Source organism: Alloalcanivorax venustensis ISO4, assembly GCF_015356855.1.
Taxonomy (GTDB): domain Bacteria; phylum Pseudomonadota; class Gammaproteobacteria; order Pseudomonadales; family Alcanivoracaceae; genus Alloalcanivorax; species Alloalcanivorax venustensis.
In genome coordinates, this window is sequence record NZ_ARXR01000021.1 from 1 (window position 1) to 52,745 (window position 52,745).

At 65.4% G+C, this 52,745-nt stretch carries 53 protein-coding genes and 3 tRNA genes; 39 read left to right on the forward strand and 17 right to left on the reverse strand.

Going from position 1 to position 52,745, the window contains the following annotated elements:
• From ISO4_RS11790 to ISO4_RS11810, 5 genes are all read left to right on the forward strand, one after another.
• Positions 1-230 (forward strand): biotin/lipoyl-containing protein (locus ISO4_RS11790; RefSeq protein WP_194856346.1); only part of this gene is annotated, 230 nt, incomplete at its 5' end.
• A gap of 2 nt (positions 231-232) precedes the next feature.
• The gene (locus ISO4_RS11795) at positions 233-1,360 is read left to right on the forward strand and encodes a sodium ion-translocating decarboxylase subunit beta (protein WP_194856347.1); all 1,128 of its coding nucleotides are present in this window, start codon (positions 233-235) and stop codon (positions 1,358-1,360) included.
• 8 nt (positions 1,361-1,368) lie between these two features.
• Complete coding sequence (locus ISO4_RS11800) at positions 1,369-2,373, forward strand: DUF5924 family protein (protein WP_194856348.1); 1,005 nt, start codon at positions 1,369-1,371, stop codon at positions 2,371-2,373.
• A gap of 8 nt (positions 2,374-2,381) precedes the next feature.
• Entirely contained in the window at positions 2,382-3,194 is an 813-nt protein-coding gene (locus ISO4_RS11805; RefSeq protein ID WP_194856349.1) for a cytochrome c oxidase assembly protein, read from the forward strand.
• 1 nt (position 3,195) lies between these two features.
• Complete coding sequence (locus ISO4_RS11810) at positions 3,196-3,780, forward strand: SCO family protein (protein ID WP_194856350.1); 585 nt, start codon at positions 3,196-3,198, stop codon at positions 3,778-3,780.
• 623 nt (positions 3,781-4,403) lie between these two features.
• On the opposite strand, the gene metE is transcribed toward ISO4_RS11810, so the two are convergent.
• Positions 4,404-6,695: a 5-methyltetrahydropteroyltriglutamate--homocysteine S-methyltransferase gene (gene metE, locus ISO4_RS11815; protein ID WP_194856351.1), complete on the reverse strand. Its 2,292-nt coding sequence runs from the start codon at positions 6,693-6,695 to the stop codon at positions 4,404-4,406.
• Positions 6,696-6,813: 118 nt separating this feature from the next.
• Here metE and ISO4_RS11820 point away from each other — a divergent pair, with 118 nt between their 5' ends.
• Positions 6,814-7,737, forward strand: coding sequence for a LysR family transcriptional regulator (locus ISO4_RS11820; protein ID WP_142950170.1), 924 nt, complete (start codon positions 6,814-6,816; stop codon positions 7,735-7,737).
• Here the strand turns inward: ISO4_RS11820 and ISO4_RS11825 are convergent.
• From ISO4_RS11825 to ISO4_RS11835, 3 genes are read right to left on the reverse strand one after another with little or no spacing between them, the layout of a single operon-like run.
• Positions 7,734-7,913 carry a hypothetical protein gene (locus tag ISO4_RS11825; protein WP_142950168.1) on the reverse strand — a complete coding sequence of 60 codons (180 nt, stop codon included), beginning with the start codon at positions 7,911-7,913 and terminating at the stop codon, positions 7,734-7,736. The two genes, ISO4_RS11820 and ISO4_RS11825, sit on opposite strands and share 4 nt — an antisense overlap.
• Entirely contained in the window at positions 7,900-8,364 is a 465-nt protein-coding gene (locus ISO4_RS11830) for a CYTH domain-containing protein (RefSeq protein ID WP_194856352.1), read from the reverse strand. The genes ISO4_RS11825 and ISO4_RS11830 overlap by 14 nt, the downstream gene beginning before the upstream one ends.
• A 29-nt stretch (positions 8,365-8,393) precedes the next feature.
• Complete coding sequence (locus ISO4_RS11835) at positions 8,394-8,972, reverse strand: lipocalin family protein (protein WP_194856353.1); 579 nt, start codon at positions 8,970-8,972, stop codon at positions 8,394-8,396.
• A 144-nt stretch (positions 8,973-9,116) separates the two neighbouring features.
• Here ISO4_RS11835 and ccmA point away from each other — a divergent pair, with 144 nt between their 5' ends.
• Genes ccmA through ISO4_RS11875 form a run of 8 tightly spaced genes read left to right on the forward strand, consistent with a single transcriptional unit; the run spans position 9,117 to position 15,165 of the window.
• A complete protein-coding gene (gene ccmA / locus ISO4_RS11840; RefSeq protein WP_194856354.1) occupies positions 9,117-9,722 on the forward strand; it encodes a cytochrome c biogenesis heme-transporting ATPase CcmA in 606 nt (201 codons plus the stop codon).
• On the forward strand, positions 9,719-10,405 hold the full coding sequence (gene ccmB / locus ISO4_RS11845) for a heme exporter protein CcmB (RefSeq protein WP_228548091.1): 687 nt from the start codon (positions 9,719-9,721) through the stop codon (positions 10,403-10,405). The genes ccmA and ccmB overlap by 4 nt, the downstream gene beginning before the upstream one ends.
• 26 nt (positions 10,406-10,431) lie before the next feature.
• Complete coding sequence (gene ccmC / locus ISO4_RS11850) at positions 10,432-11,187, forward strand: heme ABC transporter permease CcmC (protein ID WP_194856355.1); 756 nt, start codon at positions 10,432-10,434, stop codon at positions 11,185-11,187.
• Positions 11,188-11,189: 2 nt separating this feature from the next.
• On the forward strand, positions 11,190-11,423 hold the full coding sequence (gene ccmD, locus ISO4_RS11855; RefSeq protein WP_194856356.1) for a heme exporter protein CcmD: 234 nt from the start codon (positions 11,190-11,192) through the stop codon (positions 11,421-11,423).
• A complete protein-coding gene (gene ccmE, locus ISO4_RS11860) occupies positions 11,420-11,908 on the forward strand; it encodes a cytochrome c maturation protein CcmE (RefSeq protein ID WP_142950161.1) in 489 nt (162 codons plus the stop codon). The genes ccmD and ccmE overlap by 4 nt, the downstream gene beginning before the upstream one ends.
• Before the next feature lie 27 nt (positions 11,909-11,935).
• Complete coding sequence (locus ISO4_RS11865) at positions 11,936-13,423, forward strand: RimK family protein (protein WP_194856357.1); 1,488 nt, start codon at positions 11,936-11,938, stop codon at positions 13,421-13,423.
• The gene (locus ISO4_RS11870) at positions 13,424-14,653 is read left to right on the forward strand and encodes a DUF2157 domain-containing protein (RefSeq protein WP_194856358.1); all 1,230 of its coding nucleotides are present in this window, start codon (positions 13,424-13,426) and stop codon (positions 14,651-14,653) included.
• Positions 14,650-15,165: a GDYXXLXY domain-containing protein gene (locus ISO4_RS11875; protein ID WP_194856359.1), complete on the forward strand. Its 516-nt coding sequence runs from the start codon at positions 14,650-14,652 to the stop codon at positions 15,163-15,165. The genes ISO4_RS11870 and ISO4_RS11875 overlap by 4 nt, the downstream gene beginning before the upstream one ends.
• Before the next feature lie 24 nt (positions 15,166-15,189).
• Here ISO4_RS11875 and ISO4_RS11880 read toward each other — a convergent pair whose 3' ends face one another.
• Positions 15,190-15,843: a glutathione S-transferase family protein gene (locus ISO4_RS11880; protein WP_142950157.1), complete on the reverse strand. Its 654-nt coding sequence runs from the start codon at positions 15,841-15,843 to the stop codon at positions 15,190-15,192.
• A 155-nt stretch (positions 15,844-15,998) separates the two neighbouring features.
• Between ISO4_RS11880 and ISO4_RS11885 the strand changes: the two genes are divergently transcribed.
• The 6 genes from ISO4_RS11885 (at position 15,999) to queF (ending at position 19,900) form a co-directional block, all read left to right on the forward strand.
• Positions 15,999-16,074: transfer RNA gene (locus ISO4_RS11885), tRNA-Glu, on the forward strand.
• 10 nt (positions 16,075-16,084) lie between these two features.
• Positions 16,085-16,160: transfer RNA gene (locus tag ISO4_RS11890), tRNA-Gly, on the forward strand.
• Between the two features lie 440 nt (positions 16,161-16,600).
• Positions 16,601-17,275 (forward strand): histidine phosphatase family protein, encoded by a 675-nt coding sequence (locus tag ISO4_RS11895; RefSeq protein WP_142950156.1) that lies wholly within the window; start codon positions 16,601-16,603, stop codon positions 17,273-17,275.
• A gap of 62 nt (positions 17,276-17,337) precedes the next feature.
• Positions 17,338-18,285: an ABC transporter ATP-binding protein gene (locus ISO4_RS11900; RefSeq protein WP_194856360.1), complete on the forward strand. Its 948-nt coding sequence runs from the start codon at positions 17,338-17,340 to the stop codon at positions 18,283-18,285.
• A complete protein-coding gene (locus ISO4_RS11905; protein WP_194856361.1) occupies positions 18,282-19,055 on the forward strand; it encodes an ABC transporter permease in 774 nt (257 codons plus the stop codon). Before ISO4_RS11900 ends, ISO4_RS11905 begins: the two co-directional genes overlap by 4 nt.
• A 5-nt stretch (positions 19,056-19,060) precedes the next feature.
• Entirely contained in the window at positions 19,061-19,900 is an 840-nt protein-coding gene (gene queF, locus ISO4_RS11910; protein ID WP_194856362.1) for an NADPH-dependent 7-cyano-7-deazaguanine reductase QueF, read from the forward strand.
• A 100-nt stretch (positions 19,901-20,000) separates the two neighbouring features.
• Here the strand turns inward: queF and ISO4_RS11915 are convergent, their stop codons facing one another.
• The gene (locus ISO4_RS11915; RefSeq protein ID WP_194856363.1) at positions 20,001-21,482 is read right to left on the reverse strand and encodes an AbgT family transporter; all 1,482 of its coding nucleotides are present in this window, start codon (positions 21,480-21,482) and stop codon (positions 20,001-20,003) included.
• Between the two features lie 11 nt (positions 21,483-21,493).
• Entirely contained in the window at positions 21,494-23,032 is a 1,539-nt protein-coding gene (locus ISO4_RS11920; RefSeq protein ID WP_194856364.1) for an adenylate/guanylate cyclase domain-containing protein, read from the reverse strand.
• 139 nt (positions 23,033-23,171) lie between these two features.
• Here ISO4_RS11920 and ISO4_RS11925 point away from each other — a divergent pair, with 139 nt between their 5' ends.
• From ISO4_RS11925 to ISO4_RS11935, 3 genes are all read left to right on the forward strand, one after another.
• Positions 23,172-23,744: a nitroreductase family protein gene (locus tag ISO4_RS11925; RefSeq protein ID WP_142950150.1), complete on the forward strand. Its 573-nt coding sequence runs from the start codon at positions 23,172-23,174 to the stop codon at positions 23,742-23,744.
• Positions 23,737-24,222, forward strand: coding sequence for a YiiD C-terminal domain-containing protein (locus ISO4_RS11930; protein WP_142950149.1), 486 nt, complete (start codon positions 23,737-23,739; stop codon positions 24,220-24,222). The genes ISO4_RS11925 and ISO4_RS11930 overlap by 8 nt, the downstream gene beginning before the upstream one ends.
• A gap of 82 nt (positions 24,223-24,304) precedes the next feature.
• Positions 24,305-24,394: transfer RNA gene (locus ISO4_RS11935), tRNA-Ser, on the forward strand.
• 228 nt (positions 24,395-24,622) lie between these two features.
• On the opposite strand, the gene ISO4_RS11940 is transcribed toward ISO4_RS11935, so the two are convergent.
• Both ISO4_RS11940 and ISO4_RS11945 read right to left on the reverse strand, forming a co-directional pair.
• Entirely contained in the window at positions 24,623-25,585 is a 963-nt protein-coding gene (locus tag ISO4_RS11940; protein WP_142950060.1) for a formate/nitrite transporter family protein, read from the reverse strand.
• 50 nt (positions 25,586-25,635) lie between these two features.
• Positions 25,636-26,664, reverse strand: a complete 1,029-nt coding sequence (locus ISO4_RS11945) for a sodium:calcium antiporter (protein WP_142950061.1) — start codon at positions 26,662-26,664, stop codon at positions 25,636-25,638.
• Between the two features lie 154 nt (positions 26,665-26,818).
• On the opposite strand from ISO4_RS11945, the gene ISO4_RS11950 reads away from it, so the two are divergent.
• Together ISO4_RS11950 and ISO4_RS17045 are read left to right on the forward strand one after the other, a co-directional pair.
• Positions 26,819-28,099 (forward strand): hypothetical protein, encoded by a 1,281-nt coding sequence (locus ISO4_RS11950; protein ID WP_194856365.1) that lies wholly within the window; start codon positions 26,819-26,821, stop codon positions 28,097-28,099.
• A gap of 10 nt (positions 28,100-28,109) precedes the next feature.
• Entirely contained in the window at positions 28,110-29,072 is a 963-nt protein-coding gene (locus tag ISO4_RS17045) for an OmpA family protein (protein WP_228548092.1), read from the forward strand.
• Between the two features lie 6 nt (positions 29,073-29,078).
• Here ISO4_RS17045 and ISO4_RS11960 read toward each other — a convergent pair whose 3' ends face one another.
• Positions 29,079-30,041, reverse strand: a complete 963-nt coding sequence (locus tag ISO4_RS11960) for an alpha/beta fold hydrolase (RefSeq protein ID WP_194856366.1) — start codon at positions 30,039-30,041, stop codon at positions 29,079-29,081.
• Positions 30,038-31,669, reverse strand: a complete 1,632-nt coding sequence (locus ISO4_RS11965) for a long-chain fatty acid--CoA ligase (protein WP_228548093.1) — start codon at positions 31,667-31,669, stop codon at positions 30,038-30,040. The genes ISO4_RS11960 and ISO4_RS11965 overlap by 4 nt, the downstream gene beginning before the upstream one ends.
• 673 nt (positions 31,670-32,342) lie before the next feature.
• Between ISO4_RS11965 and ISO4_RS11970 the strand changes: the two genes are divergently transcribed.
• From ISO4_RS11970 to ISO4_RS11995, 6 genes are all read left to right on the forward strand, one after another.
• The gene (locus ISO4_RS11970; RefSeq protein WP_194856367.1) at positions 32,343-33,560 is read left to right on the forward strand and encodes a branched-chain amino acid ABC transporter substrate-binding protein; all 1,218 of its coding nucleotides are present in this window, start codon (positions 32,343-32,345) and stop codon (positions 33,558-33,560) included.
• Positions 33,561-33,634: 74 nt separating this feature from the next.
• On the forward strand, positions 33,635-34,576 hold the full coding sequence (locus tag ISO4_RS11975) for a branched-chain amino acid ABC transporter permease (RefSeq protein ID WP_194856368.1): 942 nt from the start codon (positions 33,635-33,637) through the stop codon (positions 34,574-34,576).
• Positions 34,573-35,838 (forward strand): branched-chain amino acid ABC transporter permease, encoded by a 1,266-nt coding sequence (locus ISO4_RS11980; RefSeq protein WP_194856369.1) that lies wholly within the window; start codon positions 34,573-34,575, stop codon positions 35,836-35,838. Before ISO4_RS11975 ends, ISO4_RS11980 begins: the two co-directional genes overlap by 4 nt.
• Positions 35,835-36,581, forward strand: coding sequence for an ABC transporter ATP-binding protein (locus tag ISO4_RS11985; RefSeq protein ID WP_194856370.1), 747 nt, complete (start codon positions 35,835-35,837; stop codon positions 36,579-36,581). The genes ISO4_RS11980 and ISO4_RS11985 overlap by 4 nt, the downstream gene beginning before the upstream one ends.
• Positions 36,578-37,276 carry an ABC transporter ATP-binding protein gene (locus ISO4_RS11990; RefSeq protein ID WP_228548094.1) on the forward strand — a complete coding sequence of 233 codons (699 nt, stop codon included), beginning with the start codon at positions 36,578-36,580 and terminating at the stop codon, positions 37,274-37,276. The genes ISO4_RS11985 and ISO4_RS11990 overlap by 4 nt, the downstream gene beginning before the upstream one ends.
• A gap of 341 nt (positions 37,277-37,617) precedes the next feature.
• Positions 37,618-38,841: a branched-chain amino acid ABC transporter substrate-binding protein gene (locus ISO4_RS11995; protein ID WP_194856371.1), complete on the forward strand. Its 1,224-nt coding sequence runs from the start codon at positions 37,618-37,620 to the stop codon at positions 38,839-38,841.
• Between the two features lie 81 nt (positions 38,842-38,922).
• On the opposite strand, the gene ISO4_RS12000 is transcribed toward ISO4_RS11995, so the two are convergent.
• From ISO4_RS12000 to ISO4_RS12020, 5 genes are all read right to left on the reverse strand, one after another.
• Positions 38,923-40,125 (reverse strand): acetyl-CoA C-acyltransferase, encoded by a 1,203-nt coding sequence (locus ISO4_RS12000; RefSeq protein ID WP_194856372.1) that lies wholly within the window; start codon positions 40,123-40,125, stop codon positions 38,923-38,925.
• An 11-nt stretch (positions 40,126-40,136) separates the two neighbouring features.
• Entirely contained in the window at positions 40,137-41,057 is a 921-nt protein-coding gene (locus ISO4_RS12005) for an SDR family oxidoreductase (protein WP_194856373.1), read from the reverse strand.
• 95 nt (positions 41,058-41,152) lie between these two features.
• On the reverse strand, positions 41,153-41,620 hold the full coding sequence (locus tag ISO4_RS12010) for a MaoC family dehydratase (protein ID WP_194856374.1): 468 nt from the start codon (positions 41,618-41,620) through the stop codon (positions 41,153-41,155).
• Between the two features lie 14 nt (positions 41,621-41,634).
• Complete coding sequence (locus tag ISO4_RS12015; RefSeq protein WP_194856375.1) at positions 41,635-42,732, reverse strand: acyl-CoA dehydrogenase family protein; 1,098 nt, start codon at positions 42,730-42,732, stop codon at positions 41,635-41,637.
• A 13-nt stretch (positions 42,733-42,745) separates the two neighbouring features.
• Positions 42,746-43,930 carry an acyl-CoA dehydrogenase family protein gene (locus ISO4_RS12020; protein WP_142950073.1) on the reverse strand — a complete coding sequence of 395 codons (1,185 nt, stop codon included), beginning with the start codon at positions 43,928-43,930 and terminating at the stop codon, positions 42,746-42,748.
• A gap of 262 nt (positions 43,931-44,192) precedes the next feature.
• On the opposite strand from ISO4_RS12020, the gene ISO4_RS12025 reads away from it, so the two are divergent.
• Complete coding sequence (locus tag ISO4_RS12025) at positions 44,193-44,840, forward strand: TetR/AcrR family transcriptional regulator (protein WP_228548095.1); 648 nt, start codon at positions 44,193-44,195, stop codon at positions 44,838-44,840.
• A gap of 6 nt (positions 44,841-44,846) precedes the next feature.
• Here the strand turns inward: ISO4_RS12025 and ISO4_RS12030 are convergent, their stop codons facing one another.
• Positions 44,847-45,620, reverse strand: coding sequence for an enoyl-CoA hydratase/isomerase family protein (locus ISO4_RS12030; protein WP_194856376.1), 774 nt, complete (start codon positions 45,618-45,620; stop codon positions 44,847-44,849).
• Between the two features lie 182 nt (positions 45,621-45,802).
• On the opposite strand from ISO4_RS12030, the gene ISO4_RS12035 reads away from it, so the two are divergent.
• The 7 genes from ISO4_RS12035 (at position 45,803) to ISO4_RS12065 (ending at position 52,649) form a co-directional block, all read left to right on the forward strand.
• Positions 45,803-46,480, forward strand: a complete 678-nt coding sequence (locus ISO4_RS12035; protein ID WP_194856377.1) for a histidine phosphatase family protein — start codon at positions 45,803-45,805, stop codon at positions 46,478-46,480.
• 54 nt (positions 46,481-46,534) lie between these two features.
• The gene (locus ISO4_RS12040; RefSeq protein ID WP_142950075.1) at positions 46,535-47,743 is read left to right on the forward strand and encodes an acyl-CoA dehydrogenase family protein; all 1,209 of its coding nucleotides are present in this window, start codon (positions 46,535-46,537) and stop codon (positions 47,741-47,743) included.
• A gap of 122 nt (positions 47,744-47,865) precedes the next feature.
• Positions 47,866-48,897, forward strand: coding sequence for a phosphotransferase (locus ISO4_RS12045; protein WP_194856378.1), 1,032 nt, complete (start codon positions 47,866-47,868; stop codon positions 48,895-48,897).
• A 25-nt stretch (positions 48,898-48,922) separates the two neighbouring features.
• Positions 48,923-49,687 (forward strand): SDR family oxidoreductase, encoded by a 765-nt coding sequence (locus ISO4_RS12050; RefSeq protein ID WP_194856379.1) that lies wholly within the window; start codon positions 48,923-48,925, stop codon positions 49,685-49,687.
• Positions 49,688-49,704: 17 nt separating this feature from the next.
• The gene (locus ISO4_RS12055; RefSeq protein ID WP_194856380.1) at positions 49,705-50,487 is read left to right on the forward strand and encodes an SDR family NAD(P)-dependent oxidoreductase; all 783 of its coding nucleotides are present in this window, start codon (positions 49,705-49,707) and stop codon (positions 50,485-50,487) included.
• 295 nt (positions 50,488-50,782) lie between these two features.
• Positions 50,783-51,583: an SDR family NAD(P)-dependent oxidoreductase gene (locus ISO4_RS12060; RefSeq protein WP_194856381.1), complete on the forward strand. Its 801-nt coding sequence runs from the start codon at positions 50,783-50,785 to the stop codon at positions 51,581-51,583.
• Positions 51,584-51,800: 217 nt separating this feature from the next.
• Positions 51,801-52,649: a crotonase/enoyl-CoA hydratase family protein gene (locus tag ISO4_RS12065; protein ID WP_194856382.1), complete on the forward strand. Its 849-nt coding sequence runs from the start codon at positions 51,801-51,803 to the stop codon at positions 52,647-52,649.
• The last annotated feature ends 96 nt before the right edge of the window (positions 52,650-52,745 follow it).

Below are 52,745 nucleotides of genomic sequence, written 5' to 3' on the forward strand. Positions count from 1 at the left end.
CCCCCGCCGGCGACGGCGAGCCGGTGCCGGCGCCGCTGGCCGGCAACATCTTCGAAGTGCTGGTCAAACCCGGGCAGCGGGTGGAAGAGGGCGAACGGGTGCTGGTGCTGGAAGCGATGAAAATGGAAACCGACGTGGCCGCGCCCCGCGCCGGCACCGTGGCCGGGGTGCGGGTGAAACCCGGTGACGCCGTGGCCGTGGGCGACGTGCTACTGACGATCGGGGGTTAAGCATGGAACAGCTCAATACCCTCTGGCTCAGCACCGGGCTCTATCAGCTCAGCGTCGGCCAGTTCGTGATGATCCTGGTGGGCCTGGTGCTGCTGTTCCTGGCCATCCGCAAGAACTTCGAGCCGCTGCTGCTGATCCCCATCGGCTTCGGCGGCATTCTCGCCAACATTCCGGTGGCCGGCTTGGCGGAACCCGGTGGCCTGCTCTATCTGATCTACGAGGCCGGCCTCACCACCGGCGTGTTCCCGCTGCTGATTTTCATGGGCGTGGGCGCAATGACCGACTTCGGCCCGCTGCTGGCCAACCCGCGCACTCTGCTGTTGGGCGCCGCCGCCCAGTTCGGCATTTTCGCCGCGCTGCTGGGGGCCCTGGCGCTCAATTATCTGGGGTTGGATTTCTCCCTGGCCGACGCCGCCAGTATCGGCATCATCGGCGGCGCCGACGGGCCCACCAGTATTTACGTCACCAGCCGGTTGTCGCCGGAGCTGCTCGGCGCGGTGGCGGTGGCGGCGTACTCCTACATGGCCCTGGTGCCGTTGATCCAGCCGCCGGTGATCCGGCTGCTGACCACCGAAAAGCAACGCCAGATTAAAATGGAGCAGCTGCGTCCGGTGGGCCGGCTGGAAAAAATCCTGTTCCCGATTCTGTTGCTGGTGCTGGTGGCGCTGCTGTTGCCGGACGCGGCACCGCTGCTGGGCATGTTCTGCTTCGGCAACCTGATGAAGGAATCCGGCGTGGTGAACCGCCTGGTGGACACCACCACCAATGCGCTGATCAACACCGTCACCATCCTGCTGGGCCTGGCGGTGGGCGCCAAGCTCGGCGCCGAACAGTTCCTGGTGCCGGAAACCCTGGGTATTCTGGTGCTGGGCCTGGCGGCGTTCGTGATCGGCACCGGCACCGGCGTGCTGATGGCGCATGTCATGAACCGCTTCAGCAAGATCCCCATCAATCCGATCATCGGCGCCGCCGGTGTGTCGGCGGTGCCCATGGCCGCCCGGGTGGCCAACCGGGTGGGCCTGGAAGCCAACCCGCAAAACCATTTGCTGATGCACGCCATGGGGCCTAATGTGGCCGGCGTTATCGGCTCCGCCGTCGCCGCCGGGGTCTTGCTTAATCTGGCTGGATAAATTCGGATATGAACGCCCACTGGCTCGAACGTCTCAATGCGCTGTTGTTCCGTTTGCGCCACGTCTGGGCGGTGGGCAGCTTCAGCCTGGGGCTGGCCAGTTATTTTCTGGTCGAGCGCCAGCCGTGGCTGGCGGCGGTGCTCACCGCCGTGCTGGTGGCCACCTGGCTGGTGCTGATCACCGAGAACATCTGGCTGCGCCGCTTCCGCGGCACGCCCATGGAGCAGGTCGCCCAGGGCGCCCTCAAGCTGATGCTGCAGGGCGTTCACCAGGAAGCCTTCTTCTTCAGCCTGCCGTTCGTGGTACTGCAGTGGTCCGGCGGCGCCGAGTATTTCCTTTTCACCGGAATGGTGGTCGCCGGCGCGCTGGTGAGCATCATCGACCCGCTGTACTTCCGGCTCGCCGGCCACCGCGCCTGGTATTTCGGCTTCCACGCCTGGGCGCTGTTCGTGGCGCTGCTGGTGCTGCTGCCGCTGATCTTTAAATGGCCCACCAACCAGGCCCTGGACGGCGCTGCTCTGTTGACCGCGCTGTTCGCGCTGCCCAGCTTCTGGCGGGTGGGCGGCCCGCGCCGCGCCTGGCGCTGGGCCGCACTGGTGCTGGTCTCCGTGTCGATTATCTCGGTGCCCTGGTGGGGCGCGCGGCTGGTGCCGCCGCTGAGCCTCTCCCTGGAGCACCGGGCGGTGTCGGTGAACTTCAACCGCGAACGCCGCCAGCCGCTGGTCACCGGTGAAACCTTCAGCCGGGAAGAGCTCGACGAAGGCCTGTACGCCTACACCGCCATCCGCGCGCCGCTGGGCCTGGGTCAGCCGGTCTACCATTACTGGTTCCATGGCCGCGAGCTGGTGGACAAGGTCCCGCTGAGCGTCACCGGCGGCCGCGAACAGGGCTACCGCACTTGGTCGCACAAACTGCATTTTCCTGACAACGCCAGCGGCCGCTGGCGGGTGGAAGTCCGCACCGCCAAGGAACAGATCATCGGCGTGCTGCGTTTCCATGTGACCGAACGCTGAGCCCGACCATGTGGCAGACCCTGCAAACCGCGCTCACGCCGTACATCCTGTCGCCGCTCACCGTGCTGTTGTGCCTGCTGGCCGCCGGCGGCTGGGTGCTGGGCGCCCGCCGCCTGGCCCGGCAAGGGCGCGCGCCCTCGGTGTGGCGCACGCTGTCGTTCTTCACCGGGTTGCTGCTCTGCTACGCGGTGATCCACACCCAGTTCGATTACTACGCCCGCTACATGTTCTTCATGCACCGCATTCAGCATCTGGTGCTGCACCACCTGGGCGCCTTCCTGATCGCCCTGGCCAACCCGCTGCCGGTGCTGGCGGCGGTGGCCGGCGGCCGCCGCTTCCCGTTGCTGGCGCGGGCCTTCGCGCCGCTGCGGCGGGTGCTGTTCGACCCGGTGGTGGCCACGCTGCTGTTCGTCGGCCTGATCTTCTTCTGGCTGTGGCCCTCGGTGCATTTCGACGCCATGCTCAGCCTGCGGCTCTACGAACTGATGAACTGGTCGATGCTGATCGACGGGGTGATTTTCTGGCTGGTGATCCTCGACCCCCGGGACCCGCGCCAGGCGCGCACCTCCGGCTTCGGCGTACGCTTTCTGATGCTGGTGGCGGCGCTGTTCCCGCAGATCCTGCTGGGCGCCTACATCACCTTCTCGGAGCCGGGCCTCTATGACGTCTACGCCATCTGCGGCCGCGCCTGGCCGCTCAGCCCCGCCACCGACCAGGTGCTGGGCGGCGTGCTCACCTGGATCCCGCCGGCCATGATGACCATCCTCGGCGCCCTGGTGGTGTTGAGGTACTACTTGAATTACGAACAGCGAGGAGACTGATATGCGCATCCCCGGTTTGCTGATCGCCCTGTTCGCGGTGCTGCTGGCGGGCTGCGGCGAGTCCCCCGTGGCATTCCACGGCAAGGACATCACCGGCGTCATGAACGATCTCAGCTTCACCCTCACCGACGAAAACGGCGACACCGTCACCGAAACCATCGTCGACGGCAAAGCGGTGGTGCTGTTCTTCGGCTACACCCACTGCCCCGACTACTGCCCGATGACGCTGACGCTGCTCGCCCAGGCCATGAACACCCTGTCCGAGCAGGAGCGCGAACAACTGCGCGTGCTGTTCATCAGTGTCGATCCGGAGCGTGACACGCCGGCCTTGCTCAAGGAGTACACCGAATACTTCGGCCCCGAGGTGATCGGCCTCACCGGCAGCAAGGACCAGCTCGACGACGTCACCAAGCGCTACCGCACCGCCTACGGGTACGGCGACAAGGACGAGGAGGGCAACTACGAGGTGTCCCACGGGCTGGCCATGTACGGCTTCGACAAGAGCGGCCGGGTGCGCCTGCTGATGCGCAACGACCAGCCCGTCGAACAGGTCGCCGACGACCTGAAAGCTCTCACCGACCTGTAACCGCGGCCATTGGATGGTGTGGTCCCTCCATCAGGGGCGAGATGCCGGGCAGGGCTGCCCGGCACCTCGCTGATGCGAAGCGGCCACCGCCACGGGTCAGAGAAACCGCCCGGACCTTTCTACGAAGCTCGGTTTGTGGGAACAGGCCTTGTGGTAGCCAGGCTTGGAGGAAATTGCCTTGTGCGAGCGGGCCATGCCCGCGAAAGGGAGCGAAGCTCCCGGCAAAGGTTGCCCCGCAGGATGCCAGAGACTTTTCTAACTTCAGCGCCAACAGCCTCTCTGGGATCCTGCCGGCCGGCAACGCCGGCCTTTCGCTTGCAAGGCAAGCTCCCACAACCCGAGCTTCGTAGAATGGTCCTGGCGGTGATTTGGACCCGTGGCGGTACCGCTGCAAAGTGAGCGGGGCAATGGTGGTGCCTGGAGGGAGCTGTTTGGCCAGGGAGGGCCAAACTAACAGCGGCCATGGATGGCTTACGCGGTCCCGGAAGGCACCACCATTGCACCGCGTCTCGGATACGGAGCACCGGAGACCTGAAGAACCCAGGTCTCTGGCATCCCGCCGGGAGCTTCGCTCCCTTTCGCGGGCGGGGCCCGCTCGCACAAGAGCTCCCACAGGCCTGGAATCAGGCGCTCTTTCGGAGCGCCTTGGCGGCTTCCACCATGTTGGCCAGGGCGCCTTCGGTTTCTTCCCATTTGCGGGTCTTGAGGCCGCAGTCCGGGTTCACCCAGAGGCGTTCCTTGGGCAGCCGCTGGGCGGCCTTTTCCATCAGCGCCACCATCCAGTCCACCTTCGGCTCGTTGGGCGAGTGGATGTCGTACACGCCCGGGCCGATGTCGTTGGGGTACTGGAAGTTTTCGAACGCTTCCAGCAGCTCCATGTTCGAGCGCGACGTTTCGATGGTGATCACGTCCGCGTCCATGGCGGCGATCGCTTCGATGATGTCGTTGAACTCCGAGTAGCACATGTGGGTGTGGATCTGGGTTTCGTCGGCCACGCCCACGGTGGCCAGGCGGAAGCAGTCCACCGCCCAGTCCAGGTACGCCTGCCAGTCGTCGCGGCGCAGCGGCAGGCCTTCGCGGAAGGCCGGCTCGTCGATCTGGATCACGCCGATGCCGGCGTTTTCCAGGTCCTGGACCTCGTCGCGCAGGGCCAGGGCGATCTGCCGGCAGGTGGTGTCGCGGGGCTGGTCGTCGCGCACGAAGGACCACTGCAGAATGGTCACCGGGCCGGTGAGCATGCCTTTCACCGGCTTGTCGGTGAGCGACTGGGCGAAGCGGGTCCAGTCCACGGTCATCGCCTTGGGGCGGCTCACGTCGCCGAAGATCACCGGCGGTTTCACGCAGCGCGAGCCGTAGCTCTGCACCCAGCCGAAGCGGGTGAAGGCGAAGCCCTCCAGCAGTTCGCCGAAGTATTCCACCATGTCGTTGCGTTCCGCTTCGCCGTGCACCAGCACGTCCAGGTCCACCTGTTCCTGGTAGCGCACTGCGCGGGTGATTTCCTGCTTCATCAGCTCGGTGTAGCCGCTGTCGTCCAGCTTGCCCGCTTTCCAGTCGCGCCGCGCGGCGCGGATTTCCTTGGTCTGCGGAAACGAGCCGATGGTGGTGGTGGGGTAGGCGGGCAGTTTCAACGCCGCCTGCTGTTTGCCGATGCGCTCGGCGAACGGGCTCAGCCGGTCGCGGGACACCTGGCCGGAGGCCGCCATGCGCTCGCCCACCGCCGGGTCGTGGATGCGCCGCGACTGGCCGCGCGCCGCCACCGCCTGGCGTTGCGCCTGCAGCGCCGGCTGCACGCCGTCGCCGCCGTCCAGGGCGCCGCCCAGCACCGCCAGTTCGTCGAGCTTCTGCTTGGCGAAGCTGAGCCAGCTTTTCAGTTCGTCGTCCAGGCGGTCTTCCTGGTCCAGGTCCACCGGGCTGTGCAGCAGCGAGCAGGAAGGCGCCAGCCACAGGCGCTCGCCCAGCTGCGCTTTCAGCGGGGTCAGGGTGTCGAGCAGGGCATCCAGGTCGGCGCGCCAGATATTGCGGCCGTTGATCACGCCCAGCGACAGCACCTTGTCGCCCAGGCGCGGCAGCACCTGATCCAGCGGATCGTTGCCGCGCACCCGGTCCAGGTGCAGGCCGGCCACCGGCAGTTGCAGGGCGGTGAACAGGTTGTCGCGCAGGCCTTCGAAGTAGGTGGCCAGCAGCAGTTTCACCGAGGCGGCGCCGGCGAGCTGGTCGTAGACACGCAGGTAGGCGCGCTGCCAGGCGTCGGGCAGGTCCAGGCAGAGAATCGGCTCGTCGATCTGCACCCAGGTCACGCCCTGGTCGGCGAAGCGCTGCAGAATGGTCCGGTACACCGGAATCAGATTTTCCAGCAGCGTCAGTTTGGCGCTGTCGGCGGCGCCGTCGAACGACTCGCCCTTGGACAGGTACAGGTAGGTCAGCGGCCCGGGGATCACCGGCTTGGCGTCCAGGTTCAGGGCGCGGGCTTCGTCCACCTGATCGAACAGAGTCTCGCGGGCGATGCGGAACTGCTGGTCCCCTTCCAGCTCCGGCACGATGTAGTGGTAGTTGGTATCGAACCACTTGGTCATCTCGCAGGCCGCCGCCGGCTCGCCGCTGGGGGCGCGGCCCCGGGCCATGCGGAACAGGGTGTCCAGGGACACCGGCTGATCGTCGGCCTGCTGGAAGCGCGGCGGCACCACGCCCAGCAGGCAGGAGAACTCGAGAATCTGGTCGTACCAGGCGAAGTCGCCCACCGGCACCGCGTCCAGGCCCGCTTCCGCCTGCAGCGTCCAGTGGCGCTCGCGCAGGCTGCGGCCCACGTGCTCCAGTTCGCTTTGCTGCAGGGTGCCGGCCCAATAGGCCTCGACCGCCTGTTTCAGTTCACGGCGGGCGCCGATACGGGGAAAGCCCAGGTTATGCAGGGTGGTCATGATGAATCCTTTGTCACGCGAAGAGGGGGAAGATCGATTGGCGGCTATTGTGGTCCACCCCTTAGTTGAGACAAAATCAAATATCTAATCGTTACTATGAGTGGTGCTCATGTCGTCAGTGCTTGAACTCCGCCACCTGGCCACCCTGCAGGCCATCGACGAGGCCGGCAGCCTGGTGGAGGCCGCCGAGCGCCTGCATGTCACCCAATCGGCGCTGTCCCACCAGCTCAAGGACCTGGAGCACCGGCTCGGGGTGGCGCTGATCGTGCGGCGCACCCGGCCGATCCGTTTCACCACCGCCGGTGGCCGGGTGCTGGCGCTGGCGCGCCAGGTGCTGCCCCAGGTGAGGCGCACCGAGACCGAGCTGCGGCGCCTGGCCGCCGGGCAGAGCGGGCGGCTGCACATCGCCATTGAGTGCCATTCCTGCTTTCAGTGGCTGATGCCGGCGCTGGACCGGTTCCGCGAGGCCTGGCCGGAAGTGGAGCTGGATTTGTCCGCGGCGTTCAGTTTCACGCCCCAGGCGGCGCTGGTGCGCGGCGACCTGGATATGGTGATCACGTCCGATCCGGTGGATAACGACGCGGTGCGCTATTTGCCGCTGTTCCGCTACGAGCTGGTGCTGGCGGTGGCGCGGCAGTCAGCGCTGGCCGGCGCCCGCGCGGTGGCGCCCCGGGCGCTGGCGGAGGAAACCCTGATCACCTACCCGGTGGAGCACGAGCGGCTGGATGTGTTCACCGCCTTTCTCGACCCGGCCGGGGTGGCGCCGGCGGCGCTGCGCACCGCCGAGCTGACGCCGATGATGGTGCAGCTGGTGGCCGCCGGCCGGGGCGTGGCGGCGTTGCCCAACTGGGCGCTCACCGAATACCTGGATCTGGATCTGGTGCGCGCGGTGCGGCTGGGTGAAGGGGAGGGCGTGTGGCGCACCCTGTACGCGGCGGTGCGCGACGGTGACGAGCAGGTGCCGTTTATTCAGGAATTCATGGATACCGCCCGCGCCCTGTGTTTCAGCAACCTCAGTGGTATCCGCCGCGCCGCCGGTTAGTGCGGCCCGTGCGGCGCCAGGGTGGTCACCCAGTAGTGATAGCGGGGCTTTTTCTGTCGTTGATAGCGCGCGCACACACGCTGCGCCTGGCTGTTGGAGTGGAAACGGCACATCAACAGGATTTGCCCGTTCTCGTCCCGCCGCCACAGGACGTACTGGGTGTTACCACTGGCCATAGGGGGTGCGGCTCAACGCGCTGTTGTAGTATCTGGGGTCGTCGGTGACTTCCTCGCCGAGCCAGGGCGGCCGCTCGAACGGCTGGTCCTCGCTGTCCAGCTCCACCTCGGCGACCACCAGGCCCTGGTTGTCGCCATGGAATTCGTCCACTTCCCAGACATGCTCGCCCACCTGGATGCGGTAGCGGGTTTTGTCGATCACGCCCTGCGGGCACATTTCCTTCAGCATGGCGTGGGCGTCGGCGGTGGGGATCGGGTATTCGAACTCACTGCGGCTGGCGCCGTGGGTCTTGCCCTTGATGGTCAGCCAGGCGCGGTCGCCTTGCACGCGCAACCGCACGGTAGCGCGGGGGTCGTGGCTCAGATACCCCTGGGTCAGACGTTCGCCTTCCTGGTTCGCCAGAAAGTCGACGCCCTTGGTGCGGAATTTTCTCTCGATTTCCACGGCCATGGTCGGACTCCTCGCTGTGGGTCTGTCGGTCAGAGGGTGTCGCGTTCGCCGTCCGGCACCAGGTCCCGGTTGCGCTGCAACTCGTCCACCGGGAAGCCTTTCTCCTCGGCGAGCCCGACCAGGGCCCGGTACTGGTCGTCCGGCAGCCGGGGCTGCCGCGCCAGAATCCACAGATACTCGCGGCCCGGTTCGCCGATCACCACGGTTTGGTAGTCCTTGTCCAGCGCGATCACCCAGTAATTCCCTTCGGCGACCTTGGGCAGCAGCCGGGAAAACCAGTTATCGAAACGGACCTTCAGCTTGGCGTTGTTGGAGCCGGGCACCACGCGGGCCTCGCCTTCCGCCACGCTGGGTTCGTCGTCCTCGCGCTGACAGCGGTTGACCACTTTCACCGAACCGTCGTCGTTGAGGCTGTAGGTGGCGGTGGAGTTGTAGCAGCCGCGCTGGAACCATTGCGGCAGGCGGGCGATTTCATGCCAGGTGCCCGCGTAACGCTGCAGATCCACCCGGTCCACCGTGGCCAGGGGCCGTTCGTCGCCGCCGCAGGCGGCCAGGAGCAGAGGCAGGCCCAGTAACAGGGCCTTATGGAGAGCCTTATGGAGAGTCATAGTCGGAATCCTTTCGACACTAATCCCATAGTTTAGCCGAAAACGCCCCGGGTTTGCGCAACCGTTCGGCCGTGGCTGGCCCGCGCTCGTCGGGGTGCCCAGGCATGCTATACTCCGCGGCCGATTCAGGGGGCGGAAGCGACCATGGACGCACCACGTTTAACAGTGCGGCAGCTCGGCTGCGAGCGGGACCACCGGATGCTGTTTGAGAATCTGGATTTTTCCGCGCGCAACGGCGAGATCTGGCAGGTGACCGGCGCCAACGGCGCCGGCAAGACCACGCTGTTGCGCATCCTGGTGGGCCTGCACGGCTTTTACCAGGGGCGGGTCGAGTGGTCGTCGCCGTTGCCGCCGTCGCTGCTTTACCTGGGGCACCAGCCCGGCGTGCGTGAGGAACTCACCGCCCGCGAAAACCTCGAATACAACCGTGCCCTCAGCGGCCAGACCGGCGACCCGGACGCGGCGCTGGCGGCGCTGGATCTGTACGGTTTCGAGGACGTGCCGGCGGGGCGTTTGTCCGCCGGGCAGCAGCGCCGCATCGCGCTGGCCCGGCTGTGGCTGGACGGCAAGGACGTGTGGATTCTCGACGAGCCGTTCACCGCCATCGACCAGCAGGGGGTGGCCGCGCTGGATCAGCGGCTGCGCCAGGCGGCGGCGCAGGGGGTGCTGGTGATCTACACCTCGCACCACCGGGTCGGCGACGGCGTGCACCGCCTGCATCTGGGTGAGGATAGGGAGGTGGCCCGATGAGCGCGCCGACCCTGGGCGCCGTCTGGCGCGCCTCGCTGCGCCGGGAGCTGACGCTGATCTGGCGCTCGCCGGCGGACATCGTGCAGCCGCTGTTTTTTTTCGTGGTGGTGGTGAGCCTGTTTCCGCTGGCCCTGTCGCCGAAGCCGGCGCTGCTGGCCCTGGTGGCCCCCGGCGCGGTCTGGGTGGCGGCGCTGCTGGCGGTGATGCTGTCCCTGGACGGCCTGTTCCGCCGCGACCAGGAGAGCGGCGCGCTGGATCTGCTGCTCACCGCGCCGGTGGTGAGCGTGGTGCCGGTGGCCGCCAAGCTGCTCGCCCACTGGTTGCTGACAGGGTTGCCGCTGGCGCTGATCGCGCCGCTGCTGGGCTACATGCTGCAGCTGCCGGTGGCGGTGCTGGATACGCTGATGGTGAGCGTGTTGCTGGGCACGCCCACGCTCACCGTGGTGGGCGCCATCGGCGCGGCGCTCACGGTGGGCCTTAACCGCGGTGGTATCCTTCTGGCGGTTCTGGTGCTGCCCCTTTATGTGCCGGTGCTGGTGTTCGGCGCGGGCGTGGTGCGCACCGCCCTGGACGGCCTGCCCACCGGCGGTCTGCTGGCGGTGCTGGGGGCGATTCTGGCGCTGGCGGTGAGCCTCGGCCCGGTGGCCGTGGCGCTGGGCCTGCGCATCAGCGCCGGCGACTGATCGCCGCAGCTCTATTCAGGTGTTGTATGTGGAAAACGATTAAACGCTGGTACCACCAACTGGGCTCGCCCCGGTACTTCTACCGTTTCTGCGAGGCGGTGCTGCCGTGGCTGGTGCCGGTGTCGCTGGCGCTGCTGGCGGTGGGGCTGATCTGGGGGCTGGTGTACGCCCCGGTGGAGCGCTACCAGGGCGACAGCTATCGCATCATCTATATTCACGTGCCGGCCTCCAGCGGCGCCCTGATGGGCTACATCGCCATGGGCGTGGCCGGGCTGGTGGCGCTGGTCTGGCGCATGAAGATGGCCGAGGTGATGCTCAAGGCGCTGGCGCCGTTCGGCGCCGCCCTGGCGGCGGTGTCGCTGCTCACCGGCGCGCTCTGGGGCAAGCCCACCTGGGGCACCTACTGGCAGTGGGACGCGCGCATGACGTCGATGCTGATCCTGCTGTTCCTGTACCTGGGCATCATGGCGCTGCAGAACGCCATCCGCGATCCGCGCCAGGCGGCCCGCGCCGCCGCCCTGCTGGCGGTGGTGGGCGTGATCAACGTGGTGATCGTCAAGTATTCGGTGGAGTGGCTCAACACCCTGCACCAGGGCGCCACCCTCAAGGTGGTGGGGGAGTCGTCCATCGACGCCTCGATGAAATGGCCGCTGCTGATCAGCATGGCCGGGCTCTGGTTGCTGTACGCCGCCAACGTGCTGATCCGCGCCCGCACCGAGGTGCTCAGCCGCGAGCGCCGCAGCGGCTGGGTGCGCCGGCTGGTCCGTGACGAGGAGGCGTGATCATGTTCGACCCCTATTTCGACAGTGTCGCCGCCTTTATCGCCATGGGCGAGCACGGCTTTTTCGTATGGAGCGCCTACGGACTCAGCGCGCTTCTGATCGTCACCAATATGCTGGTGGCGGTGCGACGGCAGGGACGGGTGCGGGCCGAGATCGCCCGCCAGGCGCGCCGCGACGGCGCCAGGACATCGCCCAAGGCCGGCACATCGTCCAACAGTGTGGAGAGTAATCAATGAATCCGGTTCGCAAACAACGTCTATTCGTGGTGCTGGCGGTGCTCGCGGGCCTGGCCGTGGCGGTGGGGCTGGCGGTCTACGCCCTGCGTCAGAACATCAATTTGTTCTATACGCCGCAGCAAATCGTTAACGGTGAGGCGCCGGTGGGTGCCAAAATGCGCGTCGGCGGTCTGGTCGAGGACGGCTCGGTGCAGCGGGACCCGGACACACTGGACGTGGTCTTCACGGTCACCGATGGAAAGGGTAGCTTTGCTATTCACTACCAGGGCATTCTTCCCGACCTGTTCCGCGAGGGCCAGGGCGTGGTCGCCAACGGCACCCTGGTGAGCCGTGACCGTTTCGAGGCGGACGAGGTCCTGGCCAAACACGATGAGACCTATATGCCGCCGGAGGTACAGGATGCACTGGAAAAAGCCGGGCACCCGGGCAGCAAGCCCGGCGCTAAGGAAGAAGACGCCGGTTACCCCAAGGGCGATTACGACTAATCGGTTTGAGCGCCGAGTGAGCCATCAATGAGCCAAGTGATCATCCTGGTCGACGACCCGGCGGACTGGGCCGCCTATTACCCCACCCGCCATCTGCTTTCGGCGCGGGACTATCTGCAGGCGGCCCAGCCCGTGTGCACCGACAAGAAAGTGCAGGTGATCAACCTGTGCCGCAGCTATAAATACCTGTCGCCCGGCTATTACTGCTCGCTGCTGGCGGAAGCGCGCGGCCAGCGCGTGCTGCCGTCGGTGCGCACGGTCAACGACCTCAGCCGCAAGGCGCTGTACGGCCTGCATTTCGAGCGCTTCGAAGCGGCCCTCGACAAAGCCATGAAGAAGCAGGGCGGCGACGCCACCCGCGTCACCCTGACGCTCTATTTCGGTCACGCGGAGCAGGACGGGCTCAACGACCTGGGCCGCCAGATCTTCGATCAGATGCCCTGTCCGATCCTGCGCGTCTCCTTCCGCCGCCGGGAAGAGTGGACCCTGGAATCGATCCGCCCGGTGAGCCTCAAGCAGCTCAAGGGGCACGAGGAAGACGCCTTCGCCCGCGCCCTGGAACAGTTCAACGCGCGCGTGTGGCGCAACCCCCGCCGCCGGCGCGGCGACCGTTACGACCTGGCCATGCTGGTGGACGACAAAGAAGCCATGCCGCCCAGCAACCGCGCCGCGCTCAAACGCTTTATCAAGGCCGGCCGGCAGCTGGGCATCAAGGTGGACCCCATCGACCGCGACGCCTACACCCGCCTGGGTGAGTACGACGGCCTGTTCATCCGCGAGACCACCGGCATCGACCACCACACCTACCAGTTCGCCCGCAAGGCGGAGCAGGAAGGCATGGTGGTGATCGACGACCCCGGCTCGATCCTGCGCTGCACCAACAAGATCTACCTGGCCGAGCTGATGCAGGCCAACGGCGTGCCGGTGCCGCCCACCGCCTTCGTGTTCGACGACTCCGAAGCGCAGGCGGACAGCCTGATCGCCGAGCTGGGCCTGCCGATGGTGCTGAAGATTCCCGACGGCAGCTTTTCGCGGGGCATCAGCAAGGTGAAGGACAAAGCCGAGCTGCGCGCCGCGCTCAGCGGTTACCTGAAGCAGTCCGCGGTGGTGCTGGCCCAGGCGTTCATGTACACCGACTACGACTGGCGCATCGGCGTGCTCAACAACCGGCCGTTGTTCGCCTGCCAGTACTTCATGAGCAAGGGCCACTGGCAGATCTACCACCACAAGGACGGCGGCAAGACCAGCTCCGGGCGCTTCGCCACCCTGCCGGTGCGCGACGTGCCCGCCAAGGTGCTGCGCATGGCGCTCAAGGCGGCGCGGCTGATGGGCAACGGCCTGTACGGCGTGGACCTGAAGCAGTCCGGCGATCAGGTGGTGGTGATCGAAGTCAACGACAACCCCAACGTGGACGCCGGCGTCGAGGACCTGTGGCTGGGCGAGGATCTGTACCGGCAGATCATGCTGGAATTCCTGCGCCGCATGGAAGCCCGCCGGCTGGGGCTGCCGCTCTAGATGCTGGGCTGGATGCGCAAGAACCTGCTGCGCCGGGAAACCCGCCGCTGGGTCGATGAGGGCCTGGTGGAGCCGTTCCAGGCGGAGCGCATCCTCAACCGCTACGGCACCTCCCTGAACGATACCGGCCCCTCGGCGCTGGGGCTGCTCACCGGCCTGGCCGGCCTGTTCGCCGGGCTGGCCCTGCTGTTGCTGGTGTCCGCCAACTGGGAGCAGCTGCCGCGCCTGGCCCGCTTCGCCGGCCTGGTCACCCTGACCGCCGTGCTCAACGGCTGGGGCGTGCTGCGCCTGGCCCGCGCCGGCAGCGGCGGCGGCCTGCTGTTCCTGGGCGGTTTCGCCTACGGCGCCTCGATCATGCTCACCGGGCAGATGTACCACCTGGGCGAGCACTTCCCCAACGGCCTGCTGCTCTGGGCCCTGGGCCTGGTGCCGCTGACCCTGCTCAGCGGCGGCCGCCTGCTGGCGCTGCAGGGCCTGGCGGTGGCGGTGGCCTGGATGCTGCTGGAATACCGCTTCGCCGCCCCCTGGCTGATGCCGCTGTTTCTGGCGGTGGCGTTCTGGGTGGCCTGGCGCCGCCGGGTCGCCGGGCTCGCCCTGGCGACACTGGCCGCCACCGCCCTGTGGCTGAACCTGATGCTGGCCTGGGTCTACGCCACCGACTTCGGCCCCCAGGCCCAGGAGGGCATGATCAGCTTCAACCTGGGCCTGCTGGTGCTGGCCGGCGCGCTCGCCGCCCGCCCGGCCTGGTGGAGCGCCGGCGCCGGTAACTGGATGCCCCGGCTCACGGTGCTGGCGATCCTGCCGTTCACCTTCGTGGACGGCTGGGAGCACTACCTGGCCTACGCCTGGACCTGGCTCGATCCGGGTCTGTGGGCGGCGCTGGTGGCGCTGCTGGCGGCGGCCCTGCTGGGCCGGCCCCTGGTGGCGCCGGCGGTGGCCGCCCTGCTGATCGCGGTGCACACCGGCGGCGTGCCCGACCAGGCCCTGGTCTGGGCGGTGGCGTCGAATCTGCTGTTGTTGCTGCTGGCCATGCACTGGATGCGGCGCGGCCTGCTGGAAGGCGAGGGCGGCCTCTATGTCACCGGGCTGGTCGCCATCCTCATCCTGGCGCTGCTGCGCTACCTGGACCTGATCGGCGGCTATCTGGGCGCCGCCGGGCTGTTCCTCGGCATGGCGGCGCTGCTGTTCGTCGCCGGCCGCTACTGGCGCCGCCGGGAGGCGCGCTCATGAGCCGCCGCCGGCTGGCCGCGCTGGTGGCCGCGGTGCTGCTGCAGCTGGCGGTGCTGGGCGGCCTGTTCGTGTACAGCCAGTACCCGCTGTGGGTGGGCACCGAGGTGCGCCTGGCCACCGTGCCGGTGGACCCGCGCGACCTGTTCCGGGGCCAGTACGTGCGCCTGAACTACGCCCTGTCCCGCCAGCCGCTGCCCGAGATGGAGCTGCCCCGCGCCGGTGATCCGGTGTTCGTGCGCTTGCAGCGGGACGGCGCGCTGTGGCGGGCGGACGGCGTGCGTTTACGGGAACCGGACGGCGAGCGGCTGTATCTGCGCGGTACCATTGAGCGGGTCAGCGGTGGTGAACTGCACATTCGTTACGGTATCGAAGCCTGGTTCGCGGCGCCGGAAGAGGCGTTGCGGCTGGAACGGGAGCTGGCCGAAGGCGGCGTGGCCCGGGTCCGCATCGCGCCGGACGGCCGTGCCGCGCTGGTGGCCGTGGAGGCCGGTGGCGGGGAATCGGCGCCCTAGCCGGCGGGCCGGGCGCCGCGGGCGTCAGCCCAGCATCTTGCTGATAAAGCCGCTCTCTTTCTCGATGGTGCCGGCGAACGGCGCCAGCGCGTGCATGCGCTCGGTGTGCGCCGCCAGGTTCGGGTAGCGGCCGGCGTCCACGGTCTCGCCGCCATGGCGGAAATTCACCAGCTGGCTGGCCACGGCGATGTCCGCCACGGTGAGGCTGTCGCCGACCAGATACTCACGGCCGTCCAGCTCCTGCTCCAGATAATCCAGCATCGGCGGAATGCGGCTCTCCAGCGCCTTGGCGATGGCCTCCTCGTCGCAGTCCTGGCCCATCAGACGCTTCACGATCCGGTTACGGAACACGGTGAAGGTGCAGTGCGGCGCCAGCTCGTAGTCCGCGTACTTTTCGAACCACAGGGTGCGCGCGTACTGGAACGGGTCGCTGGGGTAGAGCGCCGGCTCCGGGTGGGTTTTCTCCAGGTAGGCGCAGATCACCGCCGAATCGGCGAGATAGCGGCCGTCCACTTCCAGCGCCGGGATCCGCTGCAGCGGGCTGATCTTCTCGTAGCCCTCGGGTTTGTTGTTGGGGTCCACGTGCACCGCTTCGTAGTCCAGGCCCTTCAGGGCCAGCACCACGCGGGTCTTGCGGACGAAGGGCGACATCACCGCGCCGTACAGTTTCATGGGCATGCGTTTTCTCTCCCGGTTGGTTTTTTGGCAGGCGTTTTTTACAGGCATCTAGGGATAAAGCAGAGCGGGTGGCGGGTCAATGACCACTTCCGGCAAATTTTTCCTTGACGACCGGGGCGCCGATTTCTATCCTACGCGCCGCTTGAGAGCACCGGGTCCCCTTCGTCTAGTGGCCCAGGACACCGCCCTTTCACGGCGGTAACAGGGGTTCGACTCCCCTAGGGGACGCCACTCTTTATAAGCGGGAATAGCTCAGCTGGTAGAGCACAACCGTGCCAAGGGTGGGGTCGCGAGTTCGAATCTCGTTTCCCGCTCCAAAATCAAAAGGGACCCGACCGGGTCCCTTTTTTTATGCCACCTCTTTGTGGAACCACCACTTGTGGGAGCGGGCCTGGCCCGCGAAAGGCCGGCGACGCCGGCCGGCAAAGGTTGCCCCGCAGTATCCCAGAGACTTTTATCGTTCCCGTGTTCGGTGCTCCGTATCCGAGACGCGGTGCAATGGTGGTGCCTTCCGGGACCGCTCAAGCCATCCATGGCCGCTGTTAGTTTGGCCCTCCCTGGCCAAACAGCTCCCTCCAGGCACCACCATTGCCCCGCTCACTTTGCAGCGGCACCGCCACGGGTCAGAGCACCGCCCGGACCTTTCTACGAAGCGGGCCTTTTGCTTGCAGGCAAGCCCCCACAATTCTTGCTTCCTTAGGGGCGCTTGGCAGTACCTCCCCGGGGCCGTACCATGAGGCAGTCTTAGAGAGGGACCATGGCCCGATTACACCCCCGCCTTCACGATGCGATCCGTCTGCTTCCGGCTCACCGGCCGGCTCACCTGTTGACCCGGCACTCCGTGCGGGAGCTGGCCAAGAATGGCTTCGCCGACTACCGCCTGCCGCTCACCGCGGAAGGCGTGGCGATGGCCCGTGAGTGGGGCGCCCGTCTGGAGCGCCCGGTGCAGGCGTTCTATTCCAGCCCGGTGGGCCGCTGCGTGGACACCGCCACCGCCATGGCGGAGGGCGCCCTGGAGGCGGGCCTGATCCCGGCGATGCCGGAGGTGGTCACCGACCCGACCCTGGTGGAACCCGGCTGCTACGTGGAAGACATCAACCGGGTGGGGCCGACCTTTCTCAAGATGGGGGCGCTGAGCTTTCTCAACCAGCACCTGAAAACCCCGTTCGAAGGCATGCTGTCGCCGGCGGCGGGCCGCGCCAAGCTGGCTTCGTATCTGTACCAGCGCGAGCCGGAGCCGGGTTCACTGGCGGTGCACGTGACCCATGACACCATTCTCGCCGTGCTGGTGGCGGAGCTGGAAGGCCGCGACGCCATCGACGAGGAACACTGGCCGTGGATGATGGAAGGGCTGTGGGTGTGGTTCGAGGACGCCCGCATGCACTGGGTGTGGCGCGGTCATCACGGGCACCGGGAACTGGCGCTGGCTTGAATCGTGCGGTGCCGCCCCCATCTGTGTTGCTTGTTTCTTTTCCGCAGCCGGCGAGGTGATGTTTGTCTGCCCTGACCCTTCGTAATCTCACCAAGACCTACGCCAACGGTGTCGAGGCGCTCAAAGGCATCGACCTGACCGTGGAGCGGGGTGATTTCTTCGCGCTGCTGGGCCCCAACGGCGCCGGCAAGTCCACCACCATCGGCATCGTCAGTTCGCTGGTCAACAAGACCGGCGGCGAGGTCACCATCCTCGGCCACTCCCTGGACCAGGAACGGGAACTGGCCAAGCAGAAGATCGGCGTGGTGCCCCAGGAATTCAATTTCAGCCAGTTCGAAAAGGTGTTCGACATCGTCGTCACCCAGGCGGGCTTCTACGGCATTCCCGCGCCGCTGGCCCGGCAGCGCGCCGAGAAGTACCTGCGCAAGCTGGGGCTGTGGGACAAGCGCAAGAACCAGGCCCGCTCCCTGTCCGGGGGCATGAAGCGCCGGCTGATGATCGCCCGCGCCCTGGTTCATGAGCCGGAGCTGCTGATCCTCGATGAGCCCACCGCCGGGGTGGACATTGAGCTGCGCCGCTCCATGTGGGATTTCCTGATCGGCCTCAACAACGAGGGCCGCACCATTATTCTCACCACCCACTATCTGGAAGAGGCGGAGTCCCTGTGCCGCCGCATCGCCATCATCGACCACGGCCGCATCGTCGAGAACACCGACATGAAGTCGCTGCTGGAAAAGCTGCAGGTGGAAACCTTCATCCTGGATCTGGCCCGGCCGGTGGACCACGCGCCGGAGCTGCCCGGTTTCGACGTGCACCTGCGCGACGCCGGCACCCTGGAAGTGGCGGTGCCGAAGACGCAGAGCCTGAACCAGTTGTTCGTGGCCCTGGCGGAGCAGAATTTCGAAGTAATGAGCATGCGTAACAAAGCCAACCGTCTCGAGGAGTTGTTCGTGCGCCTGGTGAAACAGAACCTGCCTGAACAGAACCCGCAGCGGGAGAACGCCTCATGACGCTGCATCAACAATGGGTCGCTTTCCTGACCATCGTCACCAAGGAAGTGCGCCGCTTCCTGCGCATCTGGCCGCAGACGCTGCTGCCGCCGGCGATCACCATGACCCTGTATTTCGTGATCTTCGGCAACCTGGTGGGCAGCCGCATCGGCGAGATGGGCGGCTTCGATTACATGCAGTACATCGTGCCCGGCCTGATCATGATGAGCGTGATCCAGAACAGCTACGGCAACGTGGTCAGTTCGTTCTTTTCCACCAAGTTCCAGCACTCCATCGAGGAGATGCTGGTGTCGCCGATGTCGCCGTTCGTGATCCTGTCCGGCTTCGTGGTGGGCGGCATGGTGCGCGGCATCATGGTGGGCGGCATCGTCACCACGGTGAGCCTGTTCTTCACCGATCTCGACGTGCAGCACGCCTGGATCACCCTGCTGGTGGTGGCGATGACCTCGGCGCTGTTCGCCCTGGGCGGCTTTATCAACGCCATCTTCGCCAACAACTTTGACGACATCAGCATCATTCCCAACTTTATTCTCACGCCGCTGACCTACCTGGGCGGGGTGTTCTACTCCCTGGACCTGCTCTCCGAATTCTGGCGCACCGTGACCCTGGTGAACCCCATCGTCTACATGGTCAACGCCTTCCGCTACGGCGTGCTGGGTGTGAGCGACGTCAACGTATACGCCTCCCTGGCTGCTATCTTCGCCTTTACGGTAGTGTTCTTTCTGCTGGCGCTGTGGCTGCTGCGGCGGGGCACCGGAATTCGCGGGTAATCGACATGAGCTTTCTCAACGACACGCCGCTGGGCCGCACCAGCGCTTTCATCGACCAGTACACCCCTTCGTTGCTGTGCCCGGTGCCCCGTTGGGACGCCCGCGAAAGCCTGGACCTGGACACCGCCGCCGAAGGCGAGCCGCGGCTGCCGTTCCACGGCCAGGACATCTGGAACGCCTATGAGTTGTCCTGGCTCAACGAGCGCGGCAAGCCGGTGGTGGCCATGGCCGAGCTGGTGGTGCCGTGCATCTCACCGAACATCATCGAATCCAAGTCGCTGAAGCTCTATCTGAACTCGTTCGCCAACACCCGCTTCGCGTCCCGCGAGGCGGTGATCAAGGCGATCGCCGGCGACCTGGCCCAGGTGGCCGGGGCACCGGTGGACGTGCGCGTCATGAGCATGGAGGAAGCGGCCCGCGCCGCGGTCTGGGACGACCACGGCGACAGCGTCGATCATCTCGACGTGGCGTTCGAGCATTTCGAGTACCGCCCGGATCTGCTGTTCACCGAACAGGGGCCGGAGCGCAACGGCGCGCTGGTGTCGCACCTGCTGCGCAGCCACTGCCCGGTCACCAATCAGCCGGACTGGGGCACGGTTCAGGTGCGCTACACCGGCGCCGAGATCAGCCCGGCCAGCTTTCTGCGCTACGTGGTCTCGCTGCGCAACCACCAGGGCTTCCACGAACAGATCATCGAGCAGATGTTCGTCGACCTGAAGCGCCAGTGCGCGCCCCGCCACCTGTCGGTGTACGGCCGCTTCACCCGCCGCGGCGGCCTCGACATCAACCCGTTCCGCTCGGACTACGAAGACCTGCCGCGCAACCTGCGCACCATCCGCCAGTAGCGACTGTGGGAGCGGGTTGTGGGAGCGGGCTGTGGGAGCGGGCCCTGCCCGCGAAAGGGCGGTCCCAGACCGCCCGGCAGGATCCCAGAGACCTCGACGGCTAGCCCGCGCCGAGCGGCCAGCCAAAGCCGATCCACACCCCCAGCAGCACCGACCAGCCGGCCAGCAGCGCCAGGCTGTAGGGCAGCATCAGCGCGATCAGCGTGCCGATGCCGGTGTCGCTCCGGTAACGGCGGGCGAAGCCCAGCACCAGGGCGAAGTAGGGCATCAGCGGGGTAATGATGTTGGTGCTGGAATCGCCCACCCGGTAGGCGGCCTGAGTGGCTTCCGGATCGATGCCCACCAGCATCAGCATGGGCACGAACACCGGCGCCAGGATGCCCCACTTGGCGGAGGCGCTGCCGATCATCAGGTTGATCAGGGCCACCAGCCCCACGAACAACAGCAGCAGCGCCACGGTCGGCAGATTCAGGCCGCCCAGCCAGGCGGCGCCCTTGATCGCCAGCACCAGCCCCAGCTGGCTGTAGCTGAACCAGGCCACGAACTGGGCGGCGAAGAACATCAGCACCAGGTAACCGGACATCGAGCTCATGGTGGTTTCCATCGCCTCGATGATGCCGCCGGCGGAGCGGAAGCGGCCGCTCACCCGCCCGTAGACGGCGCCGCACAGCCCCGCCAGCAGCGCGATCAGCACCACCAGCGACGACATGAACGGCGACTGCAGCAGGCCGCCGTCCTCACCGCGCAGCGGCGCGTCCGCCGGCGCCACCAGCAACACCACCGCAATCACGCCCAGCGCCAGCACCGCCAGAGTCCAGCCCAGGGCGCGGCGATCCATGTGCGGCGCCAGGTCCTGGTCGTCGTTGTCGGCGGGCCGGTCGGCCACGCGCGGCTCGGTGATGCGCACCGTGACCAGCGACACCACGGCGGTGACCAGCACCGTGGAGACCATGATGAACCAGTAGTTGCCCGCCGCCGACACCACGCGGTCGGGCTCGACGATCGCCGCCGCCTCCGTGGACAGGCCGGCGAGCACCGCGTCCACCGGGCCGAGCAGCAGGTTGGCGCTGTAGCCGCCGGACACCGCCGCGAACGCGGTGGCGATGCCGGCCAGCGGCGAGCGGCCGGCCAGCTGGAACAGAAAGCCGGCGAGGGGAATCAGCACCACATAGCCGGCGTCGAAGGCGAGGCTCGACATCACCCCGGCGAACGCCACCGTCACCACCAGCGTGCGGTGCGAGGCGCGCCGCACCAGCGCCGCCAGGCTGGCGCCCAGCAGGCCGGAATGCTCGGCGATGCCCAGCCCCAGCATCGCCACCAGCACCACGCCCAGCGGTGCGAAACCGGTGAAGTTGGTGACCATCTCGCTGAACAGATAGGTAAGGCCGTCGCCGTCGAGCAGCGAGCGCACCTCAATGGCGCGGTCCTCCAACGGATGCGTGGCGGTCAGGCCCACCGCCGCCAGCAGCGCGCTCAGCGGCAGCATCAACAGACACAGCCAGACGAACAGCAGGGTGGGGTGCGGCAGGCGGTTGCCGGCGCGTTCCAGCCGGGCCAGCCAGCCGGAGGACGGTTCAGCCATAGCGGTTCTCCTTAGAGCCGTACTTGTTGTTGTATCTTGGCCGCCGCCTTGCCCATCACATCCAGCACTTTTTCCCGGTCGCGGTCGGGCAGGCTCTCGGAGTGCACATGCAGCGCGAAGCCTTCCGTCTCGAAATCCACGGCCACGGTCTTGCGCTTCTTCAGGTCCGAGGCGGAGCGGGCCAGGGCCTTCAGTATGCGGTTTTTGTCCACGTTGTGAATGCGCTCCAGGTCCATGTGCAGGCCGAACCCGGTGGTGGCGACGCTCACGAAGCGTTGCTTGCCGCCGGCGTTGCGCTTCAGTGCCTGGGCCTCGAACACCGGGATCGGCCGGCTGAAGCCCTTCGCCGTCACCTCGCCCACATTGCGGCAGCGCACCCGGTCCTTGATCAGCTCATGGGTGCTTTCCGAGATCAGCACCTGCCCCGGCCGGCAGGCGGATTCCAGCCGGCTGGCCAGGTTCACGTCGGTGCCGAGGATGGTGTAGTCCATGCGGCTGTCGGTGCCGAAGTTGCCCACCGTCACATAGCCGGTGTTGATGCCGATGCGGATTTCCAGCTTCTGGGTGATGCCCTCGCGTTGCCAGCGCTGGCGCAGAAAGCGCATGTGCTGCTGCATTTCGATGGCCATGGCGGCGCACCGGTAGGCGTCTTCCTGGGCGCCCTCGCTTTTCGGGTCGCCGAAGAACACCATCACCGCATCGCCGATGAACTTGTCGATGGTGCCGCCGTGGCGCAGGGCGATGCGCGTCATCTCGCTGAGGTAGGTGTTGAGCATGCGGGTCAGGGTGTCCAGCGGCAGCTCCTCGGAGATCGCGCTGAAACCCTTGATGTCCGAGAAGAACACCGTCAGCCGTTTACGCCGGGTCTCCAGCTTGGCGTCGCGCTTGCCGGAAAACAGCGAGCCCCAGATCTGCGGCGGCAGATACTTGGCCAGCTTGCGCGACATCTCCACCGCCTGTTGCTGTTGCTCGCGCACCCGGATCTGCGCCTGGCGCAGGAACTGCGCCTGACGGTTGGCATAGAAGGAACTGGCGCCCACGTACAGCCCCAGCCCCACCAGCGACAGCACCGACACACTCAGCGGCACCGTGGTGGGGGTGGGCGGCACGCCCAGCAGCAGTGACGCCAGGGCGGCGCCGCCCAGCGTCATCAGCACGTTCAGCAGCCAGGGGCGCAGGCCGCCGCTGCTTACCGCGTTGGCGTGCACGATGATCAGCAGCACCAGGCTCGGCACCACCGCGAAGTGCAGCAGCGCGCAGGCCACCCCGATGATCGCCGCGTCCAGCTGCATCACCACCGGCGAGAAATGCTCCGGCAGCAGGTCCTTGCGCTGGCCCACCACCACCAGGGTCTGCACCAGCAGCGGATAGGCCAGCAGGCCGGCCACGCCGAGCAGATAGTGGGAGGGATAAAGCTGCAGGCCGACACCGGCCATCAGAATGGTCGCCGCCACCACGAAGGCAAGCAGGCGGATATAATTGCTCAGCCGGCGCGCGCGCTCCATCGGATCCAGATAGGGCTTGCGGGGGCGGTTCTTGGATGTACTCATGCACTGCCAATCAGGACGTTTGTCCGGAGCTTACCCAGTTGTGGGTTAAGAAAAAAGACTGATCGCCCGACGGCAAGGAAAGCAAGCGCGCTTTGCCGTACAATCCCCGGCGCGTCACCGTTCGCCCACAGGAGTTCCGATGGACACACTGACCGCGCTCAACACCCGCGTTTCCGTGGCCCGCCTCACCGAGCCCGGCCCTTCCGCCGATCAGGTCAGACAGTTGCTGGCGGCGGCGATCCGCGCCCCCGACCACGGCATGCTGCGCCCCTGGCGGTTTCTGGTGCTGGAAGGCGAAGAGCGCGAACGCCTCGGCGACATCATGGAGTGGCGCCTGCTGCGCCGGCAGCCGGAGGCGGACCAGTGCGCCCGCGACAACATCCGCAACAAGGCCCTGCGCGCGCCCACCATCATCGTCGCCGTGGCGGAGATCACCGAAGGCCATAAGGTGCCCGCCTGGGAACAGGTGCTGGCGGTGGGCGCGGCGGTGCAGAACATCATGGTGGCGGCCCACGCCCTGGGCATCGGTGCCATGTGGCGCACCGGCGACCTGGCCAACGACGAAACCGTCAAGGCGCGCCTGGGCTTCGCCGACAAGGATCAGGTGGTGGGCTTCGTCTACCTGGGCACCCCCGCCGGGGCCCTGAAGAACCTGCCGGACGAACAACCGGAAACCTTTCTGCGTGAGCTTCCCCGGGGGCGCGATGAGTGATCTCGACGCCCTGGCCGACCGCGTGCGCGCGGCGATACCGCTCACCACCCATCTGGACTTCCGCTTCACCGCCTTCGACGGCGAACGGCTCACCCTGACCGCGCCGCTGGCCCCCAACCATAACGACAAGGGCACCTTCTTCGCCGGCAGCCAGGCGGCGCTGCTGACCCTGGCCGGCTGGGCCTGCACCACGCTGATGGCGGACTCGGTGGCGGCCAATGCCGCGGTGGGGGAAGGCGAGGCCAGCGTCGATGTGGTGGCGGTGGAATCCAGCCTGCAATTCCGCGCGCCGCTGCACGGCGACATTGAAATCCGCGCCTGGGCCGACGACGGCGAGAGCGGCCGGTTTCACCAGCGCCTGAAGCGGCGCGGCAAAGCGAGCCTGGCGATTCTGGCCCGGGCAACCGACGCCCAGGGTGTGGTGGTTTCCGAGTACCAGGGCCTTTACCTGGCCAGAAACAACACGGATAACGCCTGAGTGACGCCGCCACGCTTGCCTGAACCGCGACCCTCGGGTACCCTACGCGCCCTCTGATGATGACTCAGAGACAATCAGTTTTGGTGAGGTGTCCGAGTGGCTGAAGGAGCACGCCTGGAAAGCGTGTATACGTTTACGCGTATCGAGGGTTCGAATCCCTCCCTCACCGCCAAATAAAAAAGGGGTCCCGAACGGGACCCCTTTTTTATTTGCGGTCAGGGAGGATCAGATTCGAACCCTCCGTTCGACCGAGCGGCGCAAAGCGCCGCGAGGGACGTCGCCGCAAGCGGCGACGCCCCGAAGGGGTGAGACGGCGAAGCCGGCGAATCAATCCCTCCCTCACGGGCGCGCGAAGCGCGCCCCCCATCAGGGCCCGCTCCCACAAGGCAAGCTCCCACAATCACTTCTTCCGATTAAACCCCCAGGCCCCACGGCGCCCCTCGCGCTGCACGTCCATGTCGTTGCGGATCTGGGCGTGGCTGATCAGCGCGAAAATAAAGGTGCCGCCGATAATGTTACCCGCCAGGGTGGGCAGGCCGAAGCGCAGGAAGAAGTCGCCCCAGCTCACTTTGCCGTCGAACACCAGATAGAGAATCTCGCTGGCGCCGACGATGATGTGCGGGAACTCACCGATCGCCACCACATAGGTCATGATCAGAATCACCCAGGCCTTGGCCTGGTCCGCGGACGGCATCACCCACACCATGGTGGCGATCATCCAGCCGGCGACGATGCTCTTGGAAAACATCGAGAAGGGGTCGTTCTCCATCACTTTTTCGCCGATCGCCACGAAGGCGTCGTTCACTTCCGGTGAGAACATCGGCAGATGCAGGAAGGTGAAGGCGGCGATGCCGGCGCCCAGCACGTTGCCCGCCAGCACCACGCCCCACAGCCGCATCAGGCTGCCCAGGTTGCCCCGGGTGGGGTGGCTCATGAACGGCAGCACGGCGGTCACGGTGTTTTCGGTGAACAGCTGCTGGCGGGCCAGGATCACGATCAGAAAGCCCAGGGTGTAGCCCATGCTTTCGATCAGAAAGCCGGCGTCGCTTTCCGGCACATGGGCGTGCAGCAGGCCGCGCGCCACCATCGAGGCGCTCATGGAAATGCCGGCGGCGATCGCCGACCACAGCAGCGCCATGGCGTCGCGCTCCAGCTCTTTCTCGCCGCTGATGCGCAGGCGCTCGTGGACCGCCGCCGCCTTGGAGGGCAGGGCGGCTTCCCGGCGCCGGTCCTGTTCGTCGTGGCTTTCTTCGTCCTCGTCCCCGTTGTCGTCGCGGGCCTCGTCGCGCTCCCGTTTGACGGCTTCTTCCCAGGGCGTGTCGTCCTGGTCGTTATCCCTCGAATCCTGATCGTCGTGCGCCAAAGGGGCTCTCCTGGTGGGAAGTAAGAATCACACTATAACGGCTGTCGGCCTCAGCCACCCAGCACCAAGGCGATCCCCAGGCCGTAAAGCAGCAGAACCGCCAGGCTCTCGAAGCCGATGCCGCCGGGGCCGTGCTGCTCACGGCGTATCAGGCCCATCAGCAGGAAGCCGGTCATCAGGATCGACAACGACACCCACAGCAGCAGGCCGTCGTCCATCTGCTTATAGATGGAGCCCTCCCGGTAGGCGATATCCGAGGCGGCGGTGAACAGGGTGTCGAAGGCGTTGCCGCCGATGATGCCGCCCACCGCTAGGGTCAGGGCGCCGCGCCGCACCGCCGCCACCGAGGTGACCAGCTCCGGCAGCGAGGTGGCGGTGGCGGTGAGCAGCAGGCCCACCGTGGTCTGCTGCAGGCCGGTGTGCCGGGCGACGCCGCTGGCGGCGGCTTCCAGCACGAAGCCGGACAGGCCGAGCAGGGCGGCCAGGCCCACGAACACCAGCAGCAGCCGGGTCAGCGACAGGCGCAGATTGTCCTCCTCGGGGACGTCCTCGCGGGTCTCCCGGGTGCGGGCCGGCCGCCACATGGGTTCGTCGCGCACCCGCTGCACCAGATGCAGGCCGTACATATAGATCGCCAGCAGCGCCGGCGTGGCCGGGTGGATGCCGAACACCGTCACCGCCGGCGAGAAGGCGCCCACCAGAATGATCGCCATCAGCGTGATCAGCAGGGCGCCCTGCATCAGGTTGGCGGCGGAGGCGGCGGCGTGTTCCAGGTTGGCGCGCCGGTAGGCGATGTCCGCCACGGCCAGAAACGCGGTCTGTACCGCGATGCCGCCCAGGGCGTTGCTCAGGGCCAGATCGGCATGGCCTTTCCAGGCGGCGGTCACCGACAGCACGCTGCCGGACAGCGAGGTGGTGGCGCCTAATAACACCGCGCCGGCCAGCGCCTCGCCGGCACGGGTGCGGTCCGCCAGCTCGTCCACCACGGCGGTGATCCTGACGCCGGCGGTGGCGATCACCGCCACGCAGGCGGCGAACGCCAGCAGGCTCAGGGGCAGGGATGCTTGCAGGGTGTCGATGGCGGGCTCCCGGTCGGCTCAATGAGCGCCAAGGATACCCAGCGTGCCCGGCCGGTGCGAACCGGTTACAGATTACGTACAGATGTGCACTAAATATTTTGGCACCATGCTTTGTCTTTTAATTGTACCATCGTACCAGAAATAAGGCGAAGCCATGACTCTATCCTTTTTCCGCCTGGGCCTGCTGGCCCTGTTCAGTGCCCTGCTGATGCTCTCCGGCTGCAATTCCTCCGGCAGCGACGACGGCGATAGTATCGCCGAGCAGCCCCGCGATCCGGCCCCCGAGCCGGAGCCGGAACCGGAGCCGGAGCCGGACCCCGGCCCGGAGGCCCGCGACACGGTGCTGACCCCGGCCGCCGAGCTGGTGCCGGTGATTCTGGTGGACCGGCTCGCCAACCAGAGCGGCCAGCTCGACGCCGACATCCGCGAGCGCCTGTTCAAAACCGAGCCGGTGGATGAGCTGGCCGTGCACCGGGTGCAGATGTATTGCCTGTCGCGGCTGTACCAGACCGAGCTGGCGATCAATGACGCCTTGCTGGGCTGGCGCAACGCCTACCCGGCCGGCACCGATCCGGTCACCTGGCTGGAGCGGGCCGCCGAGGAAGAGCTGGTCGCGCTGCTGGCGGATTACGGCGAGCACCTTTACGCCGCCGCCGTGCGGCCGCTGGACCCCAACGCGGATTCTGAATGCGCGCCGTTCGCCGCCGACGACACCCTGCCCAAACCGGAAACCGACGACCCCGCGCTCAACGCGCTGCTCGCCGCCATGAACGAGGTGCAGCGCGGGGCGCGCGACTACCGCCTGGCGGTGGAGCGCTTCCAGGCCAGCAACCTGAGCGCCTCGTTCGCCGACCTGCGCGCGCCGCTGGCGGTGATGGCCGACGGCATCCAGACCCTGCGCGGCATCGCCCGCGACCAGGGCCTGCAGCGCATGAAGGCGGCGCTCACCAACCTGTCCGGGCGCGCCGACGGCACCGGCGGTGCCGGCTCCATTCCCCGCCTGGACGCCTGGCTGGTGAACCTGGGCGCGCTGGACACCACCGGCATGGACGACCGGGTCGCCGGCGACGTCACGCAGCTGTTCGACGACCTGCTCAACAAGACCGGCTTCCTCAACTGGCTGGACAATCACCGCGACGACATCAAGGACGACGACGCCCGCGCGCTGGTGTTCGAACAGATCGAAGCGGTCCGCCTGCAACTGCAGCGCATGCGCGTGGATCCGTCCCGCCAACCGGCCTCGATTCTGCAGGACGAGACCGACGGACGGGTTACAAAAATGGCCATAAGCAACGCCATGCAGCGTCTGGAACAGGAAAGTGAAACGCTCTACGCTGCCATGCTTGATTTGGCCGGCGCACTGGCCGGGCTGCTCGCCGTGCTGGTTCTGGCGGCCGGTTTGCTGCGCCATCGGCTTCACCGTCAACGGGGATAAGAGGGAAAAGATGGTATCCGTGATCAATAAGGGCCGCGCCGCCGCCGCGCTGGCCGTCGCCGTCGCCTGCGCACCGGCGCTGGCCGAGGAACGCACCGACCCGCAGGGCTGGAACGCGTCCGCCATGGGCGTCTATGTGATCGAGGATTCGGACCGCTTCGACGTCGATTACGGCGCCGGCATCCGCTTCGGCCTGGGCCGTCAGATCAGCGAAAAGTGGGATCTGGAGTGGAACGGTTTCGGTAACTCCCTGCAGCGCAACCGGGGTTCCGGGCAGCACTGGCAGTACGGCGTGGGCGCCGACGCGCTGCGCTATATGTACCGGGAAGGGCCGTCGCCCTATCTGCTGGTGGGCGGCGGCGGTGTCTACACCGATTCCACCGCCGGTACCGACACCAACGGCTACCTGAACGCCGGCGCCGGTCTGCACTTCCGCGAAATCTGGGGCTCCATGGGCCTGCGCGCGGAGCTGCGTTACGTGATGGATTTCTCCGACGACGGCAGCCACAACGAGCCGTTCGGTGACGTGCGCGCCCTGGTGGGCCTGACCTTCCCGCTGTTCGGCGGCGGTGACTACGGCACTACCCGGGTCATCGAACGCGAGCGCGTGGTGATCAAGCCGGTGCCGATGGGGCCGCCGGAAGTGCTGCACGGGGTGAACTTCGAGTTCGATTCCGCACGCCTCACGCCCAACGCCAAGACCGTGCTGCGCGGCGTGGCGGAACGCCTGCTGGCGCACTCCGACAACGAGGTGGAGATCGCCGGGCACACCGACTCGAAAGGGTCCGACGAGTACAACCAGGCCCTGTCCGAGCGGCGCGCCGAATCGGTGCGTGATTTCCTGATCGATCTGGGGGTTGATCCGGGCCGCCTGCAGGCCCGCGGTTACGGCGACACCCGTCCGGTGGACAGCAACGCCACCGACGAGGGCCGCGAGCGTAACCGCCGCATCGAAATGCGGCGCATCAACTAACGGACGCTAAAGCGAGTCGAGAAAGGCGCCCAGGTGCTGGTTCACCGCCTCGGGCGCTTCCATCTGGATCCAGTGGCCGAGATCGTCGAGCAGCACCACCTCGCGCAGATCGTCCATCATCGTCGGCATGCGCTCCAGCGCCTTGCCGGCGAACTGGATTACCGGGTCTTCCTTACCGGCGATGAACAGCGCCGGCGGATGGATGCGTTCGCGTCCGTCCTCTTTCTGCTGCCGCCAGGACGCGTCCATGGCCCGGTACCAGTTGATCGGTCCGGTCAGGCCGCTGTGCTGGAAGCGTTCCACGTACACGTCCAGGTCCGATTCCCGCATCCAGTCCGGCTGGCCGCCCGCGGGCGGCTGCAGAATGTCGAGCAGGCCGGTGACCGGTTTTTCGGCGCGGAATTTTTCCTGCATGCCGGGGCCGGACAGGGCGTGGTACATGCGGCGTAGAAAGTCGCGCACGTCCGCTTCCAGTTCCTGCTCCGGCACCTCCGGCTGCTGGAAATAGAGCTGATAGAAGAAACGCTCGCCGAAGGCGGCGCGCATCTGTTCGGTGGGCGCCTTGGGGCCCAGGCCCGGGTAGGGCACCGACAGGCCGGCCACCGCGCGCACCCGGCCCGGTTCGCTGCGCGCCACCTGCCAGGCCAGGGCGCAGCCCCAGTCGTGGCCGATCACCACGGCGCGCTCGGCGCCGAACGCATCGAGAATACCCATCACATCCGCCACCAGCTTGTCCTGCCGGTAGGCGTCCACCGCCTTGGGCGCGTCGCTGAAGCCGTAGCCGCGCAGATCCGGCGCCAGCACATGGAACCCCTTGGCGGCCAGAAACGGCATCTGATAGCGCCAGGAATAGCCGCACTCGGGGAAGCCGTGCAGCAGGATCACCGCCGGGTCGGCCGGGTCACCGGTGCTGCGCACATGAAAATTAAGGCCGTTGGCCGGCACTTTCTGTTCTCGAATCTCGGTCATTGGGCGTTCCCCAGGTAGTCCATGTAGTCCTCGCGCAGGTGGCGCTTGGACACCTTGCCGGTGGCGGTGTGCGGCAGCTCGTCCACGTAGATCACGTCGTCGGGCAGCTGCCATTTGGCGATGCTGCCGGCCATGTGGTCGAGCAGCGCCTGCTTGTCCCGCGCCGCGTCGGCGTGGGGCACCACGATCAGCAGCGGCCGCTCGTCCCATTTCGGGTGCGGCACGCCGATCACCGCGCATTCCTGCACGTCCGGGTGGGCGGCGGCCAGGTTTTCCAGATCAATGGAGCTGATCCACTCGCCGCCGGATTTGATCAGGTCCTTGGCCCGGTCGACGATGTAGAGCACCCCGTCCGGGGTCAGTTTGGCCATATCGCCGGTGGCGAACCAGCCGTCCTTGTCGAACGCCTTGGCGCTCGCCTCGTCGTTATTGAAGTAGGCGCGGATCACCGTGGGGCCCTTGACCAGCAGCTCGCCCACCGCCTCGCCGTCCTGGGGCACTTCGTTGCCGTCCTCGTCCACCAGCTTCATGCGCACGCCGAACAGCTGCCGGCCCTGGGTGGTTTTCAGTTCGATGCGCTCTTCCAGGGGCAGCTCCGCCTGGCCTTCGGTCAGGGTGCTCATGGTGCCGGTGGGGTTCATTTCGGTCATCCCCCAGCCCTGCATCACGTCCACCTGATAGTCCTGCTCGAACGCCCGCACCATGCTGCGCGGCGCCGCCGAACCGCCGATCGACACGCGCTTGAGCGCGCCCGGCTTGCGCCCGTGGCGCTTCATTTCCGCGAGCAGGCCGAGCCACACCGTGGGCACGCCCCAGGCGGAGTCCACGCTTTCCTCGTCCATCAGCCGGAACAGGCTGTCGCCGTCCAGCGCCGGGCCCGGCATGATCAGCGACGCCCCGGCCAGCGGCGCCATATAGGGCAGCCCCCAGGCGTTGACGTGGAACATGGGCACCACCGGCAGCACCCGGTCGCCCACCGGGAAGGAGCCGCTGGCGCACACCATGGTGAACATCGCCTGCAGCAGGCAGGAGCGGTGCGAATAGAGCGCGCCCTTGGGGGCGCCGGTGGTGCCGGAGGTGTAGCACAGTGCGCAGGCGGTGTTTTCGTCCAGTTCCGGCCAGTCGTAGTGGTCCGGCCGGCCGTCCAGCAGGTCCTCGTAGCAGAGCAGGTCCTGGCCGTCGGGCATATGGGCACGGTCGGTCATCGCCACATAGCGGGTGTGTTCCGGGAACTGGTCCCGCAGGCCGGACACCAGCGGCGCGAAGGTGGTGTCGAAGAACAGCAGGCTGTCGTCCGCGTGGTTGACGATATAGGCCATCTGGTCCGCCGGCAGGCGCGGGTTGATGGTATGGCAGACCGCGCCGATACCGGCGATGGCGTAATACAGCTCCAGGTGGCGGTAGCCGTTCCAGGCCAGGGTGGCGACCCGGTCGCCGGGCTTCACGCCCAACGCCACCAGGCCGTGGGCCAGCCGCGCCACCCGCTCCAGGGTCCGTGCGTAGCTCTGGCGGTGCAGGCCGCCCTCGACCGTGACCGATACGATTTCCGCCTTGCGGTGAATGCGGGCGCCGTAATCCAGCACGTCGATCAACGACAGCGGCGCCTCCATCATCAGCCCTTTCAGCATCTAAGAATCTCCCGAGCGCGATAGTTATTTTGAACGCTTGTTTTGAAATAAGGCCGTGCAATTCATACCGGGCGGGACCAGGGGGGTCAAGACGACGTTACCGTGGCTTCGGTTTTGGTGTTACTTGAGGTAACAGTAACACCCGAAAACGGGCGCTGGATTTTCCGAGAAAGGGAAACAAAAGGTGCGAATTAATAGAGCTCCGGCGATGAAGCGAGCACGCCGTGGCACAAACTGTGTGAAATTGTTTCGTCGCTTTGGACGTTAATCACCGTGTACGGGGCGTATTCGGCCATCACCGCGCTTTTTTTCGCGGCCGTGGAGCGGCGGCACGGCGCCGGGGGATTGTCCGCCGGTTTTATTCCGTTCATGCTCAAAGCACTGAATTCAGTGGCTTTCAGCCGCACATAGGATAGCTTTGTTGACCTATCTCAACGCGGCGGAAGACCGGAAAAAGTTAAATGAGCAGGCTGGACAGAAATATTTTTGTGCGCACATACTACCAAGTATGTAGTTCACCAGAAGAGCGCTGATGGGACCGAAAAACGGCGCCGGGAACATGCATAAAAAAGCACAGTAAACAAAAAAGATTGTTGCGTACCGGGCAGTGTTGCCGGGTACGACAGCGAGATGCCGAGCAGTCGGCAGAAAAACAACAACCGTGGAGAGCGTCATGTTGAAACCCATTTTCACCTTTCTCGCCGCCTCGCTGCTGCTGGTAGGTACCGCCAGCGCCGAGACAGTGAAACTCGCCCTGATCGATCCCCTTACCGGGCCCATGGCCGCCGCCGGTCAGCCCGCGTTCGAGCACCTCAAGTACGAAGCCAAGCGCATCAACGCCAATGGCGGCCTTAACGGCCAGGACCTGGAAATCGTCGGCCTGGACAACAAAGTGAACCCGCAGGAAAGCCTCGTGCAGCTGCAGAAGGCGATCGATGACGGTGTCCGCTACGTGACCCAGGGCAACGGTTCTTCCGTGGCCTCCGCGTTGATCTCCGCCATTGAGAAGCACAACCAGCGCAACCCCGGCGAAGAAGTGCTGTATCTGAACTACGCCGCCGTGGACCCCGCGTTCACCAACGAGCGTTGTTCCTACTGGCACTTCCGCTTCGACGCCAACGCCGACATGAAAATGAACGCGTTGACCGACCACATCGCCGCCAACGACGACATCAAGAAGGTGTACCTGATCAACCAGGACTACAGCTTCGGTCAGGCGGTGTCCAAGGCGGCCCGGGAAATGCTGAAAGAGAAGCGTCCGGACATCGAGATCGTGGGTAACGATTTCCACCCGCTGGCGAAAGTGAAGGACTTCACCCCGTACGTGTCCAAGATCCAGTCCTCCGGCGCCGACGCGGTGATCACCGGTAACTGGGGCCAGGACGTTACCCTGCTGGTGAAAGCGGCCGCCGAGTTCGGTCTGGAAGCCCCCTTCTTCACCTACTACGGCGCCAGCTCCGGCGTGGTTACCCAGCTGGGTGACAAGGGCGTGGACCGCATCTACCAGATCAACGAGTACTACGGCGAGTTCGAGGACCCGGAAATGGCCAAGCGCCAGACCGAGCTCTACGAGCAGGCCGAGTGGGATTTCTACTACCTGCGTCTGAGCACCATGCTCGACATGCTCAAGAAGTCCGCCGACCAGGCCAAGAGCACCGATCCGGTTGATGTCGCCAAAGCGATGGAAGGCATGAAGCTCGAAACCACCACCGGTGAAGTGGTCATGCGTGCCGAGGATCACCAGATCCAGCTGCCGATGTTCATCTCCGTGATGAAGGACGACATGGAGTACGGCGCGGAAGGCACCGACTACAACTTCAAGAAGGTGGCTCGCATCGACCGGGAAGCCGTGAGCTTGCCCACCACCTGCCGGATGCGTCGCCCCAAATAAACGGCGCCATCCTGTAACTCCAGTGACTAAGTAGTAGGAACAGCGGCGCGAGCCGCTGTTCCGGGAGCCTCGTCATGCTCGAAATTGTTATTTTTTCGACGCTGAACGGTATTTTATACGGCCTTTTGCTGTTCATGCTGTCCAGTGGTCTTACCCTCATCTTCTCGATGATGGGTGTGTTGAACTTTGCCCATGCCAGCTTCTACATGCTGGGTGCCTATTTCGCTTACACCATGGGTATGGAGATCGGCTTCTGGCCGGCTTTGCTGCTCGCCCCGATTCTGGTCGGCGGCCTCGGCGCCATGGTGGAAAAATTCGGCCTGCGCCGTGTCCACGACAACGGCCACGTGGCCGAACTGCTGTTCACCTTCGGCCTGGCCTATGTGATTGACGAACTGGTGCAGTTGATCTGGGGTACCGTGGCGGTCTCCTACCGCGAGCCCGACTACATGCGCGAGCCGCTGTTCACCCTGTTCGGCACCGACTATTCGATTTTCCGCGGCGTGGTGATTCTGATCGCCGTGTTCATGTTTATCGCCCTCTGGTTCCTGCTCAAGAAAACCCGCGTCGGCATGATGATTCGCGCCGCGCTGACCCACGGCAACATGGTTGGCCACCTGGGCCATAACGTGCCGCGTCTGTTCATGGGCGTGTTCGGTTTCGGTTGTGCGCTGGCCGGCCTCGCCGGTGTGATCGGCGGCCCGCTGCTGGCCACCGAGCCGGGCATGGCGGTGACGCTGGGCCCGATCGTGTTCGTGGTGGTGGTGGTCGGCGGCATGGGGTCGCTGATCGGCGCTTTCTACGCCTCCCTGTTGATCGGCCTGATCCAGACGTTCTTCGTCGCCATCGACGCCTCCATCGCCGACATTCTTAACGCTTTCGGCATGAACGTGGATCCCTACGGTGAGGTGACCGGGATCACCCTGGCCAGCCTGGCGCCGATGACGCCGTTTATTCTGCTGGTGCTGATCCTGATATTCCGCCCCCGTGGCCTGATGGGAGAGCTTGAGCCATGAACGACATTACCGCAGTCGCACCGCGGCAGAATCGTTTCTCCTGGCGCGCTCTATCGCCCTGGTTGATCAGCGCGGCCGTGCTCCTGATTCTGCCCTTCGTTCTCGATAGCGGCACCGCCTTCACGCTGATGAACGTGATCGCCGTGAACATCGTGTTCGCCCTGTCCTACAACATGCTGCTCGGCCAGGGGGGCATGCTGTCCTTCGGCCACGCGGTGTTCTTCGGCCTCGGCAGTTACGCGGCCATGCACGCCATGAACGCCATCGACGAGGCGTCCTACGCCGGCGAAGGCTTCTGGGCGCACATCCCGGTGGTCAGCATGCCGCTGGTGGGCATGATCGCCGGCGGCCTGGTGGCGCTGGTCATCGGCTGGCCGTTCTGCCGCCGCGCCGGCACCGCCTTCGCCATGATCACCCTGGGTCTGGGCGAAATGGTGGCCGCCGCCGGCCAGATGTTCCCGTCCGTGTTCGGCGGTGAAGCCGGCATCTACGGCAACCGCATGGTCGGCCCGCAGTGGTTCGGTCTCGAGCTGGCCCAGGCCGCCGACGTGTACTGGTTCATGGCGTTCTGGACCTTCCTGGCGGTGTTCGCCATGTGGGCCTTCACCCGCACGCCGCTGGGCCGCATGTCCAACGCCGTGCGTGATAACGCGGACCGCTTGCAGTTCATCGGTTACCCGCCGCGCAACATCCGCTTCATGATCTTTATCGCCTCCGGTTCCTTCGGCGGTCTCGCCGGCGGCATGGCGGCGGTCAACTACGAGATCATCACTCCGGAATCGCTCGGTCTGATTCCGTCCGGCCTGGCGCTGCTGATGGCCGCCGTCGGCGGGCTGGGCGTGTTCTACGGCCCGATCGTCGGCGCCATCGTGGTGTCGCTGATGAACTCCATGCTCAGCGATTACACCGAAGCCTCGATCCTCTATGTGGGTCTGGTGTTCCTGGCGATCGTGATGTTCGCCCCGCGCGGTCTTGGCGGCGGCATCGAGCATGTCCGCGTGGCCGCCCGTGAAGGCACTCTGGGCAAACGTCTGCCCGGTTGGCTGACCGGCGCGGTGGCGGTGGTGTTGATCAGCCTGGGCCTGGTCCTGCTGATCGAGCTGCTGTTCCAGTGGCGCCACGGCGATGACGAGTTCGCCCAGTTCTTCGGCCTCAACTTCGTCGCCGAATCCGTGATGAGCTGGGTCTGGGCATTGATCCTGTTCGGTGCCGGTGTGGCGGTAATGCGCGTGACTAAAAAGTTTCGGGAGGACAACGCATGAGCGCCTTGTCTATTAAAAACCTGACCAAGAACTTCGGCCTCGCCGAGGTGATCTGCGGGGTCGACCTGGAAGTGGAAAAAGGCGAGGTACACGCCGTGATCGGCCCCAACGGGGCCGGCAAATCCACCTTCTTCAATCTGCTCTCCGGCGCCTTCCCGTCCAGTGGCGGTGAGATCCGGCTGAACGGCGAGCGCATTGACGGCCTGACGCCGGAGAAGATTCAGCAGCGCGGCCTGTCCCGGTCTTTCCAGGTCAGCAACGTGTTCGTCAATCTCTCCGTGTTCGAGAACCTGCGCTGCGCCTGCTTCAAGACCGCCGGCTCCGGCTATGTGTTCTGGCGTCCCGCCAGCAAGATCAAGGCCGCCAACGAGCGCGCCGAGGAAGTGCTGGAGATGATCGGCCTGCAGGCGCTGCGTGATGTGCCGGCCGGGGCCTTGCCCTACGCCAGCCAGCGCGCGCTGGAGATCGGCATGACCATCGCCTGCGGCGCCGAGGTGGTGATTCTCGACGAACCCACCGCCGGCATGAGTAACACCGAAACCGCCCAGGCGATCAGCCTGATCCGTCAGGTGGCCCAGGGCCGCACCCTGATGATCGTCGAGCACGACATGGGCGTGGTGTTCGAACTGGCCGACCGCATTTCGGTGCTGGTGTACGGCAAGATCGTCGCCACCGGCACACCGGAAGAAATCCGCAACGACCCGCGCGTCAAAGAGGCGTATCTGGGCGAGGAGGCCGCATGATGCTCGAAGTCCGGGATCTGAACGCGTATTACGGCAAAAGCCACATCCTTCACGGCGTCAATTTCACGCTCGAGGAAGGCGAGGTGGTATCGCTGTTGGGACGCAACGGGGTAGGGCGCTCCACCACCGTGAAATCGATCATGGGGGAAGTGCCGCCGCACGGTTCCATCCGCTTCCGCGGCAATGAAATCGCCGGTCTGCCCAACCATAAAATTTCCCGTCTGGGCCTGGGCTACGTGCCCGAGAACCGGGATATCTTCCCGACCCTGACGGTGCGCCAGAACCTGGAGCTGGGGGTCAAGAACCCGCGCAAGCCGGGCAAATGGCGCGCCGAGCAGATGCTCGAGATGTTCCCCAACCTGGCGCAGCGCGCGGACGCCCCGGCGGGCGTGCTGTCCGGCGGTGAAAAGCAGATGCTCACCATCAGCCGCACCCTGATGGGGGATCCGGAGCTGATCATGATCGACGAGCCCACCGAAGGTCTGGCGCCGTTGATCGTCAAGCAGATCGGTGACCTGATCTCCGAAATCGCCAAAGCCGGTGTGTCCATTCTGCTGGTGGAGCAGAAGCTCTCCATCGCCATGGATATTTCCCACCGCGTGCTGGTCATGGGCCACGGTCAGATCGTGTTTGAAGGCACGCCGCAGGAACTGCGCGCCGACGAAGCGATTCGCCGCGAGTGGCTGGAAGTCTGATTCGATTTTGTTTGTGTTCCATCGTCAATGGGCTGGCCCGCTTCGGCGGGCTTTTTTTTGCACATCCGGCGGTGCGGTAAAATAAGAAATTACGACCTTAGTAGTATTATTAACGAACGCCCCGATACCTATATTTATAGGGGTTACAAATGTCGACTGGACAGCCGCGACGGGGTCCACTCATACTGAAAATTCCTAAAAATCAAAAGTGAAGACAGCGTAATGGTTCTTCACGTCCGAGCACCACTCAGCCGCCGACACTGGCCCGACAGTTAACGCGGCAATAATGACAACGAACAGCCGGTAATACCGGTTACAGAACAACAACGAGGAGAGCTTTCATGTTGAAACCCCTGCTTTCGATGGTCGCCGCGACCGTCCTGCTGGTGGGCACCGCCAGCGCGGATACCGTTCGCATCGCGCTGATCGACCCGCTCACCGGTCCGATGGCCGCCGCCGGGCAATCCGCGCTCGATCATCTCAAATTCCATGCCGAGAAAATCAACGAGAACGGCGGCATCAACGGCGACAAACTGGAAATCGTCGGCCTCGACAACAAGGTCAATCCGCAAGAGAGCCTGGTGCAGCTGCAGAAGGCGATCGACGACGGCATCCGCTACGTGACCCAGGGCATGGGCTCTTCCGTGGGTTCCGCGCTGCTCGCCGCGGTCAACAAGCACAACCAGCGCAACCCCGGTGACGAGGTGCTCTACCTGAACATCGCGGCGGTGGACCCGGCCTTCACCAACGAGCGCTGTTCGTTCTGGCACTTCCGCTTCGACGCCCACGTGGACATGAAGATGAACGCCATGACCAGCTGGATCGAAGGCCGTGACGACATCAAGAAAGTCTACCTGATCAATCAGGACTACAGCTTCGGCCGCGCGGTCGCGGAAGCCGCCACCAAGATGCTCAAGGAAAAACGTCCGGACATTGAGATCGTCGGCCAGGATTTCCATCCGCTCGCCAAGGTGAAGGACTTCACCCCCTACGTGTCCAAGATTCAGTCCTCCGGCGCGGACGCGGTGATCACCGGTAACTGGGGCCAGGACATCACCTTGCTGGTCAAGACGGCCGCCGATTACGGCCTGGATATGCCGTTCCTGACCTACTACGGTGCGATGGCCGGCGTGGTCACCCAGGTCGGTGAAGCCGGCGTGGACCGTATCTACCAGGTCAACGAGTACTACGGTGATTTCGACAAGCCGGAAATGGCCGAGCAGCAGGTCGCCATGTACGAAGAAACCGGCTGGGACTACTACTGGCTGCGTCTGACCACCATGCTCGACATGATCGACGCCGCCGCCGAGAAAGCGGACAGCACCGATCCGGTGAAAGTCGCGTTCGCCCTGGAAGATCTCAGCATCGAGACCACCACCGGTGAAGTGGTAATGCGCAAGTCCGACCACCAGATGCAGCTGCCGCTGTTCATCTCCGTGCTCAAGGACGATATGGAATACGGCGCCGAAGGCACCGATTTCAACTTCCACAAGATCGCGGAAATCAGCCGCGACGAAGTGAGCCTGCCCACCACCTGCAAGATGCGCCGTCCGAAGCAGGGCTGATCGCCGGCTCGCACAATAAGGCGCATAAAAAAAAGCCCGGCTCGAAGCCGGGCTTTTTTATGCGTGCTGCCTGGTGGCGGTTCAGAATACTTCGAACAGCCCGGCGGCACCGATGCCACCGCCCACGCACATGGTCACCACCACGTACTTAACGCCGCGGCGCTTGCCTTCGATCAGCGCGTGACCGGTCATGCGCGCACCGGACATGCCGTACGGATGGCCGATGGAGATCGCGCCGCCGTTGACGTTGTACTTGTCCGGGTCGATGCCCAGCTTGTCACGGCTGTACAGGCACTGGCTGGCGAACGCTTCGTTCAGTTCCCACAGGCCGATATCGTCGATGGTCAGACCGAAACGCTTGAGCAGCTTCGGCACCGCGAATACCGGGCCGATGCCCATCTCGTCCGGGTCACAGCCGGCCACGGCCATGCCGCGGTAGGCGCCCAGGGGCTGCAGGCCGAGACGCTCGGCTTCCTTGGCTTCCATCAGCACGCAGGCGCTGGCGCCGTCGGACAGCTGGGAGGCGTTACCGGCGGTGATGAACTGGCCTTCCTGGATGTTGAGGCCGTCCTTGAACACCGGCTTCAGGCTCTGCAGGCCTTCCAGGGTGGTCTCGGGGCGGTTGCCCTCGTCCTTGGCCAGGGTCACTTCCTTGTCGGAAATTTCCTTGGTCTCTTTGTTCATCACCTTCATGTTGGTGGTCAGGGGCACGATCTCGTCGTCGAACTTGCCTTCCTGCTGAGCCTTGGCGGTGCGCATCTGTGACTGGAACGCGTACTCGTCCTGGGCGTCGCGGGAGACGTTGTAGCGGTCGGCGACCACTTCGGCGGTCTCCAGCATGCTCATGTAGATGTCCGGACGGTGCTCCTTGAGCCACGGATCACGGGCGCGGAAGGTGTTCATCTTGTCGTTCTGCACCAGGGAGATGGACTCCAGGCCGCCGGCGACCGCCACGTCCATGTTGTCGACCACGATCTCCTTGGCGGCGGTGGCGATGGCCATCAGGCCGGACGCGCACTGACGGTCAATGGTCATGCCGGCCACGGAGGTGGGCAGGCCACCGCGCAGGGCGGCCTGACGGGCCACGTTGCCGCTGGTGGAGCCCTGCTGCAGGGCGGCGCCCATGATCACGTCCTGGATGCTCTCCGGGTCGATCTTGGCGCGCTCCACGGCGTGCTTGATCACGTGACCACCCAGCGCCTGGGCCTGGGTGTCGTTGAACGCGCCCCGGTAGGCCTTGCCGATGGGGGTACGGGCGGTGGAAACGATGACTGCTTCTCTCATGATCAACCTCTTTAAGTAAGTTTGATGCCTTTGGCCTGCGCGGCCTTGGTCAGAATCTTGGTGACGTGCTCGCCGCCGTTGGTCATTTCACGGGCGTTGCCCATGTCGCCCAGTTGCTCGAACTGAGCCGCGATGGCGTCCGGCGTGCGCTCTTCCTCGTTGAGGTAAATGCCGTCGCTTTCCATCAGCCGCACCATGGCGTAGCAGCCGGCGCCGGCCAGTACGATACGCTGGTTGGGGGCCTGATCGCTGGCCAGGAACAACACCGCGGGGGTGATCGCTTCCGGCTCCAGCAGGGCCAGCACTTCCTTGGGCATCAGGTCCTCGGTCATACGCGTGGCCGCGGTGGGCGCCACACAGTTTACCTTGATGTCGTACTTCTCGCCTTCCAGGCAGAGGGTATTCATCAGGCCGGCCACGCCCATTTTGGCGGCGCCGTAGTTGGCCTGGCCGAAGTTGCCGTACAGCCCGGAGGTGGAGGTGGTCATGATCACGCGGCCGTACTTCTGCTCGCGCATCACCGGCCACACCGCCCGGGTGCAGATCGCGGAACCGGTCAGGTGCACCGCCACCACTTTGTCCCAGTCCGACATCTCCATCTTGGCGAAGCTTTTGTCACGCAGGATGCCGGCGTTGTTCACCAGGATGTCGATACGGCCCCACTGGTCCAGGGTCTGCTGGACCATGGCGTCGACCTGTTCCTCGCTGGACACGTCGGCGCCGTTGGCGATCGCTTCGCCGCCGGCGGCCTTGATCTCTTCGACCACTTTCTCCGCCGCTTCGCTGGAACCGCCGGTGCCGTCGCGGGCGCCGCCGAAATCATTGACCACCACCTTGGCGCCCAATTTGGCCAGCGACAGCGCGTGGGATTTACCCAGGCCGTTGGCGGCGCCGGTGACGATCGCCACCCGGCCCTCGAAATTAATACTCATAAAAACTCTCCGTTGGAGAGCCACAAGCTACAAGCGGCAAGCCACAAGCAGGCATGGCCCGCTTGCAGCTTGAAGCCTGAAGCTTGTAGCTGGTTTTATCCCAAAACAATCAGGCTCAGCCATTCACAGGCGATGGCCGGCTTATCGACGCCGTCGATTTCCACCGAAATGGCGTAACGGATCAGCAGCTGATTGTCGCCGCGCGGCTCCACGCCGGCCAGTTTGAAGTGGCCGCGCACCTGGGAGCCGGAGCGCACCGGGTTCAGGAAGCGCACCTTGTCGAAGCCGTAGTTGATGCCCATCACCGTGCCCTGCACGCCGGGGACCACGTCCATGGCCATGGCGGAGAGCAGCGACAGGCTCAGGAAACCGTGGGCGATGGTGCCGCCGAACGGCGTCTCCTTGGCGGCCCGCTCCGGATCGATGTGAATCCATTGCGGGTCCTCGGTGAGGTCGGCGAACTGATCGATGCGCTCCTGGGTCACCGGGAACCAGCGGGACGTGCCCAGGTCCTGGTCCACCTTGGCTTTCAGTTCGTCCACGCTGAGCTTGTTATTGGACATTATAAAATCTCCCCTTAGTAATCGCGCAGTACCGCGAAGCGGTCGGCGCAGTAATTGGCGTCGCCCAGCGTTTCACCACCGGCGCGGGCGCGCTTGAGGAAAAAGCCGATGTCGAATTCATCGGTCATGCCGATGCCGCCGTGCATCTGCACCGCTTCCTGGCCGGCCAGCAGCGCCACCCGGGCGGCCTTGGCCTTGGCGGCCAGCACCTGAACCTCGGCGTCGTCGGCGTTGCGGTCGCAGGCGTCCAGCGCCTGCATCGCCAGGGCGTCGCTCATGGACACTTCGCCCATCAGCAGCGCGGCGCGGTGCTGCAGCGCCTGGAAGGTGCCGATCAGGCGGCCGAACTGCTTGCGCTCCTTGAGGTACTGCAGGGTGCGCTCGAACGCTTCCCGGGCCAGGCCGGACAGCTCCGCGGCCAGCACCGCGCGGCCGGCGCGCAGCGCGGCGGCGAGGGCGGCGGCGCCGTCCGCCATCGGTTCGGCGGCGACGTTATCCAGGGTCACCCGGGCGGCGTTGCGGTCGTCGACCATGCGGTTGCGCTCAATGGTCACGCCCTCGGCCTTGGGGTCCACCAGGAACAGCGCGGTGCTCTCGCCCTGGCGGGCCGCCACCAGCAGCAGGTCCGCCACATGGGCGTCCAGCACCAGCAGTTTGCCGCCGTTCAGGGTGACGCCGTCACCGGCCGCCTTGGCTTCGGTCTTGATCGCTTCCGGACGGTGCTTGGCGCCGTCGTCCACCGCCAGGGCGGTGATCACGCTGCCCTCGGCGATCGCCGGCAGCCACTTCTGCTGCTGCTTGACGCTGCCGCCGGTGGCCAGGGCGGTGGCGCCCAAAACCGCGGTGGACAGGAACGGGGTCACCGAAAGGTTACGGCCGATCTCACGGGCCACCAGGCCGGCGCCCACCAGGCCGAAGCCGATGCCGCCGTGCTCCTCGGGCACCAGGATGCCGGTCAGGCCGGATTCCACCATGGCGTGCCACAGCGGCTCGTCGTAGCCCTTCTCGTCGTTACGGTCGCGCAATTCGCGCAGGTGGGATACCGGGCCCTTGTCGGCCATCAGCCGCGCCACGGAATCCTGCAACATCTGTTGTTCGTCGTTCAGTTTCATCAGCGTCGACTCCTTATGCGTCCGGCAGGCCCAGCAGGCGTTTGGAAACAATCCCCAGCATCACCTCGGAGGTGCCGCCTTCGATGGAATTGCCCTTGGAACGGAGCCACTCGCGGGCGTACAGACCGCCCATGGTGCGCTCGCTTTCCCACTCCAGGCCTTCGGCGCCGAGGGCGTCCATCATCACTTCGTAGCGGCGCTTGTTGAGCTCGGTGCCGTAGTACTTAAGCACCGCGGACTGGGCGCCCACGCCCTGGCCGGCTTCCGCTTCTTCGCGGATCTTGCCCACCAGCGCCTGGAACGCCATCTGGTCGATTTCCAGCCGCGCGATGTCGGCGCGCAGCGCGCCGTCCGCCAGCTTGCCGTGCTCGGTGCCCACGTGCTCGGCGGCCAGCGGGCCCAGGGCGCGGCCCTTGAGGAAGCCCGGCGGTTCGCCGCCGATGTTGTTGCGCTCATGGGTGAGCAAGTACTTGGCCACGTCCCAGCCACGGTTCAGTTCACCGACGATCTGGTCCTTGCCGACTTTGACGTCGTCGAAGAAGGTTTCGCAGAACGGCGACTCACCGGAGATCAGCTCGATCGGGCGGGTGCTGACGCCTTCGCTTTCCATATCGAATAGCGCGAAGGAGATGCCGTTATGCTTGCTGGCATTGGGGTCGGTGCGCACCAGACAGAAAATCCAGTCCGCTTTGTCCGCGTAGGAGGTCCAGATTTTCTGGCCGTTAACCAGGAAATGGTCGCCTTTGTCCTCGGCGCGGGTCTGCAGGCTGGCCAGGTCAGAGCCGGCGTTGGGCTCGGAGTAACCCTGGCACCAGCGGATCTCGCCCCGGCAGATCGGCGGCAGGTGCTGGCGCTTGAGTTCCTCGCTGCCGAATTTCAACAGCGCCGGGCCCAGCATCCAGAAACCAAAGTTGCTCACCGGCGTGCGCGCGTTGATGCGCTTCATTTCTTCGGCCAGCACTTCCGCCTCTTCCGGGCTCAGGCCGCCGCCGCCGTATTCCTTGGGCCACTGCGGCGCGGTCCAGCCCTTGTCGGCCATGCGCTCCATCCACACTTTCTGCGCGTCCGACTGGAACTGCCATTTACGGCCGCCCCAGCAGTGGTCCGCCTGGCTCTTCAGGGGCTGGCGCATTTCCTCGGGGCAGTTCGCCTCCAGCCAGGCCCGGGTTTCCGCGCGGAACTGTTCGAGATCCGACATCGCTCTCCTCCTCGAGCGCCTCCCTCGGCGGCCGACCGCCGGGGGCGGCGGGGCGCTTGGGAAGCTGTTATGAAATTGCTTTTCATTTATTTGAGTGTGACCGAAGTATGTTGGCCCGGCTGCGGGGCGTCCAGGGTCAAAAACGGCATGGTTAGCGGCAGTTGTGTCATCAGTGACCGGCGCGGCGGTGAAAAGGGTCAATGGTCTACTGTGAAATAAATGGCACTATTGTGCTTTCGGGAAAATTCGTCAGGATAATTTCATGTCTGTTTCCGCGGCACCGACCATGGTCCCCCTTTCCGCCGACCTGGAGCACAGCCCCAGGGACACCATCCTGGACGCCTCGGCGCGCTGCTTTATGGAGCACGGCTTCAAGGCCACCAGCATCGACGACATCGCCCGCCGGCTGGGTGCCACCAAGGGCATGGTCTATCACTACTTCGATTCCAAGTCGGACCTGTTCTTCGAGATCCACCAGCGCGCCATGGACGCCCTCGTGCAGGCGGTGGACCCGGAAGTGCGGCGCCGCGCGCCGGCCCTGGAACGGCTGCACGGCATGGCCCACCGTCACGTGGAAACTCTGATCGAGACCCAGCACTACCAGCGCGCCGTGGTGGAGGGCGTGCAGATGCACCTGCGGGTGAGCACCACCGAAGCCCAGCGCCAGCGGCTGATGCAGCTGCAGGACCGGCGCCGCCGCTACGAGCAGGTGTTTTTGAAGGTGCTCAACCAAGGCATCAACGAGGGCGATCTCGACGCCACCGAACCGCGCATCGCCATCAAGCCGGTGCTCGGCGCGCTCAACTCGGTGATCAACTGGTACCACCCCCGCTACGACGACGCCCCCGGCAGCCGCGAACGGCTGGTCGACGGCGTCGTCACCGTCGCCCTTCGCGGGCTGGTCGCCTGACCGCCGCTATTTTTTATTGAGAAACTTGTCGAAGATGGCGCGGGTTTCGTCGCTGAACATGCGCTCGGCGAACAGCACCGACTCCTTCTTGATCTGCTCGCGAATGGCGTCGGCGCCGTGGCGGGTCAGCTGCTTGGTGTACTGCAGCGCCTGCGGCGGCTTGGCGGCCAGTTTCGCCCCCAGCTCCAGCGCCTTGTCGCGCAGCTCGTCGTCGCCGCACCGGTAGGCCACCAGACCCATGCGTTCCGCCTCGTCGGCGGTCAGGGTGTCGCCGGCGAGCAGCAAGCGGTTGGCGTTCTGGCGCCCCAGCAGGGCGGGCAGAATCAGGCTGGAGCCGGCTTCCGGCACCAGGCCCAGGTTGATGAAGGCGGTGTAGAAACGGGCGCTGTCCGCGGCGATCACCAGATCGCAGTGCAGCAGCAGGGTGGTGCCGATGCCGGTGGCGTTGCCGTGCACCGCCGCGATCACCGGCTTGTCCAGCTCGATCAGCCGGTGCACCAGATCCATCGCCGGGCTCTGCTTGCCGTCCTTGCGCGACTCCGGATCCGCGTTCAGGAAGTCGCCGATGTCGTTGCCGGCGGTGAAGGCGCGGCCCTCGGCGTCTAGCAGCAGGGCGGTGAGGTCGTCCCGGTCCCGGTAGTGGTCCACGGCGCGGCTGATATCCCGGTACATCTCGCCGCTCAGGGCGTTGAGCTTGTCGGCCCGGTCCAGGGTCACTTCCAGTAATTTGCCGTGCTCGGTAACGCGGACATAGCCGCTTTGCAGTGCCAGGGCGTTCATGGTCTTCTCCCGTCTCTCGCCAAATAGCCAGTCAAAATATCGGAATTCTGTTTCGCAAAGCAAGCGCCACGGCGACCGCTGATCTATGCACCGCATTTATTCGGCAGGATTCAAAATATCAATTTCACTAACTAAGCGGGCTGTTCTAGGCTGTCTTCATTGCAACTCACACAGGCGACACCATGGCCCAGTTCCACCTTATCCGTCACGGCCAGGCGTCCTTCGGCGCCGCCAACTACGACAAGCTCTCCCAGCTGGGACACCAGCAGGCACGCTGGCTTGGCGAGTATTACCGTGCCCGTGGCGAGACCTTCGACGCGCTGGTCACCGGCGACCTGGTGCGCCACGTGGAAACCGGCGAGGGCATCCAGGAAGGGCTCGGCAGCAGTCTGGCCGCCGACCTGCAGCCCGGGCTCAACGAATTCGATTTCCACTCCATTGTCGACGCCTACCTGAGCGCCCACCCCGAGGAAGTGCCGCCGGAGGGCGCCTCCATGGCCGCCTTCTACCGGGTGCTGAAAAAAGCCATGCAGCGCTGGCAGGCCGGCCGTCTGGAGGGCAACCTGCCGGAAAGCTGGCAGGGTTTCTGCGACCGGGTGGCCGGCGCCATGGCGCACATCCAGGAACAGTACGCCGACCGCGACCGGGTGCTGGTGGTCAGCTCCGGCGGCGCCATCGCCATGTGGATGCGGCACATGCTCAACACCGCCGACGACACCGTGGTGGAGCTCAACCTGCAGATTCGCAACACCGGGGTAACCCAGGGTTTCTTCAACAAGAACGTGTATCGCCTTTCCATTTTTAACCAGGTTCCGCATTTGGACCGGGAAGATCGCGGCGACGCCATTACTTATAGCTAGAACGGATCAAAGAGGCCGGGTCATAACGGCCGCCTTATTCAAGAGGAGAGCAACATGGATTTCGAACATTCAGAAAAGACCCAGGACCTGATCAACCAGGTACGCACCTTCATCGATAACGAAGTGGTGCCCGCCGAGCACACCTACCACGAGCAGCTCGAGCAGAACCCCTGGAAGACGCCGCCGATCCTGGACGAGCTCAAAGCCAAGGCGAAAGCCAAGGGCCTGTGGAACCTGTTCCTGCCCAAGGAGCACGGCGAGCTGAGCCCGGGCCTGACCAACCTGGAATACGCCTCGCTGGCGGAACAGATGGGCCGCCACCACATCGCCTCCGAGTGCTTCAACTGCTCCGCGCCGGACACCGGCAACATGGAAGTGCTCGCCAAGTACGGCAACGAAGCCCAGAAGAAGCAATGGCTCGAGCCGCTGATGGAAGGCAAGATCCGCTCCGCGTTCGCGATGACCGAGCCGGAAGTGGCGTCCTCCGACGCCACCAACATCGAAACCTCCATCACCCGTGACGGCGACGATTACGTCATCAACGGCCGCAAGTTCTACATCAGCGGCGCGATGCGCGAATCCTGCGAAATCATGATCGTGATGGGCAAGACCGACCCGGACAACCCCAACCGCCACCAGCAGCAGTCGCAGATTCTGGTGCCGATGAACACCCCGGGTGTTAACGTCAAACGTCCGATGATGGTGCTCGGCTCCGTGGACGCGCCGGAAGGCCACGCCGAAGTGATCTTCGAAAACGTGCGCGTGCCCAAGGAAAACATCATCCTCGGCGAGGGCCGCGGCTTTGAAATCGCCCAGGGTCGCCTCGGCCCCGGCCGCATTCACCACTGCATGCGTCTGATCGGCGCCGCCCAGCGCGCCCTCGAGCTGATGTGCAAGCGCGCCAACGAGCGCGTGGTGTTCGGCCAGCCGATGATCAAGCACGGCTCCTGCCGCGAAGACATCGCCAAGAGCGCCTGTGAAATCGAGCAGGCCCGGCTGATGACCCTGAAAGCGGCCGACACCATGGACCGCTACGGCAACAAGGAAGCCAAGGAACTGATTGCCATGATCAAGATCGTGGCGCCCAATATGGCGCTCAACGTGGTCGACCGCGCCATGCAGATCCACGGCGCCGTGGGCCTCAGCCAGGACACCCCGTTGGCCGGCTTCTTCGCCTACGCCCGCACCCTGCGCCTGGCGGACGGGCCGGATCAGGTGCATATGATGCAGCTGGGTCGTAACCTGGCCAAGAAATACGAATAAGAGCTTCAAGCTACAAGCTTCAAGCGACAAGCAGCCCCGGCTACTCGCTGCAGGCCACAAACCGGAATACCCGGCTTGTGGCTTGTGGCTTGTAGCTTTTAGCTATTTTAAAGGAGGTAGACATGTCCCAGGTGGATACCCTGGATACCGAGCGCCTCGCGGCCTATCTGGAAGCGAACGTCGCCGGCTTCAAAGGCCCGATCACCGCCGATAAATTCGAAGGCGGTCAGTCCAACCCCACCTTCCACATCAAGGCCGCCTCCGGCGAGTACGTGCTGCGCCGTCAGCCGCCGGGCAAGCTGCTCAAGTCCGCCCACGCCGTGGACCGGGAATTCCGGGTCATGAATGCCCTCCAGAACACCGACGTGCCGGTGCCGCGCATGTACCACCTGTGCGAGGACCGCGACGTGGTCGGCTCCATGTTCTACATCATGGAATTTTGCCAGGGCCGGATCTTCTGGGACGCGGCGATTCCGGAAGTGGACAACGCCCAGCGCACCGCCATGTACGATGAGATGAACCGGGTGCTGGCGGCGCTGCACGGCGTGGACGTGGACGCGGTGGGCCTCGCCGATTACGGCAAGCCGGGTAACTACTTCGAGCGTCAGATGGGCCGCTGGTCCAAGCAGTACCGCGCCTCCGAGATCAACCACATCCAGGCCATGGAAGATCTGATGGCGTGGCTGGAGAACAACCAGCCCGCCGACGACGGCCAGGTGTCCCTGGTGCACGGCGACTACCGCCTCGACAACATGATGTGGCACCCCACCGAACCCCGCGTGATCGCGGTGCTCGACTGGGAGCTGTCCACCCTCGGCCACCCGCTCGCGGATCTCGCCTATCAGTGCATGCAGCTGCGCATGCCCCAGGAGGGCGGCAACCTGTCCGGCCTGCAGGGCAAGGACCGCAAATCACTGGGCATTCCCACCGAGCAGGAATACGTCCAAGCCTATTGCGAACGCCGTGGCATCGATCATATCGACCACTGGGAATTCTATCTGGCGTTCAGTTTTTTCCGCCTGGCGGCCATCGCCCAGGGTGTCGCCAAGCGCGCCCAGGACGGCAACGCCTCCAGCAAAAAAGCCGCCGCCGTGGGCCAGGTGGTGGAACCGCTGGCGCAAATGGCCATGCAGATCGTCCGCGAAGGCGCTTAGAAACACTTATTTTGGGAGAGTTTTTATGAGCACGAAATTGTTTGATCTGAACGGAAAGATCGCCCTGGTCACCGGCGCCAGCCGTGGCATCGGCGAAGAAATCGCCAAGCTGCTCGCCGAGCAGGGCGCCCACGTGATCGTGTCCAGCCGCAAAATCGACGACTGCCAGACCGTCGCCGACGCCATCAAGGCCGACGGTGGTTCCGCCGAAGCCTTCGCCTGCCACATCGGTGAAATGGCGCAGATCGAAGCGGTGTTCGGCCACATCAAGGACACCCACGGCAAGCTCGACATCCTGGTCAACAACGCCGCCGCCAACCCGTACTTCGGGCACATCCTGGATACCCCGGTCTCCGCGTTCGACAAGACCGTGGACGTGAACCTGCGCGGCTACTTCTACATGTCCGTGGAAGGCGCCAAACTGATGAAGGACAACGGCGGCGGCGCTATCGTCAACACCGCCTCCATCAACGGTCTGTCGCCGGGCAACATGCAGGGCATTTACTCGATCTCCAAGGCGGCCGTGATCAGCATGACCAAATCCTTCGCCATGGAATGCGCCGAGTTCAACGTGCGCGTCAACGCGCTGCTGCCCGGCCTCACCAAGACCAAGTTCGCCGGCGCGCTGTTCCAGCAGGAAGAAATCTACAAAAGCGCCATCGCCCAGATTCCCATGCACCGCCACGCGGAACCCAAGGAAATGGCCGGCACCGTGCTTTACCTGGTGTCCGACGCGTCCAGCTACGTCACCGGTGAGTGTGTCGTCGTCGACGGTGGTTTCACCATCTAAACCGCCTGGAGGTTGTTATGGATCCGATGCTGGATTTCACCGGCAAGGTGGCCCTGATCACCGGCGCCGCCAGCGGCTTCGGCAAGCTGCTCGCCGCCGAGCTCGGCAAACGCGGTGCGCGGCTGGTGCTGGGCGACATCAACATGGACGCCCTGGATAAGCTGGTCGCCGACCTGGAAGGGCAGGGCGTCACCGCCCTGGCGCGCCGCTGCGACGTCTCCTCCGAGGCGGACTGCAAAGCCATGGTGGACACCGCCGTGGAACAGTTCGGCCGTCTCGACATGGCGGTGAACAACGCCGGCATCGCCCACGGCTTCATTCCCATCCACGAGCTCACCGGCGAGCTGCTGGACCAGCAGATGAACGTCAACGTCAAAGGCGTGATGTTCGGCATGAAGCACCAGATCCCGGCCATGAAAGCCAGCGGTGGCGGTGCCATCGTCAACACCAGCTCCATGGCCGGCATCGGCGGCGGGCCCAAGATCGGCGCCTACGCCGCCTCCAAGCACGCGGTGATCGGGCTCACCCGCACCGCCGCCGTGGAAAGCGGCCGCAAAAACATCCGCGTCAACGCCATCTGCCCGTACTACACCCGCACGCCCATGCTGGAAGGCGGTGAAGGGCTGGCCAGCGGCGGCGAAGCCGAGCAGACCCTGGCGATGATGGCCGCCGGCAGCCCGATGAAACGCATCGGCGAACCGGAAGAGATCGTCGCCGTTATGCTGATGCTGCTGTCGCCCGCGAACACCTACATGAACGGCCAGGCGGTCGCCGTCGACGGCGGCGTCTCCGCGTTTTGAGCGGCTACAAGCTTCAAGCCGCAAGCGGCAGGCAGGCCGTGCTGGCGGAAAGGCCGTGCCATGAGCCGCGATACAGGATGCAGGATGCAGGATGCAGCGCGGAGCAAGACAAGGGGGCGCGGACAGGTTATCGCTCCGCGTTTATTGCATATTGGCAGACACAGATATGCTAATACGCAAGCCTCTCCGCCCGCTCCAGATCCTGCCCCTGTATCCTGAATCCTGCATCCTGTATCGGGCGGCGAAAGCCGCCCTCGGCCCTTCCGCGGTCAAATGACTTTTAAGGAGAACAACCATGAGTAATCGTTTGGCAGATAAGATAACCGTGATTACCGGCGCCACCAGCGGCATCGGCGAAGCCACCGCCCGGCGCTTCATCGAAGAGGGCGCCACCGTGGTGCTGGCGGGCCGCTCCGAAGAGAAGGGCGAAGCCCTGGCCAAGGAGCTCGGCGAGCGCGCCGTGTTCAAGCGCACCGACATCATGAGCGAAGACGACATCGCCGCCCTGGTGGATTTCACCGTGGAAAAATTCGGCCGCCTGGACTGTCTGTTCAATAACGCCGGCGCAGGCGATCGCACCACCGTGGACAGCTTCGACGAAGACGAATTCGCGCGCATCATGCGCCTGCTGGTGGGCGCCCCGGCGTTCGGCATCAAGCACGCCGCCCGCGTCATGAAGGACAGCGGCGGCGGCAGCATCATCAACAACGCCAGCATCGCCGGCCACCGCCTCAACCAGGGCGGCTACCTGTACTCCGGCGCCAAGGCCGCCGTCGCCCACATGACCCGCCTGGCCGGCGCCGACCTGGGCCAGCACAACATCCGCGTCAACGCCATCTCCCCCGGCGCCGTCGCCACGCCGATCTTCTGGGGCGGCTCCCAGCGCGCCCAGACGCTCAGCGACGAAGAAAACCAGCGCAAGATGGAAAAGCTGGAAGCCAATCTCGCCAAAGCCACGCCGCTGCCCCGCGCCGGCCTGGCCGACGACATCGCCTTCGCCGCCGTCTTCCTGGCCAGCGACGAAGGCAGCTTCATCAACAGCCACGACCTGGTCGTCGACGGCGGCCGCATCGCCATGTTCAACGAGAAGAGTTGAGAAGCGACCCCGCTGTGGGAGGGGCTGTGGGAGCGAGCCTTGTGGGAGCGGGCCCAGCCCGCGAAAGGCAAGCGCAGCTTGCCGGCAGGATCCCAGAGAGGCCTGACAAAAGCACCAACAACGTCTCTGGCATCCTGCCGGGTGGCTAAAGCCACCCTTTCGCGGGCAAGGCCCGCTCGCACAAGGTGGCTGCCGCTGACAATCACGAGGAACCGTCATGAGTTATAAAACGCTAACCGTCACGACGGACGGCCATATCGCCCGCATCACGCTCGACCGGCCGGACCGCCTCAACGCCATGAACGCGGACTTCTGGAACGAGCTGCCGGCGGCGGTGCGGGCGCTGGACGCGAGCGGCGACATTCGTGCCATCGTCATCGACGCCAACGGCAAGCACTTCACCGCCGGCCTCGACCTGGGCATGTTCGGCACCCCGCCGGACCCCGCCGACGTCACCGCCCGGGTGCAGAAAGCGGCGCGCTTCCGCCACAACACCGCGCTCATGCAGCAGACCTTCAGCGCCCTGGAAGACTGCCGCGTACCGGTGATCGCCGCGCTGCACGGCGGCTGCATCGGCGGCGGCGTGGACCTGATCAGCGCCTGCGACCTGCGCTACGCCAGCCGCGACGCCTACCTCACCGTCTACGAAATCAACGTGGGCCTCACCGCCGACGTCGGCACCTTCCCGCGGCTCTGCAAACTGCTCCCCGAAGGCATCGTCCGCGAACTGGCCTACACCGGCCGGCGCATGGGCGCGGAAGAGGGCGAGCGTCGCGGCCTCTTCAACGAAGTGCTGGACAGCAAGGAAGCGGCCCTGGAACGGGCCCTGGAAATGGCGAAGGAGATCGCCGGCAAATCACCGCTGGCGGTACACGGCTGCAAGCGCATGATCACCTACGCCCGCGACCACAACACCGCCGACAGCCTCGATTACGTGGTCACCTGGAACGCCGGCATGCTGCACAGCGAAGAAGTCATGGCCGCCGTCACCGCCGGCAAAACCGGCCAGCCCGGCGACTATGTCCCCCTCCCACCCCTCAACGACGACGTCCAGGGCGGCGTCTAGAACCGGGCCCTGCCCGCGAAAGGGTGGCTTTTAGCCACCCGGCAGGATGCCAGAGACCTCTCTCCAGATAGCCCGCGCCGGTATCGGGTGGGCCCG

Excerpts from the sequence above, each read along its gene's own strand:
- ISO4_RS11795 (WP_194856347.1), top strand. The coding sequence starts at position 233 with ATGGAACAGCTCAATACCCTCTGGCTCAGCACCGGGCTCTATCAGCTC.
- ISO4_RS11800 (WP_194856348.1), top strand. The coding sequence starts at position 1,369 with ATGAACGCCCACTGGCTCGAACGTCTCAATGCGCTGTTGTTCCGTTTG.
- ISO4_RS11805 (WP_194856349.1), top strand. The coding sequence starts at position 2,382 with ATGTGGCAGACCCTGCAAACCGCGCTCACGCCGTACATCCTGTCGCCG.
- ISO4_RS11810 (WP_194856350.1), top strand. The coding sequence starts at position 3,196 with ATGCGCATCCCCGGTTTGCTGATCGCCCTGTTCGCGGTGCTGCTGGCG.
- metE (WP_194856351.1), bottom strand. The coding sequence starts at position 6,695 with ATGACCACCCTGCATAACCTGGGCTTTCCCCGTATCGGCGCCCGCCGT.
- ISO4_RS11825 (WP_142950168.1), bottom strand. The coding sequence starts at position 7,913 with ATGGCCAGTGGTAACACCCAGTACGTCCTGTGGCGGCGGGACGAGAAC.
- ISO4_RS11830 (WP_194856352.1), bottom strand. The coding sequence starts at position 8,364 with ATGGCCGTGGAAATCGAGAGAAAATTCCGCACCAAGGGCGTCGACTTT.
- ISO4_RS11835 (WP_194856353.1), bottom strand. The coding sequence starts at position 8,972 with ATGACTCTCCATAAGGCTCTCCATAAGGCCCTGTTACTGGGCCTGCCT.
- ccmA (WP_194856354.1), top strand. The coding sequence starts at position 9,117 with ATGGACGCACCACGTTTAACAGTGCGGCAGCTCGGCTGCGAGCGGGAC.
- ccmB (WP_228548091.1), top strand. The coding sequence starts at position 9,719 with ATGAGCGCGCCGACCCTGGGCGCCGTCTGGCGCGCCTCGCTGCGCCGG.
- ccmC (WP_194856355.1), top strand. The coding sequence starts at position 10,432 with ATGTGGAAAACGATTAAACGCTGGTACCACCAACTGGGCTCGCCCCGG.
- ccmD (WP_194856356.1), top strand. The coding sequence starts at position 11,190 with ATGTTCGACCCCTATTTCGACAGTGTCGCCGCCTTTATCGCCATGGGC.
- ccmE (WP_142950161.1), top strand. The coding sequence starts at position 11,420 with ATGAATCCGGTTCGCAAACAACGTCTATTCGTGGTGCTGGCGGTGCTC.
- ISO4_RS11865 (WP_194856357.1), top strand. The coding sequence starts at position 11,936 with ATGAGCCAAGTGATCATCCTGGTCGACGACCCGGCGGACTGGGCCGCC.
- ISO4_RS11870 (WP_194856358.1), top strand. The coding sequence starts at position 13,424 with ATGCTGGGCTGGATGCGCAAGAACCTGCTGCGCCGGGAAACCCGCCGC.
- ISO4_RS11875 (WP_194856359.1), top strand. The coding sequence starts at position 14,650 with ATGAGCCGCCGCCGGCTGGCCGCGCTGGTGGCCGCGGTGCTGCTGCAG.
- ISO4_RS11880 (WP_142950157.1), bottom strand. The coding sequence starts at position 15,843 with ATGCCCATGAAACTGTACGGCGCGGTGATGTCGCCCTTCGTCCGCAAG.
- ISO4_RS11895 (WP_142950156.1), top strand. The coding sequence starts at position 16,601 with ATGGCCCGATTACACCCCCGCCTTCACGATGCGATCCGTCTGCTTCCG.
- ISO4_RS11905 (WP_194856361.1), top strand. The coding sequence starts at position 18,282 with ATGACGCTGCATCAACAATGGGTCGCTTTCCTGACCATCGTCACCAAG.
- queF (WP_194856362.1), top strand. The coding sequence starts at position 19,061 with ATGAGCTTTCTCAACGACACGCCGCTGGGCCGCACCAGCGCTTTCATC.
- ISO4_RS11915 (WP_194856363.1), bottom strand. The coding sequence starts at position 21,482 with ATGGCTGAACCGTCCTCCGGCTGGCTGGCCCGGCTGGAACGCGCCGGC.
- ISO4_RS11920 (WP_194856364.1), bottom strand. The coding sequence starts at position 23,032 with ATGAGTACATCCAAGAACCGCCCCCGCAAGCCCTATCTGGATCCGATG.
- ISO4_RS11925 (WP_142950150.1), top strand. The coding sequence starts at position 23,172 with ATGGACACACTGACCGCGCTCAACACCCGCGTTTCCGTGGCCCGCCTC.
- ISO4_RS11930 (WP_142950149.1), top strand. The coding sequence starts at position 23,737 with ATGAGTGATCTCGACGCCCTGGCCGACCGCGTGCGCGCGGCGATACCG.
- ISO4_RS11950 (WP_194856365.1), top strand. The coding sequence starts at position 26,819 with ATGACTCTATCCTTTTTCCGCCTGGGCCTGCTGGCCCTGTTCAGTGCC.
- ISO4_RS17045 (WP_228548092.1), top strand. The coding sequence starts at position 28,110 with ATGGTATCCGTGATCAATAAGGGCCGCGCCGCCGCCGCGCTGGCCGTC.
- ISO4_RS11960 (WP_194856366.1), bottom strand. The coding sequence starts at position 30,041 with ATGACCGAGATTCGAGAACAGAAAGTGCCGGCCAACGGCCTTAATTTT.
- ISO4_RS11965 (WP_228548093.1), bottom strand. The coding sequence starts at position 31,669 with ATGCTGAAAGGGCTGATGATGGAGGCGCCGCTGTCGTTGATCGACGTG.
- ISO4_RS11970 (WP_194856367.1), top strand. The coding sequence starts at position 32,343 with ATGTTGAAACCCATTTTCACCTTTCTCGCCGCCTCGCTGCTGCTGGTA.
- ISO4_RS11975 (WP_194856368.1), top strand. The coding sequence starts at position 33,635 with ATGCTCGAAATTGTTATTTTTTCGACGCTGAACGGTATTTTATACGGC.
- ISO4_RS11980 (WP_194856369.1), top strand. The coding sequence starts at position 34,573 with ATGAACGACATTACCGCAGTCGCACCGCGGCAGAATCGTTTCTCCTGG.
- ISO4_RS11985 (WP_194856370.1), top strand. The coding sequence starts at position 35,835 with ATGAGCGCCTTGTCTATTAAAAACCTGACCAAGAACTTCGGCCTCGCC.
- ISO4_RS11990 (WP_228548094.1), top strand. The coding sequence starts at position 36,578 with ATGATGCTCGAAGTCCGGGATCTGAACGCGTATTACGGCAAAAGCCAC.
- ISO4_RS11995 (WP_194856371.1), top strand. The coding sequence starts at position 37,618 with ATGTTGAAACCCCTGCTTTCGATGGTCGCCGCGACCGTCCTGCTGGTG.
- ISO4_RS12000 (WP_194856372.1), bottom strand. The coding sequence starts at position 40,125 with ATGAGAGAAGCAGTCATCGTTTCCACCGCCCGTACCCCCATCGGCAAG.
- ISO4_RS12005 (WP_194856373.1), bottom strand. The coding sequence starts at position 41,057 with ATGAGTATTAATTTCGAGGGCCGGGTGGCGATCGTCACCGGCGCCGCC.
- ISO4_RS12010 (WP_194856374.1), bottom strand. The coding sequence starts at position 41,620 with ATGTCCAATAACAAGCTCAGCGTGGACGAACTGAAAGCCAAGGTGGAC.
- ISO4_RS12015 (WP_194856375.1), bottom strand. The coding sequence starts at position 42,732 with ATGAAACTGAACGACGAACAACAGATGTTGCAGGATTCCGTGGCGCGG.
- ISO4_RS12020 (WP_142950073.1), bottom strand. The coding sequence starts at position 43,930 with ATGTCGGATCTCGAACAGTTCCGCGCGGAAACCCGGGCCTGGCTGGAG.
- ISO4_RS12025 (WP_228548095.1), top strand. The coding sequence starts at position 44,193 with ATGTCTGTTTCCGCGGCACCGACCATGGTCCCCCTTTCCGCCGACCTG.
- ISO4_RS12030 (WP_194856376.1), bottom strand. The coding sequence starts at position 45,620 with ATGAACGCCCTGGCACTGCAAAGCGGCTATGTCCGCGTTACCGAGCAC.
- ISO4_RS12035 (WP_194856377.1), top strand. The coding sequence starts at position 45,803 with ATGGCCCAGTTCCACCTTATCCGTCACGGCCAGGCGTCCTTCGGCGCC.
- ISO4_RS12040 (WP_142950075.1), top strand. The coding sequence starts at position 46,535 with ATGGATTTCGAACATTCAGAAAAGACCCAGGACCTGATCAACCAGGTA.
- ISO4_RS12045 (WP_194856378.1), top strand. The coding sequence starts at position 47,866 with ATGTCCCAGGTGGATACCCTGGATACCGAGCGCCTCGCGGCCTATCTG.
- ISO4_RS12050 (WP_194856379.1), top strand. The coding sequence starts at position 48,923 with ATGAGCACGAAATTGTTTGATCTGAACGGAAAGATCGCCCTGGTCACC.
- ISO4_RS12055 (WP_194856380.1), top strand. The coding sequence starts at position 49,705 with ATGGATCCGATGCTGGATTTCACCGGCAAGGTGGCCCTGATCACCGGC.
- ISO4_RS12060 (WP_194856381.1), top strand. The coding sequence starts at position 50,783 with ATGAGTAATCGTTTGGCAGATAAGATAACCGTGATTACCGGCGCCACC.
- ISO4_RS12065 (WP_194856382.1), top strand. The coding sequence starts at position 51,801 with ATGAGTTATAAAACGCTAACCGTCACGACGGACGGCCATATCGCCCGC.